The sequence below is a fragment of the Insulibacter thermoxylanivorax genome (assembly GCF_015472005.1).
Lineage (GTDB): Bacteria > Bacillota > Bacilli > Paenibacillales > DA-C8 > Insulibacter > Insulibacter thermoxylanivorax.
On record NZ_BMAQ01000048.1, the window covers coordinates 1 to 56973 of the forward strand.

Consider the following 56973-nt stretch of genomic DNA (forward strand, 5'->3'; position numbering starts at 1 on the left):
CGGGAGAGCCTGGAGAGCCGGGTGAACCAGGAGAGCCTGGAGAGCCGGGTGAACCAGGAGAGCCTGGAGAACCGGGTGAACCTGAACCGCCGGTGACAGAGTATCCTGTATGGGATCCGAATGTCGTATACACCAACGAGATCGTGATCCACAACGGGAAACTGTGGCAAGCCCTGTGGTGGACGCAAGGGCAAGAGCCCGGCACCACTGGACCGTGGGGCCCGTGGATCCTGATCGGCGATGCTCCCGGTTATGATCCGGATCCTGTTCCCGTTGATGATTATCCGGCATGGGACCCGACTGTAATCTATATTAATGAGATCGTATCCCACAACGGACGACTGTATCAATCCCTGTGGTGGAATCAAGGCGTAGAGCCTGGATTGGATCAGAACGGTCCGTGGCGTTTAATTCACTAAAACCAGCGGCAAACCACTTCATCATGAAGTGGTTTGCTTTTTTATACAGTGGGGCTTGGTTAGCACAGCATCCTCATTGCCCAACAAAAATGCACACATCTTAAGAATGTATGCATAACAAATACGATTAGAATAAGCTTCTGCAATTCTCCGGCACATAGAAGGGGTTATCGGGATTGATTCGTTCATAGAACATGATCCCATCCAGATGATCGATTTCATGCTGGAAGACGATGGAGGCATAACCTTTAAGTTTTAATTCCACGGGTTCCCCGTTTATGTCGAAACCCTTAACTCTGATCCGCTCGTATCTTGGGACGAATCCCACGATTTCGCGATCTACAGACAGGCAGCCTTCGCTGGGCGGCAGATAGACCATGGAGACCGAATGACTGATGATTCGCGGATTGATCAGAGTGTGTTCATGCTGCTCGCCCTTCTCATCTTGAAAATAAGCAACGAACATCCGCTTGTTCAGTCCGATCTGGTTTGCTGATAATCCCACACCTTCGCGCAGGTTGTATTTTTTGGCCAGTTCGGGGTTTTGGCTGTTTTTTAGGAAATTCATCATGCAGATTAACGTTTCTCGATCTTCTTCTGACAGGGGCAGGCTCACTTCCTGTGTTGGTTGATGAAGAATGGGGTCCCCTTCCCGTACGATATCTTTCATTGTAATGAAATATTTGGAGTGAAATTTATGATTCATCGATCGTCATACTCCTTGAGTGATATAAGCATTGTTATTATAGCAGATCTTGCCCCTGCTGGAGATTGCAATATGACGGTCCGGCGATTCGGATGAAAAGAAGAACTTTACATTTCTGAAATGTTCAAGGTAGAATGTAGGTTGAGCGGGGAACCGCGAAGATTAGAAGATTATATACTAAATCTAGTATAAAAGATGATGATCGGATTCCTCCGGAAGGTACGATGTTGGTTTTTGTCCTAAATTTAGCATAAAAGGCTCCTGGATCAGCATTCCATGCAAACTGTTGTATCCTAAAAATCGTATAAAATTGCAGGACTGCATGTGTTTTCAAGGATACAATCAACAGAAAATCCTCCGACTCCGTGTTGGAGCAGGAGGACTTCCTCGATTCCGTCCCATATCCTCTATAGATCCTAAAATGCTAATGAATCAACAACACCTACTGCGTGCAGTGACCCCAGCGAACCGTGACAACAGACTGCCGCCTTATCGCTTATAGCCAACTACAGCCGTCTGCGGTTACTGAGCCCATGTGATCGCTGCCCATCGCAACAACCTCAGCAGACAATGGCTCAGCCCTTGAGCAGCTCGAGCACTTTCTGGGCGGCTGCTTCGCTGGATTGGGGGTTCTGGCCTGTGACCAGCGTGCCGTCGACTTCTACGTGGTTCTCCCACAGGGGAGCGTGGATGAATTCCGCACCTAATTCTCTTAAACGGCTTTCCAGCAGGAAAGGCATGAGCGTGTCGAATTTGGCTGCCCGTTCTTCATCGTCCGTGAAGGAGGTCAGCCGCTTGCCTTTCACGTAAGGCTCGCCGTTCTTCAGCGTGATATTAACAAGTGCTGCCGGACCGTGGCAGACTGCGGCGACGACCCGTCCGGACTCGGCGAATTCGGCAATCAGCCGCTGCAAGTGTTCATCGTCCGGCAGATCGAACATCGTGCCGTGCCCGCCGGGCAGGAATAGTGCGGCATATTCATCTATGCCGTCCAGTTCCCGCACCAACAACGTTTCATTCAGCCGTTCGACGGCTTCCTTCCATTCCTCCTTATTCGCGCTCAAACTCCGCGGATCGATCGGCGCCTTTCCGCCTTGTACGCTGGCTACATCGATCGTGTAACCCGCTTGCACGAATAAGTTATATGGTTCTGCGAATTCCGAAAGCCAGATTCCCGTCGGATGATCCTCATCGATCGACGAGTGGCTGGTGACGACCATAAGTATCTTGTTGGATTGTGACATCGAATGTTCCCTCCACATCGTTATTCACTCCGGAGTGCTGATTCCAGTTTAAGGAATAATGTGGTATGATTCAAACAGAAAAAACGATGGGAAGGTATAAAAAAAATTATGGCAGATTTCGAATGGTTCCGTTCCTTTATCGCGATCTATCGACAGGGTTCCATCTCTTCGGCCGCTGTCCTGCGGCATATGACCCAGCCCGCACTTAGTCAACATCTGGCCTCCCTGGAGGCAGAGATCGGAGAACCCCTGTTCCATCGTGCGCCGCGGCAGTTGATTCCTACAGAACGAGCCCATAGTCTCTACGCACAGATCGCCCCGGCCATCGACCGCTTGGAACATGTCAGCACCGGTTTCCACACCCGCATGTCCTCATCCGTCCTGCGCATCGGCGGTCCTGCTGAATATATCTATGAGCGTCTGCTGGAGAAGATAACGGCTCTTCCCTACCGAATCTCGATTCGCTTGGGAGATCCGCAAAGCTTGCTTCAAGATCTGAAGAACCACGAACTCGATCTCGTTATCGCAACCCAGCACATCGCAAGTCAGGGCCTTGTCTACAAAGAATTGCTGGAAGAGCGATTCATCTTGACTGCTTCTGCGGAAGAGGAGATGCTGCCAGCTGCGGAGCCGACTGCGAAACGACGAGTTGCTGATCCAGCAACTGATCCAGCAACTGATCCAGCCACATCTCCATTTTCTTCTCAAGCAGGTCCAGAGCAAGACCCTGCATTAATCAAGCGATCCTTGGAACAGAGAAACTGGATCGCCTACAGCTATGAACTGCCCATCATCCGCCGTTTCTGGCAGGAAGCCTTTGGCGAGCGGGCGATGATCCAACCTAAGTGGATCGTGCCCGATCTGCGGGCGATTAAGAAGCTGGTGCTGCGCGGCGTGGGGATCAGCGTGCTGCCGGATTATCTGATCCGGGAGGAACTAACGCGGGGAGAATTACAGGAGTTATGGAGACCGAGCAGATATGCTGCTAATCGGTTGTGGATCGTGTACCGCTCATCCGAGCAGGAAAATCCCATGTTGATCAAAGCGGTATGTGCGATCAGAGATTTTGAATATGCAGAACTGGATGATTAAGCATGCAGCTCGATGAAGTCATCGATCTGGCGAGCGGTCATCTCCGGATGCTCAGCAGATCAGATGGGATGCTCGGATCTCACATCAGTACGCTGAGACAAGGTTCATATTGGGTTGAGTACGGCGGGGCAGCCTGATAAACGAAGGGTGGCGTGAGACACATTCGCTTGCTAGACTGACGCTGGGATTCTGTCCGCTGCCTCGTTCTCAACGTATGCCTGCAACGATCTTCTGACGGCGATTCGGCGAATCATCTCTTGTCTCTCCCGATGGCTCCGTCCGAAGAACTCTGCTTCCTGATACACATCGATGAGTGCCTGCTTGGCGGTTTCCACAGCCAGCCGCTCATCTCTCAGCATATGGTAACAAATTTGATAGCAGTAGGTTTCGTAGTTTCTAAGGATGTTAAGCCTGGTGTTCATCATCGCGATCTCCTTTGTTCAAGACCTCTCATGTAACTTTCAGTATAGAAAACAAATATAAACTTTTTATAAATTCGTTGTTACGAAGTGATTAAGAATTTAGAAAACCAAACAGGTGATTCTGAGAAAAAGCCCATAGAAACAGCATAATCGCGAACTCGAATGCCGGCCTCGGCATCGTGCACAGCATGGCGCATCAGCTGGGATCGGAATATGACCTGCCGCACGGTGCAACCAACGCGATCCTGCTGCCTTACGTAATGGAATTCAACATGGAAGCCTGCCCTGAGAAGTTCGCGAATATAGCCAAAGCGATGGGCGTAGATACTTCCGCGGCTAAGTCCATTGAAGAAGCAGCGAAGATGGCTGTGGATGCGGTGCGCAAACTGTCTAAGCAAGTCGGAATCCCATCCTTGAAGGAGACTGCCTTTAACCCTGCCGATGTTGAGAAGTTGGCGGAACAAGCGATGAGGGACGTATGTACGGGAGGCAACCCGAGAGAAGTAACCAAGGAAGATATCATGAACTTGTATATGAAAGCTTACGAGGGCTGAAACAGATAAGATGATGAATAAAGAAGCTTTCGCCGAGAGCTTAGATCATGTCGTGCTGATCGGCTTGGCGGAAGCTTTTCGTATTGTGTGGCGGCTCCTTAATCATTATTGTATGGAATGATGGGGCTAAAGGATCGAGGAAATGGAATAAAATACATGCGAAAATCGAATTGACATTCCGCCTCACAGCGAGTAAAATAAATCTTGTTGATTCGCTGAGCGGACAACTTACACAGCAATACGGGCTCTTAGCTCAGTTGGTAGAGCAGGTGACTCTTAATCATCAGGTCCAGGGTTCGAGCCCCTGAGAGCCCACCATACATATGACAAACAAAGGGCTGTCCAATAAGTCAGTGAAGACTGACCGATGGACAGCCCATTTTTGTGTGCATATGAACATGCAGACGAGCAGATCCGGTGCGTGAGACGGCAGGTGTGTGGTACGGCAAGCGCGTGAAACGACAGAAATGAGCGTTATAGCGTTCGAATGATGCTATTCGGTGTGTGAGACAAAAATTATTGTCGATTCAGGTTGCGTGGAGGCGGAATTAGCTTGCGAGACGATAATACTTGATGTCTCAGCTGCGTCGAGGCGGGAACAACGTGCGAGACGACAATACTTGATGTCTCAGCTGCGTGGAGGCGGGAACAACGTGCGAGACGACAATACTTGATGTCTCAAGTTACGTCGAGACAGGAACAGCGTGCGAGTCGACAGATCCTGTTGTCTCAGAGTGCGTGTACGTATAAGTGTACGTATAAGCGGAACTTCGTACGCGAGGGGTACGCGCTAGGCTGCCCATCAGGCAATCATGGCTGACTTATTGGACAGCCCTTTTTGATTATGATCTGAGCTGCAGCAAGCAGTATGTGAGGATCACCATCACGAGGAGAGCGATGGTATCGCGGGCGTGCCAAGTGAATCTGCGGAAGCGGGAGCGCTTCACGCCGGGGCGGTAACCCCTGGCTTCCATCGCATCGGCCATCTCTTCTGCTCGCTTCAGCGTAATCGAGAAGAGCGGCAGGAAGATCGGAACCAGCGCCTTCATCTGCTGCAGAAGCGAACCCTCGCCGATGCGGGCTCCGCGCGAACGCTGGGCATCGATGACTCGCTGCGCTTCATCCAGCAGTGTTGGGATGAGACGCAGTGAGATGGCCAGCATGAAAGCGAACTCCGCCGCGGGAATTCGCAGGCGCTGGAGAGGTTTCAACAGGTCGTGGATGGCATCTGCAAGGTCTATCGGTTTGGTCGTCAAGGTGATGACCGTGGAGATGAAGACGAGCATGACGAAACGGCTGAAGGCCAGAAGCCCCCGTCTCATCCCATGCTGCGAGATCGTGAAGATACCCCATTCCCAATAGATCTTCCCCCCGGCTGTGAAGAACAGCTGCATGCCCACAGTGAACAGAATGATCCAGATCAGCGGGCGAACTCCGCGTACATAGATGCTGAATCCGATCCCTGTCATGAACATGGCGAGAAATGTAAAGAACCACAACAGCAGCATGGTTGGCCAATTATTCATCAGAAACAAGATCCCGATAAAGCCAATCCCCGCTCCCAGTTTCGCTCGCGGATCCAAACGATGAATCCATGAATCACCGGCCATATATCGGCCCAGCAGCAGCTGATTCATGCGAAGCCCGCCTCGTACAAGGTATCAGCCAGTTCTTCAGCGGTTAGACAGACCCGCGGCAGCTTGGTGCGCAGTGCTGCTTCGATTCTCAGCTGCAGGCGGCGAGCGCGGGGAAGCTCAACTTGCAGGGAAGTGAGCCGCTCGGGATCGCTGAGAAGCTCACGGGCGCTGCCTTGCATGACGATCCGTCCTTCAGCCATGATGATCAGTTCCTCAGCATAGCGGACGGCATCATCGATGTCTTGCGTGGCCAGAATCGTCGTGGCTTCGTATGTTTGATGCCAGTCATGGATGAGATCGAGGATGTGCATCTTCCCTTCTGGATCCAAGCCGGCACCGGGTTCATCGAGGAGCAGGACCTCAGGCTTCATGGCCAGGATGCCGGCAAGGGCCGTCCTTCGCTTCTGGCCGCCGGATAGAGAGTAGGGCGAAGCATGGAGCAATGCCGGATCGAGACCGACACGGATGATCAGTTCCCTCGCTAAGGATTTAGCTTCTGCAAGGGAAACTCCCATATTCAAGGGACCGAAACAGATATCCTGTTCCACCGTTTCAGCGAACAGCTGGGTTTCTGGATACTGGAAGACGAGGCCGATTTTATGGCGGATTCGCTGCCAATCTTGCTTGCTCGTTACGCCGCCGCGGATGACCTGATCTCCGATCTGCACTGTTCCGCTTCGCGGCAGCAACAGACCGCTCAGCACTTTCAATAGAGTTGATTTTCCAGAACCAGCATGGCCGACGACGGCTGTATAGGAACCCGAACGAACAGCGGCACTCACGGCATGGAGGACATTCGGGGTGCGCAAGGGTCCGGAACGGTAATCGACGGAGACATCTGTCAGCGTGATCTGCATAACCATTCCACCAATTCGTCTTCCGTCATATAGAAGTCTGGTACCGGAACTTCATTTGCTGAGCGCTGCTTCTTATTCCTTCTCAGCTTGTTTATTTCGGATGACCGAAGTCGCCGCCGAATCGCCTCGGCAAAGGGCGGAGCAGCTTCGGGACGAGCCGTGAAGAACCGCTCCGGCGCGGCATCTTCGATGATTCTGCCATCGGCCATCATCAGGATCCGATCGGCTTGCGCCGCCTCATCCATATCATGGGTGATCGAGATGACAGCGATCCCTTCTTCGACAGCTAATCCCCTCAACAGAGCGGATAATTCACGCCGGCTGCGGGGATCGAGCATCACGAAGGCTTCGTCCAGGATGACCACCGCCGGCATCATCGCCAGAACCGCGGCGATCGCTGCCCGCTGTTTCAGCCCGCTGGACAGGCGTGAGGGATCATGATGCCGGTAATCCCTTAACCCCGCTCGATCCAGCGCTATTTCCACCCGGCGTTTCATATCTTCCCAAGCTATATTCATGTTCTCCAGTCCGAAGGCAATATCATCCTGAACCGTAGCGCCGATGAACTGGTGTTCTGGATTTTGGAAGACGATGCCGCTTCGCTTGGCTGCTGAAGATTGAACCGGTTGGCCGTCGATTCGGATCTCGCCTTTGGCCGGCGTCAGCAGACCGGCGAGCAGCTTCGCCAGCGTCGTCTTGCCGGAGCCGCTCATGCCGACGATCGCTAGCCATTCGCCGGCGTCGGCGGTGAAGGATACCGCCTTAATGACCGCTTGCGAGCTGTGCAGCGGTTCTTCGTAATGGAAACTGACCTCTCGTACTTCCAAGCGCGGCGCCATGTTCTCCCCCCCTTAGCCTGCACGCATCCTTCCGCGCACCTGCTGCATATTTGTTCCGAGCCCAACCATAATAAGTAGTATGAATCGCCCGCTGTCCAATCATGCAGGATGCCAATACGCAGGTTGGCATGTACGAACCGCGCAGCGTGTATTCTAACTTGGATCGGAGTGAAGAACATGACTGAGACGAGGATCGTCATCATCGGCGCCGGGTACGCAGGCGTTCACGCAGCGAAGAAACTCGCCAGGCATTATAGGAAAGATTCGACCGTTTCCATCACATTAATCGACCGGCACTCCTATCACACCATGATGACGGAACTGCATGAAGTAGCAGGCCATCGGGTGGAACCGGATGCTGTGCAATTCGACCTGCGCCGCCTGTTCAACCGCACCAAGGTGAATCTCGTCACCGATGTGGTGCAGCATGTGGATCGAGAGGGAAAGCGGGTTATCACATCGAGCGGTGAATTCCCGTATGATTACCTCATCCTGGGCATGGGCGGGGAGCCTAATGATTTCGGCACGCCGGGCGTGAAGGAATATGCTTTCACGTTATGGTCCTGGGAAGATGCCGTACGGCTTCGCGAGCATATCGAGCAGACGGTTCGCGCCGCTTCCATGGAACTCGACGAGGATAAACGGCGGGCCATGTTGACCTTCATCGTCTGCGGCTCCGGTTTTACCGGCATCGAGATGGCCGGCGAGCTGCTTGAGTGGAGGGAGCGGCTGGCCCTGGATCATAAGCTGCGGCCTGAGGACATCACGCTGTATGTGGTCGAAGCCGCGCCGACGATCTTGAACATGCTTGATCGCAAGGACGCCGACAAAGCGGAAGCTTACATGGTCAAGCACGGCATTAAGATCCTTAAGAACTCGCCGATCGTTGAAGTGAAGGAAAGTTCGATCGTCCTCAAATCCGGTGAAGAGATCCTTGCGTATACTTTGATCTGGACGGCGGGCGTGAAAGCCAATTCCGACGTTGAGCCCTTCGGCTTCACCTCAGGACGTGCAGGGCGGCTCATCGTCAACGAATATATGGAATCCGTCGATGCCGAGGATGTCTATGTGGTCGGTGATCTGGCTTATTATGAAGAGGAGCCGAACAAGCCCGTGCCGCAGATCGTCGAAGCCGCGGAGCAAACAGCGGCTACGGCTGCTAAGAATATCATCGCTGCGATCAGCGGCGGGAAGAAAACCGCCTATAAAGGCAACTATCACGGCTTCATGGTCTCGATCGGGGCCCGCTATGGGGTTGCGAATCTGAACGGGATTCGGCTTAGCGGCTTCTTTGCGATCTTCATGAAGCATCTGGTGAACTTATATTATCTCTTTACGATTCGCAGCGGCTATTACATGTGGCAGTATATCCGCCACGAGTTCTTCGAGACGCGGGACCGCCGCAGCATCTTCCGCAATCTGCTGAATCGATACGGCAACGTGCTGTGGACGGTGCCTCTGCGCATCTATGTCGGCGCCTTCTGGATCTCGGAAGCGGGAGCGAAGCTCTGGGGCAGGTCCACATGGGAGGCCGGCACGGAGAACTTAGCCAGCGTCCCGCTGCTCTTCCAAGGGCTGGGCCCGGATTCCTGGCTCGTCGGCTCCACTGTCCGCATGCCTTTCGAATGGCTGCATACGGCGACCAGCGGAGCGACGCCCGTCGGCGGCGACGCCGGAACCGAGGTGACGCCGATCTTAAGCAAGATGCCCGGCATCTTCGAAGGCTTGATGCGAATCATGCTTCCTAACCCGGGAATGGCGGTGTTCATGCAGAAAGTCGTCGTATTCGCGGAACTGGCGATCGGTCTGGCTCTAATCTTCGGCTTGTTCACCTGGCTGGCCAGTCTGGCGAGCGCCGGGTTCCTCTTGATGTTCACCTTGTCCGCGATGCTCGGATGGAATCTGTTCTGGGCACTTCCTGCTTCGATCGCTTTAATGAATGGATCGGGACGCACCTTTGGGCTTGACTACTGGGTGATCCCTTGTCTGCAGCGCCGGCTGAGCCGCTGGTGGTACGGGGACGTGCGATCGATCTACTCGGATCATAAGCCGTAAACATCTAAAGGATGAACGAGATGAAACAGATCTTCCGCATGATGAAACCCTGGGATGTGGTCTTGCTGCTGCTGTTCATCCTTCTTTCCTTTGTGCCGCTGGCTGTCTTTGCTTATCAGCAGTCCCTGACGGCGGGGACAGTGTACACAGCTGTGATCTCGGTGGATCAAGAGGTTGTAAAGCGTGTTGTCCTAACAGGGCACGAGGGGAAGGAAGCGTTTGTTATCCAGAACTCGGATTTTGCATCCAATACCATTGAAGTTGACGGGCAGGCCATCCGTATCAAAGCCGCGACATGCAAGGATCAGGTTTGCGTGCGCATGGGGTGGATCTCCCGTCCCGGCCAGACCGTCGTATGTTTGCCTCATCGCGTGCTCATCGAGATTCAAGCAGAAGGAGAGCAGGAGGATGAGATTATCCTCAGTTATTAACCCGAATGAGTCACCGTCAGGAGAAGACAGCCGATGCGGGATAACCAACGAATCGTCTACATCGCCTTATTAGCTTCGCAAGGGGTGGTCATTTCATTGATCGAACGGGCGATCCCCTTTCCCTTTGCCTTCGCCCCCGGCGCCAAGCTGGGGCTTGCCAATATCATTACGTTGATGGCCTTATATACGCTTCCTGCCAAGGATGTCAGCAAGGTGATTGCCATACGCATCACCCTTGCGATGCTGCTGGGCGGGACGATTTCTTCTTTCCTTTACAGTGCGTCGGGCGCGCTGCTGAGTTTCCTGGGGATGTGGACCGTGAAACAGCTGGGGCCTGCACGCATCAGCTTAATCGGCGTCAGCATGACGGGGGCGATGCTGCACAATATCGGACAGCTGCTTACGGCAAGCTGGATCGCGGGGACGTGGACGGTGATGTTGTACTTGCCTTTTTTGTCTCTGATGGGGATGTTGAGCGGATTTGCTGTAGGTGTCTTCGCCAACTACTTGCTGACCCATGTCGATCGGTTACGGGTGTATCAACGATATCAGGAGCGGCAGGGCTGGGCAAGATGAAAACAGCCCTCATTCCGAGGGCTGCAAGACTTCTACGGCACCGGATACGTTGCCGTCGATTTGGGAAGATTCTTTATACTCTTCATTGGCGAAGTAGATGTTTCCGTCAACGGTGGCCGTCTCATGCAGGAGGAACCCATTCGCCTGCACGTACACATCGCCCTTCAGCGTTCCGCCCTGGAAGTTGAGGTTCTCGCTGCGTACGATCAAGCGCGGTACGGTGATCGTATAGGAATCGGTGATCGTGCGGTTTTCATCCTGAGCATAAGCGGCGATCTTTCGATAGATCTTGTTTTCTTCCTTGCCCTTGTCATGGAACTGTCCAGCGACGATCACTTCCTCATCCAAAGTGATATCGTTCAATGTTACGATGATCCACGTTCCGTTCTCGCTGACAGCGTTGATGAAGGCATCCGGCTCGCTGACGATCGAAGCCGTCGTCACCACATCCACATCGTTATCCTGCTGGTCCTGTCCATTCTGCCCGTTCTGAGGCTTGTTCTGTCCTTGATTTTGCCCCTGGTTCTGTCCTGCATTCTTGTTCTGTCCCGTGTTTTGATCACTGCCGCCGCAAGCCGTCAGATTCAGTGCGGCCATCAGGGCAATGAGGAACAGGGCGATGCGCATTTTCAAAACGTATGACCTCCTTTTTTTATATACGGTAATAATCTTGCCTTGACTTATTATGAGCGGTACAGGGGGCCGTCATGCGCTGCTGGGAATTGGTGTTTCCTGTGTGTGAACAGGGGTTTTGGGCGGTGGAGGAATCGGAAGCGCTTTCTTAAGTTGGCAGGACAAGCCTTAGGAGGGTTTCGTGACTTATATTATGAATTCACAGACCGCAAACGATATAATAGAAGTTAGTGTTACAAAAAATAATAGACAAGAAGTGTGATTACTAGATGCGTAATGTGATGTCAGCTGTACGGACAAATGCCATGCGTTTGCTGGATCGTTCCCTCTCCGGCAACACCTTCGATTATAAGCAGATCATCGCGATCATCATGCCGATCCTGGCAGATCAGGCTTTCATCATCCTCATGAGCATGTTCAACACCGCGATGATCAGCTCCTCCGGAGTGGCCGCTGTCAGTGCGGTAAGCATGGTCGATTCCTTGAATATCTTCATCGTCAACGTGTTTATCGCCGTCGCGACAGGAGGTACGGTGATTGTAGCACAGTACAAGGGCAGCGGCAACGACAAGATGATATCCCGAGCAGCTTCTCAGGCCCTCTCACTCGTAACGATCGTGTCCCTTCTCATGTGTGTCCTTGTTATCGTCTTTCACAATCCAACCCTGCATCTGCTCTTCGGCAGGGCGGAAGCCGTCGTGCTGGACAATGCACGAATCTACTTGATCGGCAGCGGAATCACTTATCCGCTCTTCGCGGTATACTCCGCGATCACCGGGGTTCTGCGCGGCATCGCAGAAACCAGAGTCTGTTTATTCCTCTCTGTGATCATGAACTTCGCTTATTTTATTCTGAACCTGCTATTCATCGTTGGTTTGGATATGGGAATCGTGGGGATGGTCATCTCCCTCTTCCTCGCTAGAGTTATAGGCATGCTGACCTCCCTCATCTATCTTCTGCGCTATTGTCAGAAGATTAAGGTTCGTCTCCGTGATGCGTTCGATCTTGATTTCCAAGTGATTAAGAAAATCATGTATATCGGCGTGCCCTTTGCGGCAGAGCAGCTGTTCTTCAACGGCGGTAAACTGCTGACTCAGACTTATATCGTTCAGTTTGGAACGCTGGCGATTACGGCCAATGCGATCGGCGGTTCGCTGTCGAGTTTGTCACAGATCGGCGGCAGCGCTCTGAGCATCGCCCTGGTAACCGTCGTCGGTCAGTGTATGGGGCGGGGAGATGTGCCGGACGCTCGCAGATATGTGCGCTCTTTCCTATGGATGTCCGCTTTGGTGTACATATTCGCCTTAGTTGTCATCCTGCCGCTCTTCCCTTATATCATCAGCTTGTTCTCGCCTCCGGGTGAGATCGTGCCGGTGATCTACGAGTTAACGGTATTGGTGCTGCTCGCCCAGCCGGTGTTTTGGACCTTTAGTTTCATGCTTCCATCGGCTCTTCGCGCCGCAGGGGATTCGCGGTTTACCTCAATAACGGCCATGCTTACGATGTGGCTGATCCGAGTCATCCTCGGTTATGTGGTGGGCGTTACCTTCGGATTTGGTCTAATGGGCGTATGGACTGCCATGGTCATCGAATGGGGAGTACGAGGGCTTATCTTCTATCTGCGATTCCGAGGGGACAAGTGGTACCGACATAAGCTGGTCTAATCAAGTTATCAATTTCATCATGTTCTCCAAGGCCGTGCCATGATCGGATTCATGGGAGGCCTTTTGTCTTTTGTTTGCCAGCAGCCCGGAGAAGACAAAATTCTTCACAGGATTTTATTATTAAAAATGATTCTCATTATCGTTCAATAAATATTTAGAATAATTTTTCTAATAAAAACATTGATATTTAATAGGTGACACTATATTATATTTAATATAAAATAAAAATAATTATAAATTGAGGAGGATTCTCAATGTCCGACCATGAAAACAAGAACAAAAAGATGACCACCGCTTTCGGTGCACCGGTGGTGAATGATGATGATACGATGACCGCCGGCAAGCGGGGTCCGGTCTTGCTCCAGGACGTCTGGCTTCTGGAGAAGTTAGCCCATTTTGACCGCGAGGTGATCCCGGAGCGGCGTATGCACGCCAAGGGTTCCGGTGCATATGGCACCTTCACCGTCACCCATGATATCACCAAGTATACGAAAGCCAAGATCTTCTCCGAGATCGGCAAGAAGACCGATGTCTTCATTCGTTTCTCCACCGTGGCCGGTGAGCGGGGCGCGGCTGATGCAGAACGGGATATCCGCGGGACAGCGATCAAGTTTTATACAGAGGACGGCAACTGGGATCTGGTAGGCAACAACACCCCCGTATTTTTCTTCCGTGATCCGAAGCGCTTCCCGGATCTCAACCACGTCGTGAAGCGGGATCCGAAGACGAATATGCACAATCCGCAGGCAAATTGGGATTTCTGGTCGGGTCTGCCTGAGGCCCTCCACCAAGTGACGATCATCATGAGCGACCGCGGGATTCCGGCAAGCTATCGCCATATGCATATGTTTGGCAGCCACACCTACAGCATGTATAACGCCGATAATGAGCGCGTCTGGGTCAAATTCCACTTCAAATCTCAGCAGGGCATCAAGAACTGGACGGACGAAGAAGCAGCACAAGTCATTGCCGGTGACCGAGATTCCCATCAGAGAGATCTGTATGAAGCGATCGAACGCGGCGATTATCCGAAGTGGAAGCTCTACATCCAGGTGATGACGGAAGAACAGGCGAACAACATGCCGTACAATCCCTTCGATTTGACGAAGGTTTGGTATAAGAAAGATTTCCCGCTTATCGAAGTCGGTGAGCTGGAACTTCATCGCAATCCAGAAAACTATTTCGCTGAGGTGGAGCAAGCCGCCTTCTCTCCAGCGAATATCGTGCCGGGCATCGGCTTCTCGCCGGACCGCATGCTGCAAGGCCGTCTGTTCTCTTACGGGGATGCGCAGCGCTACCGCTTAGGCGTGAATTACTGGCAGATCCCCGTGAACTATCCGAAGAAGGCGGAGAACTTCAATCCGTATCATCGAGACGGTGCGATGCGTGTCCTGCATCCGAATGTCGGCGGTGCGAACCAGGTCACTTACAGCCCGAACAGTTACGGCGAACATCAGGACAGCAAGGAACATCAAGAACCGGAACTGGATCTGTTCGGCAATGCGAGTCATTGGAATTTCCGCGAAGATGATGACAACTACTTCGAGCAGCCGGGCAAACTGTTCCGCCTGATGTCCCATGAAGAGCAGCAGCGGTTGTTTGCAAACACCGCACGGGCGATGCAGGGTACGACGAAGGAAGTGCAGCTGCGCCATATCAACCATTGTTGGCAAGCGGATCCCGCTTACGGCGAAGGGGTTGCCAAAGCGCTCGGCATTCCGATGAGTGAAGTGGAAGCAGCGATTGCGAAGGGTTGAGAATCCATCCTCTTCATGTCCCGACCGCAGTGACAGACTCCTAAAACTCAGTCGTGCTGACCTCAATTCCAGAGTTACGGTCAATGGAGTATGCCAACGGACGGAAGAAGGACCAGGTGGTATGAGAGGCAGGGGGCTGACCGCCCCCTCCTGCTCGTTATGATCAAGAGAACGATATGCGCCTATGTTATGGATGTTTGTCAATCGATTAAACCTAAGTTTCTAGCGAGATTCAAGGCTTTGAGCCGTTCGCGGACGCCCAATTTGGAATAGATATTGCAGATATGATTTTGGACGGTATTGATACTCAGGCACAGCAGGTCAGAGATCTCACTGTTATTGAGACCCTTGAACATCAGATACAAAACTTCTTGTTCACGGGAAGTGATATTCTTGATCTTCTTAGCCGTTTGTTTCTTCATCCGGTTGGAGATTTGATCCGCGAAGAGGCTGGCGCTGCAGGTCGGCGAACACCAAATCTTGTTCTTGCTTACATGGGTGATTGCATCGATGAGCTGTTCTTCGGTACAAGCAGTCAGAATATATCCCTTGATGATGCCCGCTGCGAAGTATTCGGCTATATCAAGATCGCAGGGCGCGTGACTTTGACCGACCAGCAGGATGGGAATATCGATATTCTCTTGCACTAATCGGCGCTGCAGATCATAAGTGCTCATGTCGTACAATTCATGGTCTAATACAAGTAGCCTGGGAGGGCAGTTTAAACAGTATTGAATGATCTGTTCCCCATGTGAGAATTCCGCGGCAACTTCATAACCCGGCTTATTCTCAAGACACTTGTACAAACCTAACTTCCACAGATAATTTTGTGTTACTCCGAGTACGATATGAACTTTCCCACTGCTCATACGAATCGTTCTCCCGATAATAACTTTTACATAGGTTCTATTAGAGCTGACAGCGATCTGTCAATGACTTCATTCTGCTCGATTCCTGAGATTCCGCGGGCGATCTTGCCGCCGATCTTGCTGCGCAAACCGGGGATCAAACGGGTAGAGAACATGCCGAGCATCTTCATCGTGTGAGCGATAGGACTTGGTGTGTAAACAACAGTGGACATGAAGTTGGAGCGCGAGATAATGTCTTCATTGATGGGTTTGCGAATCTGCTCGTAAATCTCATATGCCTTCTCCAAGCTGATCGATCCAGCAAAATAGCGGTACAATAACTCGCTGAGCAGATCCGCATCCTGGATCGCCATGTTCATCCCTTGACCCGAACTAGCGTGGGTCAGATGGGCGGCATCCCCGATCAGCGCGATCCCTTGGCGTGAATACTGCTCCGCATGCATGCGCACCATCTTGTAGATATGTTCCCCCTCTCGTTGGATGGGAACGGATTGGAGTTTGGGCACGCGCTTCGTTAACTCGGCCACTAACTGTTCATCCGTCATCTTACGCCACTTGGAAGCTTCTCCAGAGGGGACGACGATGGTGATGCGCATCTGTTGATCGGGCAGCGGGATCAAGACCACCGCACCGTCGCGATGCAGATGCACCTGGGTGCGCAGATCTCCAGCGTACCAATCCGGCCGCACCATATGAAGGACGACAAGCTCGTGATTGTAAACTTGGCGATCCGCACGAATTCCCAATTGCCCGCGAATCGTCGAGAGTCCGCCGTCTGCTGCGATGATGACAGGCGCTTGGTATACTGTTTCGTTTCCGCCCTGCCGCACGACTACGCCGCAGGCCTGCTGCTGATCGTCGAAGATGACTCGGTCCACGAGCACTCCCCGCTGGATCACTACCTGTTCATGTTTGGCTGCATAATCCAGCAGACCTTGCTCGATATAGCGATGGGGGATGTTCAAGATGTAGTTATACTTGCTGCCGCTGATTGGCTTAAGGTCGATTTTCATCAATTGTTTGAGGACGGGATGGTGCAGTTCGATGCCGTAAGACTTGAGATTGGGGTACTTGACGAGATCGGGCAGTGCTCCCCAGCGTTCCAGGATCTCCAGGGTTCGCGGCTGCAAGCCGTCACCGCGGTTCATGCTTCCAGGGTCTTTGCGGCGGTCGAAGAGCAGCACTTTAAGATTGTATCTGGCCAGAGCGCAGGCCAATGAGGCTCCGGCAACAGCACCGCCAACGATGATAACATTGGCGTCATAGCGGTTGTTGGACATCTTGCATGCCTCCTTCATTAATTCATTAAGTAGTGATCTTCTGAATGATTCGGTTTGCCATGCCGGGCATAAACTTTGTGAGCTGTGTCAACATGAAGCTCTGACGGCCGATGATGACTTCCTTTTTGTTGGCTTGGATCGCCTGGATCATCTTGCGGGCAGTTTCCTCCACATCTAGGGATCCGGACTTGCCGTACCAATGAGGGATGCGGTCGCCGAGATGGGCGCTGATGTTCGTGTTCATATGGCCGGGACTGAGCAAGTTCACGTGGACATTCGTATGCCGCAATTCCCTCTGCAGACCGCGGGCAAAGCAGGTGATGGCGGCTTTCGTAGCTCCGTAGGAGACCATCTGCGGGAAGGCGGCTTCTCCCATCACCGAGGAGATGAAGACGAGCTGCCCTTGATTGCGTTCCAACATGTGCGGCAGGATATGTCTGGCACAGCGGATGATGCCGACGACATTGGTCTGGAACATCGCATCAACCTCATTGATATCCAGTTCATGGACCCGGTCGATGAACTGGATCCCCGAGCTTAAGATGGCGATGTCGATGTGTTTGAAACGATCGATGACGTTCTCCACCAGCTCGGAGACGGATTCCTCTGAGCATACATCACAGGTATATACCCAGCTTTCCTTTCCTGTCTTTAATAATTCTTGCTGCAATTTCTTAAGGGTTGGTGCGGATCGTGAAGCGAGGATGACTTTCGCGTCGAGCGAAGCCGCTTGCTTGGCGATGGCCCGCCCGATTCCGCTGGATGCTCCAAGGACGAGAACAACTTTGCCTTGCACGATGAATCACTCCTTCAATAATATTCCATTAAAGATGATGTCTGAGACGAGAGTCAGCGCTTGCGAGTAGGTAAGATGATGCTCCGCCATGACGGATTCCTTCGTGAAATGTTCGATGGATACCATGAGCAGTTGCACGAGGATTTGCGGGTTATAGTCTTTGATCAAGCCTTCCCGGATCGCCGCTTCGAAGAGAGAACCGTATCTGGCCAGGCGAATGCTGCGCTCCCGCATGATATGCTCCCAGAGAGAGGGATAGATTGCTTCAATTTCATAGACCTGCTCGACGGAGAAGAAACTTAGCTTATCGGCCACAAGCGCCAGCAGCTTCTTGATCTTCTCGATGATGTTCAAGTTGGGATCCTGGGCTACGGGTAATATGGCGGCATCGATGGACTCGAACACATAATCGATGCAGGCAGCGACCAGGGCTTCCTTGTTGTCGAACAGTTTGTAGATCGTCTTCTTGCTGATGCTGAGCTGCGCAGCGATCTCATCCAGCAGAACATGGCTGAAACCAAGCTTCATTCCAAGATCGATGTAGGTTTCGATGACTTTCGTGCGCAGTTCCAATTGGCTGGAAGTAAGCATTCGGTGGTTCATGGTTGCCCTCCTATATGAATAGATACTCCAAGTAAGATCACAAACGGAAACTCAAACAAGAAACCCAGTTCCCATAATCAGTTTCCAATTTAACAAAGCATGGGAACATTGTCAATATATTCTTCGCAAATTTGCTTCAAGGCCGGTGCAAAAGCCGGTTGTTCGAGCGTTCGACGACCGGCGTTTCTTTGTTTATTTTGATTTGATGTTGGATAATGATTGTTTAATTTGCGTTTGTGTTGTTTTTATCACATATGGGATTTGTTTCGCTGTGATACTATAATAGATATAATGACTAAGATCAAAGAAAAAGAGGCGAGCCGATATGAGATACGATATGCTGCATCCAGCGGAACAATTGTTGATGATCATGGATCGCATCTACACCTATGGGATGACGACCACCTCCGGCGGCAACCTGTCGATCAAGGATGCTAACGGGGACATCTGGATCACCCCGGCGGGGATCGACAAAGGGGAACTGACCAGCGCGGACATGGTCTGTGTGAAACCGGACGGCACCATCGTGGGCAAACACCGTCCATCCAGTGAGTTTCCTTTCCATAAGCTGATCTATGAGAAACGGCCGGACCTTGGAGCGATCGTGCATGCTCATCCTCCGGCGCTTGTGTCCTTCAGCATCGTGCGCAAGATTCCGAATACGAGGCTCCTGCCCAATGAACGGAGGATCTGCGGCGAGATCGACTTCGCCGTGTATGCCCTTCCAGGAAGCGAGGAGCTTGGACAGAATATCGCTGAAGTCTTCGCACGCGGCATCAACACCGTCATGCTGGAGAACCACGGGGTAGTCGTGGGTGCGGAGAATCTCTTCGATGCATTCTGTCTCTTCGAGACCCTTGATTACTGCGCATGTCTGGAGATCGAGGCAACGCGCTGCAGCGATCAGCCGATCGTACTCACCGATGAAGATTATGAGATCATCCGCATGAAAGGCGAGGTTCCGATCGACGAATACGAGCCCGCTGAATCGCCGTCTGAGGAAAGGGCGCTGCGCAGGGACATGGTGAAGTTCATCCGCCGCGCCTACAAACAGAGATTGTTTACCAGCACCCAGGGAACCTTCTCCCATCGCTTGGACGGGGATAACTTCTTGATCACGCCGCATGGCATGGACCGGATGCTCATGGAGCCGGAAGATCTCATCGTGATCCGGGATGGCCGCAAGCCGCGGGGGACGACGCCAAGCAAGTCCTGGCTCCTTCATCAGGAGATCTACAAACAGCATCCGCATGTCGATTCGATCATCATCGCACATCCGCCGAATATCATGACCTTCGCGGTGACGGAGGGTGAATTCGATTCGCGGACGATTCCCGAAAGCTATATCTTGCTGCGGGGCACACCGAAACTGCCGTTCAACGCGGTCTATGAGAAACCGGCGGAAACTGCGGCGATCTTCGCCAAGCACACGCCGATAGCCCTGGTGAAGAACAACTGCGTCATCGTCACTGGACAGAGCTTGTTAAACGCCTATGACCGATTGGAAGTGGCCGAATACAGCGCGAAGTCGATCCTGATGGCAAAAACCTTAGGCGACATCGTCCATATCGAGCAGTCGTCTATTCGCGATCTGGAACGAGCCTTCGGTCTGGAGCCGTGTCCTGACAACGCAGAACAATGATGAAGCAGGCGAACATGCGTTTCTGCGCCGGATCGCTCAGTGATCCTCAGCGGTGCCGATCAGACATATACGCTTAGAATATCCTATCAGCAAAGGCATGGTCCGTTGAATGATCATGCTTTTTTTGCATGGGAAAGGGATGGCGGAATTTGCTGATTCGGTGCCGCGGGCCTTGCCCAGCCTTCCAATCTGCAAATGGAACGTCCATCAAGATGCTATAATAATATAGAAGAGAAGATCTGGTCCATTTCAACTAAGAAGGGCAGCAAACGCCGCATGTAAGGCCTGATGAGCACAGCATGGCGACGGAGTTGGGCGTATGAGTTGACCGTAAAGACATAGGAAATGCGAAGTTTGTACCGGTACTGAATCAGCGTAACGAACGATCTCGAATAAGGAGTGTCGTGAAGATGAGCAAGGTAACGGTGTTAAACTTTGATCATGCATTAAGGCCGCAGAATTATTGGCAGCAGCCTGCCGTAGAGTGGATCGATCTGACAGATCTCAACAGGACGAATGGATATTGTGCGATGGAATCCCTGGAGATGATTCGCAGAAGGCTGCAGGGGCGCAAGAACCGCGGGGTGACGCTGATCGGCAGAGGAAGCTACCACTATGTTTCGTATGTCTTGATCTCGGAGATTAAACGGCCGTTCACGCTGCTGCTTTTTGATCATCATCCGGATATGATGGAGGCCCCAGGTCCTGATCACATCTCCTGCGGCTCGTGGGTGCTGCAAGCTATGCAGGATCTGCCGAATCTGCGCAAAGTGATCCTGATCGGCGCCGCGGACCGATGGGCCGAAGAGATTCCGCTCAGCTTTCGGAACAGGGTGAAGGTCTATCCGGAAAGTGTTCTGCAGGAGGGCTTAGACGGCCGTGAACTAGCCGAGGAGATCCGCACGGATCTCGTCTATATCAGCGTCGATAAGGATGTATTGGATCGAAGGGAAGCAGTGACGGACTGGGATCAGGGGAGCATGGCGGTGCAGCAGGTTATCGACCTGTGTGAGACGGCAACGGAAGACCATCAGGTGATAGGCGGTGACCTGTGCGGCGAACAGCCGGTATCCCCGGTGCTGGCCTGCCAACCCGCCAGCCGTCAAGGCATCCTGTTGAATGAGCGGGCGAATATCCGCATCGCGAAGGCGATCTTGCATCGCATGAAGCAACAATCGGCGAGCAAGGTTTCCTAAGCTGCTGACCAGCTCTGAGCATCAGCAGCAAGGCGTGCTGTTGCTTCCCCAGGAGGGTACGCCCCCTGGGCGGGACTCTCTAAGAGGCGAAGGAAGCGGCGGGGGGGGGTCTGAGGAATCTTAGGACGGCTTCTTACGAATCGCCACGGTGCAGCGAGAGACGCAGATGAGCCGATCTTTGTCGTCCGTGATCTTAATATCCCAGACCATCGTCGTTCGGCCGCGATGCAGCGGGACCGCCGTCGCTGTCACTTGACCATCGGCGACGCTGCGGAGATGGTTGGCATTGATCTCCATTCCGACGGCATATTCCTGCTCTTGATCGATGTTCGCGAAGGTACCGAGGCTCGCCGCTGTTTCGGCCAGCACTACGGAGGCTCCGCCATGCAGCAATCCGAAGGGCTGGCGCGTGCGGCCGTCGACAGGCATCGTGCATACGACGCGGTCTGCGCTGAGATGTATGGTTTCGATGCCGAGCGTCTCCATGATCGTGCCCTGTTGATTCATCAAGAGTTCCTCCTTGTATAACTCATTGATTATTAAGCCATGGTATGATTACTATGATACAAAACAAGGGATCGAAGCCATATGACGAGTTCACAGATATATAGAATAGATATATAGAACAGATATATAGAATAGAAGTACTCGCTGCCTGCCAATGCACAAAAAGCTCGAACCGCCCGCCGACAGCAGGTGTTCGAGCCAAGCTTCCTCGGGATCAGGATGAGTTAAGAATGAGTGAAGAAACCGATCACTAGTCCGGCGGTCAGCAGCAAACCGAAGATCGTATTCAGCTGCGCGGTGGACCGCATCGCCGGCATCATCTCATAGGGCAGCGTCTTGCCTTGGAACTGCCGCACGGCCTGTATGGCCTTCGGGATGCTGAAGATGACCAGCAGCACCCACGGCGTCACGATGCCCAGGAAGACTAGGGCGATGGTGATGATGAAGGCTGCAGTGAAGATGGCCGCCAGGAGTTTGATCGCCCGCGGGCGACCGAGCAGGATCGCCAAGGTCTTGCGGCCATGCTCCTTGTCCCCGTCCAGGTCGCGGATGTTGTTGGACAGATTAATCGCTCCGATCAGAAGCCCGACGCTGATTGAAAGCAGGATGAAATCCATCGTCAGCATCCCCGTTTGGATATAGTAGGTGATCATGATGATCACCGGACCCATGAACAAGCCGGAGAACAACTCCCCCAACGGGGTGGACGAGATCGGAATCGGGCCGGCGCTGTACAGATAGCTTACGAGAATCGAGAGCGAACCGACGGCAGCGACCCACCAGGAACTTTCCATACAGATATAAACGCCGATCGCAACCGCGAAGAGATAGAAAAGAATGGCTAGATTGCGTACCGTTCGCGGCGAGACGCCGTCGCGGACGATCGTTCCGCCGATGCCGACGGAATGCTCGTTATCCAAGCCTCGCACGTAGTCGAAATATTCGTTGATCATATTCGTTGCGGCTTGAACCAGCACTGAGGCTGTTAACATCGCTATGAACAGCGGGATATGCAGTTGATTGTGGAACAAGGCCATAGCGGTGCCGATGAAGACGGGCACGAAGGAGGCTGTCAAGGTATGGGGCCGCATGAGGCGCCACCAAACTTGGGCAGAGGCGGTTGTGGACTGTACTTGGATCTGCATGGCTGTAACCTCCCTATCTCTATCCTATCCCTCAAATCTCTAACAATAGACCAACATCGTCCATATATCATCATAGTTATTACTATAGAATGAATTCAAGTTAAGTTTATGGTAATCAGCCCTATGGTGTCAACGGTTGAAAACCATGACGCAAGTTGACGTAATGAAGGACAGAAGTGTATTCTTATAACAGATTTTTGAGCGCATAGTGATGACAAGGGTGAAAACAGTGATATACGGCATGAATGCACATCATTTACAGCAGCTGTTGAACGATGGCAATCAGCTTCTGGAAGAAGGGAGACGACTTGCTGTCCGCAGAGGACAGGCAGTGCTGGTCAGTACCGTTTGCCGGGCGGACGGTGCGGATTTACTGTCTCTTTTTTCATATAAGGAGAAAGGTTTCGCGGAGAACCGTTTTTTTTTGGTCTGAACCCGGTAGGAAGCTTACCTTCGCCGGTCTCGGCTGTGCTTATCTGATCGAGTCCGACAAGGTTTCCGGGCGCTATCAGGAGATCGAGCGGCGCTGGGCGGAGATCGCTGCCCGCAGTATCGGATCGGAAGGAGCACCCGAATATGCGGGACCGCATCTGTTCGGCGGTTTTTCCTTTGATCCTCTGAATCCTTCTTCAAGCGACTGGAGGGAATACCCATCTGCTAGATTCGTCCTCCCCCGGATCATGTTCACGCATAGAGAGGACGGCGTCTGGATCACGCTGAACAAAATCGTATCGGAATATAGCGAAACTCTGGATTGGCAAGAGGAAATCGATTTCCTGGCCGCTTGCGATTCGCAAGATCTGAGCGAAGAAGAGACCGCGCACGCAGATGCGGACATTATATATAAGGAAGAAATATCCCCAACTGACTGGATGCAAGCCGTTGAGGAGGCAGCGGAAGCGATTCGGGCGGGCGAGATGGAGAAGGTGGTGCTTGCGCGTTCGATCCGGCTATACGCGGAGCAGGATTATCCGATCGCGGCGATCCTGCGGCGCTTGCTGCAAGAACAGACGAACAGCTATGTCTTCGCCTTCGGATACGGGAGCAGTTGTTTTGCAGGAGCTACGCCGGAGCGGCTGATGAGAAGCAAGGGCAGGGAATTCCATACCTTGTCCCTGGCCGGATCGATCGCCCGCGGCGCGACGGAGGCGGAAGATCAGAGGCTGGGTGAAGCGCTTTATCATGATCAGAAGAATCTCCATGAGCATCAGCTCACGGTACAGATGATCGTCGATGAGATGAGGGCGCTGTGCGAGCAGGTGGACGTGCCCGACGCCCCGATCCTGCACAAGCTGAAGGATATCCAGCATCTGCTCACGCCGATCACCGGTTGGGCACGGGAAGGGGCTACGCTGCTTCAGGCCGTAGAACGGCTGCACCCTACGCCGGCCTTGGGAGGCATGCCGCAGGATACGGCGATGGCGGCGATCCGCCGGTTCGAGAAGATGGACCGCGGATGGTATGCGGCGCCGGTCGGCTGGCTGAACCGTGAACAGGACGGGGAATTCGCCGTGGCTATTCGCTCGGCGCTGATCCGCGGCCGCGAAGCGGTGCTGTTCGCGGGGTGCGGCATCGTCGGCGATTCGGACCCGCACAGCGAATATGAGGAGACGGCTCTGAAGTTCCGGCCGATGCTGTCGGCTTTGGGGTATCTGAAGCAAGAGATTGAAGCCGAATGTTGCAAATAACTGGAGCAAATGACTTTTGCTAATATGTTGCAAATAACTGGAGCAAATGACTTTTGCTAATATGTTGCAAATAACTGAATCGAATGAATTTTGCCAAACTGTTGCAAATAGATGCATCCAATTAACTTTCGCAAATTAAGGAAGTCAGATTTACACTAATCTGCTTAAAACACGAAAAAACAGAAATTAGAGGAAGTCGAATTTCTTCTATTTCTCTTTTTTCGCTTTAATACCATGTTTTTAGGTCATCTTTTGGGGAATAAGGGAAATCTGACTTGCACTATTTCGCAAGAAATGGACAAATAACGAAATAGAGGAAATCTTACTTCCCTTATTTCATCGCTCATCGCTGCTTTGTAAGGTGTGCGCATCGTGTAACGTGCAGAAGCTTATTGAATACCAGATCGAGCTGCCTGCAAGGTGCATGGAACCAAGAAGAAGGAGAGAAGAGCTTTGACGGAAGGACCAACCCTCTACTTAAGTGCTTTCATCGATGAATTGGTTCGCTCGGGTGTCGAACACATCGTCATCAGCCCCGGTTCGCGGTCGACGCCGCTGGCGGTGCTTGCCGCTGAACATCCGCAGCTTAGGGTGTGGATGATCGTCGATGAGCGCTCTGCCGGCTTCTTCGCCCTGGGATTGGCGAAGGCAAGGCGCGTTCCCGTTGCCCTGCTCTGTACGTCGGGGACGGCGGCGGCTAATTATATGCCGGCGATCGCCGAGGCGAAGCTTGCCCGCGTGCCGCTCATCGTGCTCACCGCCGACCGGCCCCATGAACTGCGGGATGTGGGAGCACCGCAGACGATCGATCAGATCGCAATGTACGGCCGCCAGGTCAAGTGGTTCATGGAGATGCCGATCCCGGAAGCGGCTCCCCTTATGCTGCGGCATGCCCGGATGACGGCCGCCCGTGCGGCTGCCGAGGCGATGCAGCAGCCCCTGGGGCCCGTACATCTGAACTTTCCGCTTAGAGAACCGCTGCTTCCCGATCTCGATCATCCGGATCTCTTCGCAGCCGGGCGGGACGGGGACCGGGCTTATGTGGAAGTGACGTTCGGCGTGAAGCAGCTGCCGCCTGAGACCGTGCAAGCGCTGGCGGAACAGCTGAAGGCGCACGGCAGGGGGCTCATCGTGTGCGGGCCTATGGACATGCCTGCCTTCGCCGAAGCGGTAACGGAGCTGGCAGCCGTGCTCGGCTATCCCGTGCTTGCCGATCCGCTCTCCCAGCTGCGGAGCGGTTCGCATCGGCAGGATGTGATCATCGACGCCTACGATGCCTTCCTGCGCGATGAACGGACAGCGGAAAGTTTGGAGCCGGAGGTCATCCTCAGGTTCGGCGCGATGCCGGTATCGAAACCGCTCCTGCAGTATATGAACCGGCATGCGGACAGCCGGCTCATCGTCGTCGATGACGGCGGCTGGCGTGATCCGACGCTGCTCGCCAGCGATATGATCAGCGCCGATCCCGTGCAGCTGTGCCGCTCGTTGGCGGACAAGCTTGCAGGTCAAGCAGGGGGACCGACCGGCATTCGCAGCGGCTATCCGCCGAGCGGGCGAGACGGAGCTTGGCTGGCTGAGTGGCAGCAGCTTAACGAGATCAGCAGACGTGTGATGCAGGAAGGCGCCTTGGATCCGGAGATCGAGGATCTGTTCGAGGGCCGCGTCTTCACGGAACTGCGGGAACTGCTGCCTGCAGGCACGGTGCTGCTTGCCGGCAACTCGATGCCGATCCGCGATCTCGATGCCTTCTATGCGGTGGATGAACGGGGGGTCCGCATGGCCGGCAACCGCGGGGCCAACGGCATCGACGGGCTGGTCTCCACGGCCATGGGGATCAGCGCGGCAGGCGAGCGCGTCGTGCTCGTCCTCGGCGATCTCTCCTTCTATCACGATATGAACGGACTGCTCGCTGCGAAGCTCTATCAGCTGCCAATCACGATTATCGTTGTGAACAATGACGGCGGCGGGATCTTCTCCTTCCTGCCGCAGGCGGATCTGCCGCGGCATTATGAGCTATTGTTCGGCACTCCCATCGGCCTCGATTTCCGCCATGCGGCGGCGATGTACGGCGGCCGGTATACGAAGGCGGATACCTGGGAGCTGTTCCGCGAAGCCGTCAGCCAAGCGGTATCTGCGGACGGGCTCGATGTGATCGAGGTGCCGACGGATCGCCGAGCAAATGCTGAACATCACCGCCGGATCTGGCGGCTGATCGCCGAACGCATACAAAGCAGGCAAGCGGCCGGAAGGGAAGGATAAGCGGTCGGAAGCGAAGGATGGACGTAAGGAATGACAGCTTAGCGGACGGGAGGGACAGCAGTGTATTGTGAAGTAAACGGTGTACGCTATCATCTGCAGGAGTCCGGTACGGGCGAGGCGCTGCTTCTGCTGCACGGATTTACGGGCAGCAGCGAGAGCTGGCGCCGCTTCATTCCCGCCTGGTCGCAGCGGTACCGCACCATCGCCGTCGATCTCTTGGGCCATGGCAAGACCGAGGCGCCGACAGATCCCGCGAGGTACCGCATGGAGCAGGCTGCTGCTGATCTGACGGCGCTTCTTGATGCTCTAGAGATCAACAGCGCCCATGTGCTCGGCTATTCGATGGGCGGACGGCTGGCGATGTCCCTTGCGATGTCGGCGCCACAGCGGGTGCGGTCGCTGATCCTGGAGAGCAGTTCGCCGGGGCTTCGGACGCAGGAAGAGCGGGCGGCGCGGATCCGGCAAGATGAGGCGCTCGCCCAGCGCATCGAGCGGGAAGGGCTGGCGCCGTTCGTCGCTTACTGGGAGAACCTCCCGCTTTTTGCTTCGGTGCGCCGTTTGCCGGAGGATGTGCAGCTTGCTCTTCGCCGCCAGCGGCTCGCGAACTCCCCCGCAGGGCTCGCTGCGAGCCTGCGCGGCATGGGCACCGGCACTCAGCCATCCTGGTGGGAATACCTGCACCAGCTGCCGATGCCTGTGCTGCTTATCGCAGGCGAAGAAGATGAGAAATTCGTCCGCATCGCCCGAAAGATGCATGCGCTCATCCCGCACAGCCGCTTCGAGCTGGCAGAGCATGCGGGGCATATCGTACATGTGGAAGTGCCGGATATTTTTGATACAATGGTGATAAAGTTTCTTACTTCTTTACAGTAGAAAGGATGGCGTGAAGATGTCTGTTGTACCATGGATTAAGCAGGGCAGCTATGAAGATATCATCTACGAGACCTATGAAGGAATGGCGAAGATTACGATCAACCGTCCTGAAGTGCGCAATGCATTTCGGCCGCAGACGGTCATAGAGATGATGGATGCCTTCGCGCGGGCACGCGATGATTCGGAGATCGGCGTCATCATCTTGACGGGCGCGGGTGATCTTGCCTTCTGTTCCGGCGGCGACCAGAAGGTGCGCGGCCACGGCGGCTACGTCGGCGATGATCAGATTCCACGGCTCAACGTCCTTGACTTGCAGCGAATGATTCGCACGATTCCAAAACCGGTGATCGCGATGGTCGCAGGCTATGCGATTGGCGGCGGCCATGTCCTGCATATCGTCTGCGATTTGACGATCGCTGCGGACAATGCCATCTTCGGTCAGACCGGCCCGATGGTCGGCAGTTTCGACGGCGGCTACGGCGCCGGCCTGTTGGCGCGCATCGTAGGCCATAAGAAAGCGCGCGAGATCTGGTATCTATGCCGCCAGTACAATGCGCAGGAAGCGCTGGAGATGGGCCTCGTCAACGCCGTTGTACCGCTGGAGAAATTAGAAGAAGAGACGGTGAAGTGGTGCCGGGAGATCCTGGAGAAGAGTCCGACGGCGATCCGCTTCCTGAAAGCGGCCTTCAATGCGGATACCGACGGGTTGGCCGGCATTCAGCAGCTCGCCGGCGACGCGACGCTCTTGTTCTATACGACGGATGAGGCGAAGGAAGGCCGGGATGCCTTCAAGGAGAAGAGACGTCCGGACTTCTCAAAATTCCCGCGCTTCCCGTGATGCGGACGCGCGAGGCACAGGAGGCAGACGAATGCAGAACCAGATGCAGCATTGGTTGGATAAGCGGGCAGCTCTCACGCCGGATCGGCTGGCGCTCATCGACGGCAAGGAAGAGCTGACCTTCCGGGAACTCCGGGAGCGCTCGCAGCGTACGGCACGGAAGTTATCCGGTCTAGGCATCAGGCAAGGCGCCGTCGTTGGTCTCCTCTGCACAAGCAGCGCGGATTTCGTGGCACTCGTCCATGCGCTGACTTATCTCGGTGCGATCCTCATGCCGCTGAACACGCGGTTAACCGCCCATGAGCTCAGCTTCCAGATCGAAGATGCGGCATGCATGCACCTGATATACGATGAGGCGAACGGGCAGCTGGCTGAGGAGGTCCTCGGCAGGCTGCCCCAGCTGTTGCTGATTCAAGCAGAGGGGCTGTCCGAACTGCAGGAAACCGAATGCTCCCTCACGGCTTACATCGACGCGGAGGCCGTCCAGTCGATCATGTACACCTCAGGTACGACGGGGGCGCCGAAGGGCGTCATGCTCACCTATGGCAATCACTGGTCCTCTGCCGTCGGCTCGGTGCTGAATCTAGGGCTGAGCAGCACGGAACGCTGGCTTGCTGCCGTACCGCTCTTCCATATCAGCGGTCTGTCTATCATCTGGCGCAGCGTGATCTATGGCATGACGATAATCATCCACCGCAAGTTCGACCCGGCAAACGCCAACCGCGCCATCCTCGAGCAGGGCGTGACGATCATGTCCGTCGTCAGCAATATGCTGGCTCGCATGTTAGAGGATCTCGGCGGCCGCACCTATCCTCCTGAATTCCGCTGCATGCTCCTCGGCGGCGGTCCCGCGCCGCGTCCTTTGCTTGAATCCTGCGCGGCCAAAGGCATCCCTGTCTATCAAACCTACGGTATGACGGAGACGGCATCTCAGATCGTGACCCTGCCGCCGGAATATGCCCTGTCCAAACTGGGTTCGGTTGGCAAGCCGCTGTTCCAAGCAGAGATCCGGATCGCCGGCGAACGGGGCGGGGATGCCCTCCCGGGGGAAGCCGGCGAGATCCTGGTGCGCGGTCCGAATGTGACCAAGGGTTATTGGAACCGGCCGCAGGCGACTGCGGAAGCGATGAAAGGCGGCTGGCTGGCGACGGGGGATATCGGATACCTGGATGAGGACGGCTTCCTCTATGTACTTGACCGCAGGAAGGATCTCATCATCTCCGGCGGGGAGAATGTCTACCCGGCTGAGATCGAAGCGGCGTTGCTGCAGCATCCTGCCGTCAAGGAAGCGGGAGTGACCGGCGTTGCTGATGAGCGCTGGGGGCAGGTGCCGATTGCCTGCGTCGTCCTGCGGGAAGATGCCCAGCTGTCGGAGGAAGAGCTGCGTGAATATCTCAAGGACAAGCTGGCTCGGTACAAGATTCCCGCCCGTTTCTACTTCGTGAACATGCTTCCGCGGAATGCCTCCGGCAAGCTGCTGCGCAGAGAGCTGCCGGCATTGGCTGTGCAAGCAGAGCAGGCCGCCGAACAATCTTAAGTGCAATCAGCATTCACTAATCACCAATCTGCTAACCAATCCGCTATCATAAGCAAGGGAGATTCAGGGCTATGCATATCGCTTCGATTACGCTCCATCATATCCGCATGCCGCTTAAGAGCCCTTTTGCGGCGTCATACGGCGTCTATCACGACCGGGAGACGATCCTGATCGAGGTGCAGGACGAGTCCGGCTGCATCGGCTGGGGGGAGTGCGTGGCCTTTGCCGAACCTTGGTATACGGAGGAGACGATCGGCACCGCATGGCATATCGTGGAATCCTTCCTCATCCCGCAGCTTCTCGGCAAGCGGCTTGAACATCCGCGGGAGGTCTCCCGGTTATTCGCAGGCATCAAGCGGAATCCCATGGCTAAGGCGGGGCTGGAGACGGCGGTATGGGATCTATATGCTAAGCTGCAAGACAAACCTCTGGCAGAGGTGCTGGGAGGCGTCCGGAAGGAGATCGAAACGGGCATCGCCATCGGCCTGCAGCCGACGACCGAGAAGCTGTATGAGGCGATCGAACGCAGTATAGAGGCGGGATATCGAAGGGTGAAGGTGAAGATCAAGCCGGGGATGGATATCGACTTGATCCGCAGCATCCGCGCTGCCTATCCGGGTCTGGCACTGATGGCGGATGCGAATTCCGCTTATACGCCGGCGGATGCGCCGCATCTGATGCGGCTGGATGAGTATAACCTGATGATGATCGAACAGCCGCTGGATGCAGAGGACATCATCGACCACGCAGCGCTGCAGAAGCAGCTTGCCACACCGATCTGCCTTGATGAAAGCCTCGTCAGTCTTGATCATGTGCGGCATGCCTTGACTCTGGGCAGCTGCCGGGTGGTCAATATCAAGATCGGCAGAGTGGGCGGTCTCACCTCGGCCCTTCAGATTCACGATCTGTGCGCTTCGCACGGCGTACCGGTGTGGTGCGGCGGGATGCTCGAGACGGGGATCGGCCGGGCGCACAATATCGCCTTGGCGACGCTGCCCGGCTTCACCCTGCCGGGTGATATCTCGGCTTCCGACAGGTACTGGGAACGTGATGTAATCTCTCCTCCGGTTGCCGTGAGCGCTGGGAAGATCGCCGTGCCGGAGGGACCCGGGATCGGCGTCGAGGTCGATCGTGAGTATCTCGGCCATGTGACCTTGCGTACTCAGCATTACAACATGCAGCATTACAACATGCAGCATTACAATATCGGGAAGCACCTCTGACGCCCGCAGAACCTATCGAACAGGCAGGATCATTTGAGCAGAGCAGAATGAACATAACGAAGGACAGCTGTCCAGCGAGCAGGTTATCCTCCTCGCGGGGCAGCTTTTTTGCTGCATCGAATGAATTGGCAAGGGCTGGGGATACTTTAGGGTGTTGCTGGAAAAGCATGATGACAAAAACAACAGGAGGTAACTTCTTATGAGCAGAAACAAAATCGGAATCATCATCGGCAGCACCCGTCCCGGCCGCGTAGCTGAACAAGTGGCCAAATGGGTGTACGACATTGCGCAGCAGCGGGGCGATGCGGATTATGAGATCGTCGATATCGCCGATTATAACTTGCCGATCTATGATGAACCTGTTCCTCCGTCGATGTCCACGGAGTATGCGAAGGAACATACGAAGAAATGGTCGGAGAAGATCGCTTCCCTTGACGGCTTCATCTTCTGCACCCCGGAATACAACCGGGCAACCTCCGGAGCGCTGAAGAATGCGATCGACTTTCTCTATTATGAATGGAACAACAAAGCCGCGGCATTCGTAGGCTGGGGAAGTTTCTTGGGAGCCCGCGCGGTGGAAAACCTGCGCATCATCATGGGCGAACTGCAGGTGGCCGATGTACGGGCACAGGTGGGCTTGTCGCTCTTCACGGACTTTGAGAACTTCAGCGTGTTCAAACCCGGCGAGCATCATACCGATTCGGTGAATGCCATGCTCGACCAGCTGAATGCCTGGGCAAGCGCCTTAAAACCTCTGCGCAGCCAGTCATCTTAACTGCCGCTTGTTAACTAAGCAGCGTTGCTTGCCGCTCGATCACCCTGTTGACTTTGCATGTTAACAGGGTGATTGTTGTTTGTTCGTGATAAAAATATGCGAAATTGGAAAACTTAAGATGTGCACCATGATATGACCATGATGTGAATCTTATAGGAGATGCGTGCAGGAGATGCATGCGAAGGGGGAACTCGCCTTGTTGTTCAAGCCGTGGAGAATAAGCACAGGTCCGAATACCAGCGACAAACCATCGCCGAAGGTCTATCTGGAAGGCGAGCTGACGAGTAACCTTGAACTGAACGTCTTGCAGCTGCGGGAAGTATTCGCTTATCCGGATAATCTCGCCCTAAGGGTAAGGCGCGTCTATGTCCAATCCTTGAACATGCACGCGGTGATCCTGTACATCGAAGGGGCGGCGGATGCGAGGGCTATCGAAGAGAATATGCTGAAGCCGATGCTGGAATTGGAGAAGCGGGAGCTTGAGGAGGCAGCCGTCGATCGGCTGAATTTTGTCAAGGATCATGTGCTCTCCTCCCTGTCGATCAAATTATCGAATCATTATCAAGATATCGTCGATGAACTCCTAAGCGGCAATACGATCCTGCTCCTCCCGGAAGTTCAGCAGGCGATCGTCGCAGATACCCGCGGATTCAAACACCGGAATATCTCGTCGCCGACCGTTGAGCAGGTGATCAACGGTCCCAAGGAGGCCTTCGTCGAAGCGGCGGATGTGAACCGCTCACTGATCCGCAAGTACCTCAAGGACAATCAGCTTCAGTGTGAGAAGGTGCACATCGGTCAGCATCGCAAGCAACCCGTCTACTTGATGTATCTGCGCAACATCGCGAGTGAACAGATCGTCGATCGCGTGAAGCGGCGCATCGAGCAAGTGCAAAGAGACAATGTGCCGAATCTGTACATCCTGGCTCAGCATCTGGAGGATCGGCCGTACTCCCTGCTTCCGTCGGTGATGCTTACAGAACGCCCCGACCGCGTCGCCGCCTTCCTGCAGGAGGGCCATACGGCTGTGGTCATGGACAATTCCCCCGTGGTGTTGATCGCGCCGATCACCTTCTGGTCGCTGTTCCATGCCGCAGAAGATCAGTACAACCGCTGGCTGACCGGCAACTTTATGCGTCTTATGCGCATCACCTCGATTCTCCTCACGATGCTGATCCCTTCGGTCTATATCGCGATCAGCAACTACCATGTCGAGATGCTGCCGACGGACCTCATGCTGGCGATCGCAGCAGTACGGGAGCGGGTGCCCTTCCCGGTGTTAGCGGAGATCTTGTTCATGGAACTCACCTTTGAACTGCTGCGGGAATCGGTCGTCCGGGTGCCTGCTACGATCGGTTCAACGATCGGCATCGTCGGTGCCCTGGTCCTCGGGCAAGCGGCGGTGGACGCCAATCTGGTCAGCCCGATCCTCGTGATCATCGTCGCCATCACGGGGCTGGCTTCCTATATCGTGCCGGATATCACACTGAACTTCTCGATTCGCATCCAACGGTTTATCTTCATCGTCTTCGCCGCTTGGTTCGGCTTCTTCGGCCTGGCACTATATATGACTTATGTGATGGCTTATCTCGTCTCCTTCAAATCCTTCGGCGTGCCCTTCATGTCTCCGGTGGCGCCGAGCCTCAGCTCTTCAGATGACACCTTCCTGCGGCCGCCGGTATGGAGGCAGTGGATCCGGCCGGCCAATCTCAGCCCGAAGGATACGATCAGATCAGATCCGCCGGAAAGGAACAGCTGATATGCATATAACAGATGGGAAGATCGGTGCGCGGGAACAGCTTGCCGTGGCTACATTCTTAATCGCCATGAAGGTGTCGGATACGACGCCGGATATCCTCATCCATCATGCGATGAATGCCGCTTGGCTCGTATCCTTGATCAACGGGCTGGTTGTTTTGATCCCGCTGCTCCTCATCCTGCATCTCCTTAAGAGATACCAAACGGGGCTGTACGATCTGCTGCTCACCTTGACCGGGCGCTGGGGGAGCACGCTCATCATGCTGTTCATCTTCCTCTGGCTGTTCATCAGCACCTTTGTCAATTCGAGGAGCTATATTGATATCGTCAACACGCTGTTCTTCCCGCAAACCTCGATCGAAGCTTTATATGTGTTGTTCCTCCTCTTCTGTGCGCTCGTCTCCATCCGTGGCTTCGAAACCCTCGGCCGGATGTCCTGGCTCTTGTTCTGGTTGATCGCGGGAATCGTTATCCTGCTGCTCTTAACGACTTGGCAGCATATGAAGATCAGTCAGCTGTTCCCGCTTCTGGGACCGGGACTGGATGTCATTCTGCTGCGCGGCGTTACCCACAGCTCCCTGTATGTCGAGCTGTTTTTGATAGCTTTTTTCTTTCCATATACGACGTCATACAAGGCTTTGAGAGATGGGGTATGGATCGGTTTCGCCGTCTCAGCTCTCATGCTCATCGTGTTCAACGCGGTGTATGTGATGGTCTTTGATTACCCCGCAATTGCAAGTATGCCTTATCCATATCAGCAATTGACGAGATCTTCCAGTTTATTCGGTATGGAAGCACATATGGATGCCTTGTTCCTGGGGGTCTGGATCATCGCGGCGATCCTGCACTTCGCGCTCTATCTCTATATCTTGGCTTATCTCTTCGCCAGATTGTTCAAGATTCAAGAATTCGAGATGCTGATCATACCCATGACCGGTTTGGTCCTCTATATCGGCATGATTCAAGAAAATGTGATGCAGATGATTTTCCTAAGAGATGTACTGATGATGACGACCTCCATCTTCTACTTGCTGCTGCCCTTTGGCCTATGGATCCTTCATCTGTGGAGGAGGCGAAAAGTCAGGTGAGATACAAAACGATCCGCATCCTGATCGCGGCCAGTTTATGGCTGCTGACCGTCTTCCTAAGCGGCTGTGCTGACTATGCAGAGATTGAGCGCCTGGCCCATGTGGTCGTATTAGGTCTGGATCGGGCAGATGATCAGTTCATCAAAGTAACCTTCCAGATTGCGAACCCGCAAGTAGGCTCTACAGATCGAAGCCAAGCGGAGGAAGAGCCGCCCAGTGATATAATTACGATCACGGCGACGGATATCGTCAATGCCAAGGAACTGTCGAAGACCATCATTCCGCGGCGCATGAACTTTACCCATCTGCAATCGATCGTCATCTCCGAGGAACTGGCGCGTACGCATCAATTGCATGAGATGATCGCCGGTCTGATCAGACTGCCCGAGATGAGGCGTGAGATGAATCTGATCATCTCGCGCGAGCCGGCGCAGCGTTTTATTCGCAAGAACAAACCGCGGCTGGAGACCAGACCGTATAAGTATTATGAATTCATGATCGACCAATGGGAGGAATCGGGTCTTGTCCCGAACTCTACGATCAATGACTATCTCAAGGCTCTCTCCGGCGAGTTATTCTTGGCGATCTATGCGACGACCGAGAAAGTCGAGGCTCCCTTGTATGAATACGAGGACAAATACAAAGCTGGCGAAGTGCCGACGGAGGAAAGCGATCCGGTACAGATCATCGGTTCAGCGGTGATCAAGCAGGGCAAGATGATCGGTGTATTAAGCGGTGAGGAGACGCGTTACAGCTTGATGCTCCGGCCTGATGACTTGTACCGCTCGCAGGTGATCTCCTTTCCCGATCCGATCCATAAGGGGGAGCGGGTGAGCGTTCATCTGTTAAGGAAGGGAGCACCCCGGGTTCAGCTTGACCTTTCCGGCGAAGCGCCCAAGATCGACGTCACGGTGCGCATGGATATGCAGATCCTCTCGATCCAGAGTATGATCGATTATGTCGGCAATCAGCAGAATATCGATAAACTCGATCGATTCATCGAGGATGTGCTGGAGCGTGGGACGATGAACTTCATACGCAAGACCCAGGAGGAATATCGCGGCGAACCGTTCCTGTGGCATCTTGAAGCGAGGAAGAAGTTCTGGACATGGGACGAATACAACCGATATGACTGGTTCAGCCAATACCCGCGTGCAGAGGTGAAAGTGAAGTACGATATCGATGTCCGGAGTTTCGGCAAGCAATTCCAGCCGCCTAAGATCAATGAGGAAAGGACGAGATAAGCAAGAATGATCTGGATCTTGTACGGAACAGCCGCCTATCTGACCTATTATACGTACTTGGTTGCACGAACGCTTTGGCGGGAAGGCAAGCTGGCCGGCGGGATCGCGGTTGGTGTGATCGCTCTCAGCTTTGTTCCCCTGACGGTCTATCTGCAATTAACCTAAAGCAAGGATCCTGCGATGGATGAGTGAGGGCGCCGGGACAAGCGGTCGAAAATGATGGTCATAGCCGCGAAAAATCGTCATAAGCTGAACATTAGAGGCTGCGGCCTGTGTACGGAGAGATGAGTCGATGCGGTGATCCGGTGATTCGGCATCGGGTGATACCGCCTCTGAGCGTTGGATGATGCGTTATGGGCGGCTGTACCTCTGAGCGCTAGGGAGGCGGAACCCTTAGGAATGAGAAATTACAGTCGAAATCGTTGGAAAAATATGATACATTAGTGATAGATCGACTGGGACATACGTACGAACTCATCAATCTTAGAAGGATAGGAGTACGGGGATGGACTTGGAACGATTGATCCTGATGATCCGGCTGTTAAATGTATGTGTATCCGTGGTTGGGTCAGGCATGCTGCTCGCTGCCATGCTGATGCCCGAGGTGTTCTCGGTTAGCCCGGCCTTTCCAGCGATCATCGCATTCAGTTGGATCGTAACGATCTTCTTCAATCCCGCAGCGAAGGAATTGTGGGAGAAATGGAAGAGCAATATGCGTTCTTGACGGGCTTCAACCGAGGACAGAGCGGGTTCTCGGTTGTTTTCTGTTTCCGAAAAGGGGTACAATGGCAATAACGGCTGTAATCGGATTCAATCGTTTCATAGCATCTATAACAGGATCTGACAGATCTTCATAGAATCGTTGGCTAAGTGGGTGAACGGATACATGATTATACGCAATCTTAGAAAATCCTACGATGAACAGGTCGTGCTGAAAGGTGTCTCGCTGGCGGCCGGCCAGGGCGAGATGGTTGCGATCCTGGGGCCGAGCGGCAGCGGCAAGAGCGTCCTGCTGAAGTGCATCGCCTTAAGGGAGCGATGGGACGGCGGCGAATTCATCTATGACGATGATGATTTGCTTAAGCAGGGCTGGCTCGCTCAGCTGAGGTATAGGAGCATCTGTGCCTATCTTCCGCCGAAGGAGATCAGCTTGAATCCGAACAAGACGGCGCTGAAGAATGTCCTTTCGGGTCTGCTGCCAACCTGGCGCAAACTGATCGGAGCGCGGACGAAGCGGGAATACATGACGGCGATGGATTATCTGGAGAATGTCGGCCTGCTGGACCTGGCCCATCGCAAGGTTCAGACGCTGAGCGGCGGCGAGAAGCAGCGGGTCGCCGTGGCGAAGGCGCTGATCCAGGGAGCGGACATCATCGTCGCCGATGAACCCGTCATCGGGCTGGATCCCGAATCCGCTCAGCTTGTGCTGAAGGATCTTCGCTACATGTGCGATAAGCATAAGGCGACGGTGCTTTTTACGATCCCGCAGATCGAGTGGGCAGAGAAATATGCGACGCGCCTCATCGGCTTGGTGGACGGCCAAGTGATCTTCGATGTTTCGGGACGCAGGTTAACAACGGCGGAGAAGATGAAGCTGTAATCTGATTCGTTCCGAGCCCCTGCCTTGCCCCCGCCGGGCGAACGTCTAATTTCTTTGCAGGTTGTGCGCTTAACCATACGCATCTCCCGCGAAGCGATATAATGTATCAATGCTTTATCGGGAGGTGAAGCGAATGGGTTACGCTGCAGGTGGTGGAGTAGGCGGCGGCTTCTGGACGTCTACGGGTACTATTCTCGTGCTGTTTATTTTGTTGGTGATCATCAGCCGTACGGTCTTTTATTAAACAACACCCAAAGGGGCAGCCTGCTGAATAAGCGGCTGCCTCTTTTGGCTGTGCGCCTTTGGTGCATGTCGGCAATGTTTTGCTTTGCCTGCGATCATGTTACAATAAGATCAAAATTCGATATAGCAGAGGATGATGGGATTGTTACTAGGATTGGATGTGGGTACGACCAATATCAAAGCGGGTTTATTCTATGAAGACGGCCGGTTGGCAGCTGCAGCCAGCCGTCCGACGAAGACATCTTATACCGAGGACGGGCTGCCGTATTATGATCCGGAGTGGATGTGGGCGACGGCAGCAGAGGTATTGCGTGAAGCGGCGGCGAAGGCGGAGGAGCCTGTGCGTTGCCTTGGGATCACGAGTATGGCGGAGGCGGGGCTCTTGATCGATCTGGTGAGCGGCAAGCCCAAATCCCATGTCATCCCGTGGTTCGATAAGCGTTCGCTGCCCCAGTTGGAACGTATCAAGGCTGCGAGTGATGCGCTGACTCGTTTCTCGCGCTCTGGGCTGAACCCCAGCTTCAAGTACGGCATGCTGAAGATGATGTGGCTGAAGGATCAGGATGCTGGGATTCTGAAGGATGCGTGTTGGCTTTCGGTGTCGGATTATATCGCCTATCGCTTGACAGGGCAGCGCTTCACCGATGCTTCCTTAGCTGCGCGCACCTATGCCTATGATTTACATAACCAGCAGTGGGACCGCGGCTTCCTCGAGCAGTTCGGACTCGGCGAAGTCACCTTCCCTAAGGTTCTGCCGGCGGGACAAGCGGGCGGGAAGGTGCATGCCGAAGCTGCTGTCGTCAGCGGACTGCGGGAGGGCTTGGCGGTTGCCGTCTGCGGTCATGACCACCTGTGCGCCAGCGTCGCCGTTGGTGCGCTTGAGCCCGGCCATGTCTTCGATTCGATGGGCACGGCGGAGACCCTTGTCGGCATCCTGCCGGAGCGCCGGCTCGGCGAGAAGGAGTTCCGGACCGGGATGTCCCACGGCAAACATGTGCTGCCAGGGCGGTATTTCTGGATGGGGGGCATCTCTTCCTCCGGCGGTTCCGTCGAATGGATGCGCAAGATCATTCAGGACCCGCCGATCGCTTACGAGGATATGAACCGGATGCTGGCGGAGACGGAGCGGAAACCTACGGGCATCCTGTATTATCCGTATCTGTCCGGCAGCGGGGCGCCGAAGCCGAATCCGAATATGCTGTCCTCTTTCATCGGCATCAGCGTGAACCATACCCGCGCTGATATGATGAGAGCTGTGCTGGAGGGTACGGTGTATGAGTTCGCGGCGATTCGCCGCGCGGCGGAGCAGGCTTCCGGACAGCCGATCAACACGATCACGGCCGTCGGCGGCGGGACGCGCAACCAAGTGCTGATGCAGATCAAGGCGGATGTGACCGGCTGCACGTTCCATATTCCGAATGTGGAAGAAGCGACGATGCTCGGCGCAGCGCTTCTGGCCGGGATCGGCAGCGGTGTGTACCGCGATGAATTCGAGGCTTGGCAGCACATCTCGCCGCAGCTGTCGATTCGCACCATAACGCCGGACCCGGAGGTCGGCAAGCTGTATCAGCCGTATCTCGAAGCCTATCTGGAACTGCGGGATGCTCTGCATGACCATTTCAACAAGCTGGCGAACCGGGGCTGACAGCCTCCGGTTTAAGACGGAGGACGGGCTGAAACGGACGGGCCGAACCAGCGCGATGCGCGCTCTGCGAGCTGTTTGCGGATCGCTTGCGGGCACTTCAGCCCGGCCTGCAATCGGTTCGCTCTACGCCTTATGAGGGCTGTGTTCAGACGGGTTAAAGTATGCTACAATTTAGTCAGCTATTGGGCATATTGACAAGGACGAGGGAGTATTCACACATGATCACGCATATCGTATTTTTTAAGTTAAAAGACCGTTCCGAAGAGAACATCCAGCGCACGCGGGAGGTGCTCGCGTCCATGGAGGGGAAGATTCCCCAGCTTCGATCCTTGGAAGTCGGCGTCGATGTCGTGCGTTCCGAGCGATCCTATGATTTGGCGCTGGTAGCCAAGTTTGATTCGCTGGAAGATTTGCAGATCTATAACGATCATCCGGTTCATCAGGAAGTGATTCGCTATATCGCTGAGGTGAAGGATGTATCGGTGTCTGTTGATTACGAGTCGTAGAGCCGCTGATCGATTGTACGGCTTGCGGATTATCATGTTGGAGGATTAGGCGATGGAGAACATGTCCGAATATGTGACGATCCTGGCGGTGATCATCCTGACTTTCGTCATCGGGACGATCTGGCTGAAACGCCGAGGACGCAAGAAAGGGCTGTAACAGGAGGCTGGCTGAAGATGTATTATGTAGATCGCGGGCAGATCGAGCAGCGCTTTCGATACATAGATGAATGGTTGCTGGAAGCGGTGGGCGAGCTGCAGAAGAAACCGGCGATGCCGCCGTCATTGGAGCGGCTGGCCTGGGAGAGAACGCTGCATCTGGCGGCTGAATTGGTCACGGATATCGGGAGTTTGATGATCGATGGTTTTATCATGCGGGATGCGAGCAGCTATGAGGATATCGTCGAAGTACTGAGGGAAGAAGGGGTATTCGATGATTCCCTTGGCGCTGACCTGCATGAGCTGGTGAAACTTCGGAAACCGTTGGTGCAGAGGTATTATGCACTTGATGCGTCCATGCTGGAGGTTTGGAAGCCGCGGCTTGTTGAACTTCTGCAAGCTTTCCGACAATCCGTGGAGCAATATCTGCAGCGCGAACTGTTGAAGTAATCCGTGTCATGGGTGAAGTCGGGGCGAAGGTCGGCTTTCGTTCCGGCTTTCTTGCTTGCGGCGATTTTGTGATTCAGACGGTGCTGCAGCATGGGGATAGGGACATCATGACAGGTTAGGACATATGGTACTATTAGCGAGCAAGACCAAAAATATAACGAAGGAAGCGATGTTTCCTTGGAACATCCTATTGCAATATTGGATTCCGGTGTCGGCGGACTGACGGTAGCGAAGGAAGTGATGCGGCAGCTGCCGCTGGAGCGGATCATCTATTTTGGGGATACGCTGCGAGCACCTTATGGACCGCGCCCTTCGGAAGAAGTGAGGCTGTTCACGAAGCAGATCGTGAGCTATCTGCTCCAATATGATCCGAAGATGATCGTGATCGCGTGCAACACAGCAACGGCAGCAGCCTTGGATGAGATCAAAGCGATGACGGATGTTCCGGTAGTCGGTGTCATCCAGCCGGGGGTGCGGGCGGCGATTAAGCGCAGCATGAAAGGAGCGATCGGTGTCATCGGCACCGAGGGCACGATTAAGAGCCGCTCCTATGAACAGGCGCTGAAACGCATCGCACCGCATCTGCAGGTTTACAGCAAGGCATGTCCCGAATTCGTGACCTTGGTGGAGCAAGGTCTGTATCGTTCCAGCAAATGTAAACCCGTTGTCGAACGGGCCCTGCACGAATTTAAACAGCTGGACATCGATACTCTCATCCTGGGATGCACGCATTATCCGTTCTTGGCGGATGCTATCTCGGCCTTTCTTGGACCGGAGGTAGAGCTCATCAGCTCTGCGGAAGAAACGGCCCGCGAGGTCAGCACATTGCTGTATCACAGAGGCCAGCTCGCATCCACCTTGGAGATGCCGGTGCACCAGTTTTTCTGCAGCGGCGACCCTGTCCTCTTCCAGAAGATCGCCCGGGAATGGCTGGGCGATGAGATTCAAGTGAATCCCGTGGTTTGGCAGATCCCAAGGTTCGCTTAATGCGATAGACGATCACCGGCGAAGAGCAGGATGGAAGCGAGGATTCGCCATTCCGGCGCCGACAAGTTATAATATACTATGATGTGAGCTTGACAGCCGCATGATCATGCGGCTGTTCATTTATGATTAATAGGAGATGAAGATCAATTGAGATGCAAAATTACGCGCAACGCAGCGAAAGTCATGCTCAGAGAACTTGAGCAAGAAACAAACCAAGACCTGAAGTTTCGTGTCTTTATTACTCATATGCATGGCGACCATGCCCACTACGGCTTGACGCTGGACAAGCCGACCGAGCAGGATGAAGTGGTGATGACCGATAAGAAGATCGAGGTCATCCTGCAGCGAGACGAGCCTTTCCTCGATGGAGTGAAGATCGATTATCTCTATTTCCCGCAAGAGGGATATGTGATTACTAACCCGTCTAAGGGTTATCATGGTGAGTATTGATGAGTGTTGAGAGACGTGTAAAACCTGCTAACGATATCCGAATCTGTCACAAATGCAGGCATATTAACGTGGATCGGTTGAAGAAACAACTCGAGGAGATGGCTCCTGATTCCCGCATCCGAGTCGGGTGCAAATCGTACTGCGGCCCATGCGACCGCTATGCGTTCATCTATATCAACGGCCGCTATGTGACCGGCGAGACGGAACAAGAAGCCCTGGAGAAGGCGCGAAAGTATGTGAAGAAACCGCATACTTCCTGATTCGGGGCGCCAACTCATTGACGCACCGTTTTCACATACTTTTCCAGGCTTTTGGGGAGGATAATGGCAAAAGCTTGGAAAGGTGTTTTTTTATGCAGAGATTGCTAACGGTCTATTTTATCAGCTTATTCGCTTTTGCCGGCCTGATCCTATGGTCCGAGCTGTCCTATGAATTGGAGGCGGAATCCCAGGAACCGGAGGGGCTGACACAAGACCATGTTCGCGATCCTGCTCCTGATCACGATCAACATCGGATGGCAGAACGCCGCATCGAAGCTGCGGAAGATCGATCGCACGATCAATCGGCGGCTACTGCTGAGTCCCGGACACCGGACATCGAACAACCCTTCCTGCAGCTCGGTTATAAGACGGTGTATGACGCCCTGCGGGATTGTGAGCTGCGTTACCTGCAGCGCATCAATCTGCCCATCTACCTGCCGCAGGTCCGTTTCACCCATCAACTGGGCAAGTGCCATGACCGCTATACGAAGGATGATTATCTGGAAGTGGTGTATCTGGATGAACACCGTCCGAATGAGCGCCTGCTGATGATGATCAAGCCGGTCCGCGATAAGGTGGAAATCTCTGAGGACCGAGTCACGGCCAGGATGGAGCTGCAAGACGGCACGCCGGTTCTTCTCAGTCTTACGCCGGGGGGCGGATATCATGTGCTGGAGTTCGAGCGAAACAGCATGCAATATCTGATGATCCTTTCGACTTCGCTGCTCGATCGGGTGCCTCCCGAGGAGATGCTGCGAATCGCCGGCTCCATCCCGACCGGCTATCCGCGGCTGTTGGATGATCGGTATTGATGATGTGACGCTGAACGGAATGGAATGGAGTTGAACGGAATGAAGATGAATGGAATGAAGATGAACGAATGAAGATGAACGGAATGAAGATGAACGGAATGAAGATGAACGGAATGAAGCTTAACGGAACTGTGGTGCGTTATTTGAGCGAAATCTCTCATTTTTACAATCTAACGGAACGCCGGTTCGTTATTTCATCGAAATAGATGATTTTCAGCTGTTTTTGCTAGAATAGCGTACTCTTGTTCCGTTATCTCACATAACCTCCGCGAAAATGCAGAGATAAGGGCCTCCAGTTCCGTTACGACGCAAAGGTGTAAAGATGCAAAAGTGCAAAGATGTAATTGCAAAGGTGCAAACTGCAATGGCAAAGGTGCAAACTGCAAAGGTGCAAAGGTGCTAACTGCAATGGCGCAAAACTTACAACTCCGTTCAATTTCCTGTCATTGCTTTCATAGGATGGTTGTCGTATAATCACTTACGAGATTGCAAGCTTGTCCAATAGAATATGGAATCAATCTGCAGGTGCCCTCGTGAGCCGGCTGCCCGACATGGGAAGCGGCTGTTCACTGGGGTTAAAAGGGAAGTCCGGTGCAAATCCGGCACGGTCGCGCCACTGTGAGCGGGTGACCTGTTCCATGATGCCACTGTCGTCAAGATGGGAAGGCGGAACGGTCGATACCCGTAAGTCAGGAGACCTGCCTGCAGATGCAGCTCGCAGATCCTTCGCGGATAAGGATTCGGGCGCTCGGGTTGTTGATAGATAGGCGTGATCATCGGGTGATTGCGCAGCCTGAACGCTGAACCTCCAGTCCCTTAGGATTGGAGGTTTTTGTTTTGGTTCTGCGAGGAGGTCCTGCACAGCAAACAAGCGCATTCTCACAGAATCATCACAACAGGGAGAGATGAGAAGATGAGAAAATGGCTCACAGCACTGATTACACTGCTCATGGTATTCACACTGGCGGCATGCGGAGCAGATGGGATAAACGCAGATCCTGCCGACGTCAATAACGAGCAGTCTGTCCAACAAGATGATGCGCAAAACAGCCATGCTGCCGGCGAGGAGGAAGGCAGCGAAGAAGCGGCGCTAGAGGAGGAAGCAGACCGTACCATCTATCCGCTGACCGTGATGGATGATTCCGGTACGGAGATGACGATTGAACAGGCGCCGCAGAAGATCGTCTCCATCGCGCCGAGCCAGACGGAGATCCTCTTCGCGCTGGGCCTTGGTGACCGCATCGTCGGTGTCGGGGATTATGACAACTATCCGGAGGAAGCGCTGGAGAAGCCGAAGGTGGGCAATCTGCAGAGCAATCCCGAAGCGATCCTGGCCGTAGAACCGGATATCGTCTTCGCCGGTGTTTCTCTGAATGGTTCGGTGGTGCAGTATCTACGGGATCTCGGCATCACGGTATATGCGACGGAACCGGTGACCATCGACGAGGTCATCGATTCGATCCTCAAGATCGGCAAGATTACGGACGCGCAGGCTGAGGCGCAGGTTGTCGCTGAGAAGATGAGAGCAGACAAGCAGTATGTGCTCGATCGGGTGAGCGATATTCCGGAAGACCAGAAGAAGAAGGTGTATATCGAATATGCGCCGTTGTGGACGGCCGGCAAGGGCTCCTTCATGGATGAGCTCATCGTTACATCCGGCGGCGTCAATATCGCTTCCGAGTTGGATCAATGGGCGCAGATCAGCCCGGAAGCGGTGATCGAAGCGAATCCGGATATCATCATCTATGCAGATATCACGGATTACGAGACGGGCAAGCCGCTGGTTGAATTGATCAAGACCCGTCCCGGCTGGGGTTCGATCGAAGCGCTGAAGAACGACGCAATCGTGGGTGTGAATGAAGATATTCTGAGCCGTCCAGGACCGAGGATCACCGATGCACTGTTGGAGGTTGCCGCCGGTATCTACCCTGAGCTGTTCGAGTAAGCCATGAAACGGAGATTATTCTTTTGGGGAGGAGCAGGATGCCTGCTCCTCGCCCTCTCGATGATCGTCAGCCTCTCGCTGGGAACGGCCAATATCCCCATTGCGGAGGTGTGGTCGATCGTTTTGCATTCAGTGACTGGATGGGGAGCGGAACCTATCTCTTCGCAGGCTTATGAACAGATCGTGCTGCAGGTACGCTTCCCGCGCGTTGTACTGGCGATCCTTGTCGGCGCGTCGCTGTCCTTGGCAGGGGCAGCGTTTCAGGGTGTGCTGCGCAACCCGCTGGCAGATTCTTATACATTAGGGGTTGCTTCGGGCGCTTCCTTTGGCGCGGCGTTTCTGATCTCCTTTGGTTGGCATTATGTGATCGGACAATGGACCGTTCCCATCGCAGCCTTCATCACGGCGCTTTTGTCCCTGTTCATCGTCATGCGGCTCGCTTCGGTGAACGGCAAGTTTAAGATCGAGACGATAATCCTGGCGGGTGTTGTCGTGCAGGCATTTTTCGGTGCGGTGGTCTCCCTGCTCGTGTCGTTGTCCGACTCCGTCGTGAACGAGATCGTGTTCTGGCTGATGGGCAGCCTGGCGTTGCGGGACTGGTCTTTCTCCATGATGCTGGCTCCGTATCTTGCGGCCGGCGCCCTAGTGCTGATGGGCTTCGCTCGAGCACTGAATCTATTCTCGCTGGGAGAACGGCAGGCCGCGCATCTCGGCGTCCATGTGGAACGCACGAAGCGCATCGTCTTGATCTTGGGGACCTTGCTGAGCGCAGCGGCGGTCTCGGTTTCAGGTACGATCGGCTTCGTTGGCCTGGTGACGCCGCATCTCATACGCTTGCTTGTCGGTCCCGACTATCGGCTCCTGCTGCCCCTTTCTGCGATCTACGGCGGGATCTATGTTCTATGGGCGGATACGATGGCTCGCTTGCTGCTGAGCCCGACGGAGATCCCGCTCGGAGTGGTCACCGCATTCCTCGGTGCGCCGTTCTTTGCATGGCTGCTTGTCCGGCATAAGCGAAAGGTGGCGATCTAATTGGAGCACAGGGTAATGCTGCAAGCCGCCGGCGTGGACAAGCGCATCGGCTCCCGGCTGGTGCTGCGCGGTGTCAGCCTGCAGGTTCAGAAGGGGGAGTTTTTCGGCATCATCGGTCCGAACGGCAGCGGCAAGTCGACGTTGATCAAGCTGTTATCCGGCGTCGAGCCGCCCAGCGCGGGCGAGATTCTGCTCCAGGGGACGAACCTCGCTCAATTCTCCGGGAAGCAGCTGGCGCAGCACATCGCTGTGCTCCCGCAGGAAGCCCTGCCTCCGGTAGGGTTTACGGTGCGGGAGGTTGCGGAGATGGGCAGGTATCCCTATCAGAACTGGCTGGGAGAAGAGCGGACAGATGCCGGTGAGCTCATCGATCAAGTGCTGGCGGATCTGGATCTTACGGAATTGGCGGATCGCCCGGTTGAGGCGCTGAGCGGCGGCGAACGCCAGCGGGCGGCCTTGGCCAAGGTGACGGTCCAGCAGCCCGACTTACTGATGTTGGATGAGCCGACGACCTATCTGGATATCGGTTATCAACAGCAGATGATGGACTATGTGAGAGCATGGCAGCGCAGCGCGGGCCTTACGGTTGTGGCGGTGCTGCATGATCTGAATCTGGCGGCTCTGTATTGCGATCGGATCATGGTGCTCTGCGAAGGCGAGGTACTCGCAACGGGCACACCGGAGACCATCATCCGCGCGGAGATTCTTGAACAGGCCTACGGGATTCGCCCGACGATCGTCGTTCATCCACAGCGCCAAGTCCCGCAGATCTTGTTATAGGGCAGCGGGACGGTCAAGTTGCTGCAGGGCTGCAATTCAGGTGCTTGAGGACACGGTCCGCCGGTTGATGTGAAGCGTTGGATGGTGCGGGCGAGGAAGATGTGTAAGGAAGTTTAGGAAGTTGTATATAAGAAATCCGTGTATAAGGAAGCTGTGCATAAGGAGTATTTTGTAGGTCAAGGCAAAAAGGACGGGCAGGTGCTGAGGGTGAAGGAACAAAGGAAGGATCGTTGGAAGGCATACGTGCACGATACGATCAGCGGCATTGCCGAGCTGGATTACACGGCGATGGAAGAGATGGCGCAGCATCTCGATCAGTTGACCAAGCCGCCGGGCAGCCTCGGCCGGCTTGAGAAGATCGCCGTGCAGCTGGCGGGGATCACGGGTTCGATCAAGCTGCAGAAACAGCGCAAAGCCGTCGTCGTCATGGCCGGCGATCACGGGGTCTGTGCGGAAGGCGTCAGCGCCTACCCCCAGGAAGTGACGGCGCAGATGGTGCTGAACATCTTGGACGGCGGCGCAGCGGTCAATGTATTGGCGAGACAAGCCGGAGCTTCTGTGTACTGCGTCGACGTCGGGGTGAAGACCGAAGTGAAGCATGAGCGGCTCCTGTCCTGCAATGTGCGGCGGGGAACGCGCAATATGGCGAGGGAAGCGGCGATGACGCTGGAAGAGGCATATGAGGCGATCAGCGTCGGCATTCGCATCGTCGATCATCTCTATCAGCAAGGATACCGCGTATTGGCTACAGGTGAGATGGGGATCGGCAACACCACGCCCAGTGCGGCGATCCTCAGCGTCTTGGGCGGGCTGCCGGTGATCGAGGTTGTCGGCCGCGGCACGGGCATCGATGAGGAGAAACTGCGGCACAAGGCGGCGGTCATCGAGCGTGCGATCGAGGTGAACCAGCCGGACCGGCAGGATGCCGCGGATGTGCTGGCGAAGGTCGGCGGATTGGAGATCGCCGGCTTAGTCGGTGTGATCCTCGGTGCAGCGAGCAGACGCTGCCCCGTGGTGATCGACGGATTCATCTCGTCGGCTGCTGCGCTGGCCGCCGCGCGCATGGCGCCTCAATCCGTGTCGTATATGATTGCATCCCATCTGTCCGAGGAACGGGGGCATCAGAAAATGCTGGACTGCATCGGTCTGACCCCGGTCTTGCATGTGAATATGCGGCTCGGTGAAGGAACGGGGGCGGCTCTTCTCTTCCCGATCATCGACAGCGCGGCAGCGATCGTGAACGAGATGGCGACCTTTGACGGCGCAGGGATCTCGCGATAAGGGGATGTGATGCGGTTGATTACACTCGTTACGGGCGGCGCGCGCAGCGGCAAGAGCCGCTTCGCTGAGCAGCTCGCCCTGCGAATCAGCGAACATTACAGTGCACCCGGATACTATATCGCCACGGCGGAAGCGGGCGATGGGGAGATGGCGGAGCGCATCGCCCGCCATCGGGAGCGGCGGGAGCAGTCGATGGCCGGCTGGCAGACGATCGAGGAGCCGTATGATCTCACTGGGCGTTTGGAGGAGATCGCCGGTACAGTGTCGGCTGAACCCGTGGTGCTCGTCGATTGCCTCACCCTGTGGTTATCCAATTGGCTGCTGTGTACGGAGCAGGATGATCCGGAAAGACGGATCGAGCAGCAAGTGAGTCATCTTCTTGCTGCGGCGAAAGAGCTGCAAGGCTGGCTGGTGATCGTGACGAACGAAGTCGGCGACGGCCTCGTTCCGGAATATCCGTTGGGCCGGATGTTTCGCGATTTGGCCGGCTGGATGAACCAGCGGATGGCGGAGCAGGCGGACCATGTCTTCCTGGTCACCGCCGGGATTCCCATTGAACTGAAGAGGGCGCGCTACCGGTTTGTCGCAGAGGATTTTTGTCTGCGTTGAGGTGGAGAGATGCTTGTTTATTCGCTGCAGGAGATACTCCTGATCGTCATTCTGGCAACGGCAGTGGACTGGCTTATCGGTGATCCGAAGCGCCTCGTCCACCCTGTGGTCTTGATCGGCAGGCTGGTCCGCTCCCTGGAGCTTCAGCTATATCGTGAACATCCCGGAGATGAAGGTCTTACTTCGGCTCAGGCAAGACGGCGCGGCATTCTCCTGCTGGCAGCGACACTTTTCACAGCAACTGCGGTTTGTTACGGATTGGTCGAGATCTGCAGACTGATCCATCCTTGGCTTGCTTACGCTGCGCATGTCTGGCTGATTTCTACGACGATCGCGGTCAAGGGACTGAAACAGGCTGCTGAAGAAGTATACCAACCTCTGTTGCAAGGGCGTTTGGAGGAAGCGAGACAGGCTGTGGGGAGGATCGTCGGCCGCGATACGGAGCAGATGGATGAAAGGGAAGTGGTGAGGGCGGCTGTAGAAACCGTGGCGGAGAACACCGTTGATGCTTATGCCGCCCCGGTCCTGTGGGCACTTGTCGGCGGCGCGCCGCTGGCGATGATGTACCGCGCGGCGAACACCCTCGATTCGATGGTCGGTTACCGCAATGACCGATACCGTTGGTTCGGCTGGGCCTCGGCAAGGTTTGACGACCTGTGTAATTATCTCCCCGCTCGCTTGACCGGCTTGTTGATGGTCGGCATGAGCGCCTTGCATCGGCAGATGTCTGCGAAGCGGGCACTGCTCGCGATCCTGTGCTTCGCGGAGAAGCATCCCAGTCCGAACAGCGGCATCCCGGAAGCGGCAGCTGCTGGGGCTATGGGCGTGGAACTTGGCGGTGTGAACAACTACGGCGGCATCAAGAGCGAGCGGGCGCGTCTGGGATGGCCGCTTACGCCGCTTGCAGCAGGCCATATTCGCGGTGCAGTCTGGTTGCTTATGGCATGCAGCTATGGATGGACAGGAGGTCTGGCGGTGATATGGGCAAGTCTTACATTCGCCGGCTGATCGATGCTTGTGCGGCGGCATTTCAGCTGTTGACGCGGATCCCCGTACCTTATCAGCCTCGATACAACGAAGAAGTCCATCGGCGGAGCGTTGTGTTCTATCCGCTGGTGGGGATGGTAATCGGCGCAGTGCTCATGATCCTGTACGATGGGCTGCCGCTTCTGTTGCCCGCAGAGGCATCGGCGGTGCTGCTCCTCATCGTCTGGATCATGCTTACTGGCGGACTGCACCTCGATGGATGGATGGACACAGCGGACGGGTTGCTGAGCCACTGCTCCCGCGAACGCAAACTGGAGATCATGAAGGACAGCAGGGTTGGAGCGATGGGCGTCATCGCTTGCGTGTGCTACCTGCTGCTGAAGGCCGCGCTGCTTCACGCGCTCATTAAAGAATCAGTTGTCCGGCTGCTCCCGCTCTGGATCATCCCGATCTGGAGCCGTTTCTTGATGACCGCTGCCATTGCTTGGTGGCCTTATGCCCGCGGTGAGCAAGGCGGCATGGGAGCTCTGGTGCAGCAAGCGGGAAACCGGCATGTGTTGCCGGCGCTGTTCACGGCCGTCGCCAGCTCTTATCTGTTATGGACGCTGACTTTGTTCATTGCAGACGTGGGGCTTCCGCTGAACCAGTTTACGATGTTCCTGATCGGCGCGATCGTCTTAACCTTCACGTTGGGACTGGGTGCTGCATATGTGATCGGCCGGAAGTTAGGCGGACAGACAGGGGATACATATGGAGCGCTTAATGAGTGGATGGAACTCATCTTGTTATTGGCAGCAGTGGTTGCCGCCGTCCATGTACCGATATGAGAGGATGCCGCTGATGAACTTGTCAGGGAATGCGGATCAGGCGAAACCGCTCGGATTGAAGGAGAGGATGCGAAGATGATGTTAGAGCGATTTGGGCACGGCGGGGATTGGCATACGGCAGCGGATCTCTTCGGCGAACGGGAACAATGGCTCGATTTCAGCGCGAACATGAATCCGCTGGGGCCGCCGCCGCATGTACATGAAGCGCTGCGATCCGCTTGGCAGACGATTACCCGATATCCTGATCCGGCTGTACGGGAGTTGAGGGAGAAGCTGGCTTCCCATCACGGTATCAGCCCGGATAATATTCTTGTCGGCAACGGCGCAGCGGAGTGCATCGATCTGGCGATGCGGGTATTGAAACCGCGGAGACTTGGACTGGTACGGCCTGCATTTAGTGAGTATGAGGAGGCAGCAGCGAAGCTCGGCTGTGAGCTCCATGAAGTATACTTGAAGACGGAGAACAGCTTCGTTCTTGAAGAGGATCTCGCAGTCAGACTCAGCGATTGCTGCGATACGGTGATCCTCGGCCATCCGAATAATCCCACAGGACAGTTGATCCCGGGAGCATCCTTACGTATTCTCTTATCCAGCGGCTCAAAACTTATCATCGATGAGGCTTTTTTGGATTTTTCGCAGGAGGAAGAAACCCTCTCGCTAATACCTGAAGCGGCGCGAAGAGAGGGACTCATCGTCATCCGTTCGATGACCAAATTCTATGCGATACCGGGATTGCGCTTAGGCTACGCCGTAGCTGATGCAGCGTTGATTCGCGAGATGCAGAAGCTGCAGGTGCCGTGGAGCGTCAATGCGATGGCGCAAGCAGCGGGCATCGCTGCACTGGAAGACTCGGAATATGCAGCTCGGACGAAACAATGGTTAGCTGATGAACGGCCATGGCTGACGCAAGCGCTGAAGGGGTTGGGTCTAACGGTATATTCGGGAATGCCGAATTACATCTTATTCGCTCTTCCGGAGGACTCGCCGTGGACGGCAGCATCCCTGCAGCAGGCACTTGGCAGGAAAGGCATCTTAATCCGCGATGCGTCGCACTTTAGAGGATTGACGAATAAATTTGTCCGTTGTGCGGTAAGGGATCGCAAGGACAATGAGGTCTTGATCGTCGAGATGCGAAAGCTGCTCGCAGCTCATCCATGACGGCGGATGAACAGGATGGTGAAGTGCAAAAAAATGTGAATAATCATATGCGAATATTCAAATGAGGCTTATAAGCTTATCAGGAAAGCTTTATGAGCAGGTACCAGTAGTAAATCAATGTATAGGCGGGCGTGAGGCGTATGAGCGGATCGATATGGCAAGCGTTTGAGATGCATCAAAGTGTATCACGAAGAAGGGGCGGCGGAGATGACGAAACAAACTGTGAAAGCGGCAACCATCATGCTGCAAGGCACGGCTTCAGATGTGGGCAAAAGTGTGATGACAGCGGCGTTATGCCGGATCTTCAAACAAGATGGGTATCGGACAGCGCCTTTTAAATCCCAAAACATGTCCATTCATACATACAAGACCAAGGACGGCGGTGAGATCGGAGCGTCCCAGGGCATGCAGGCGGCGGCCTGCGGCATCGAGGCGGATGCGGATATGAATCCGATCCTCCTTAAGCCGTGCGGGGAGATGCGCTCGCAGGTGATCTTGCGAGGCAGGCCGCTGGCCGATCTGGATGCCCGCGCTTATTATCGGGAGGGGTTTCTAGATGAAGCACAGATCGCGGCAAGGCAGTCGCTGGACCGGTTGCGCGAACAGTATGAGATCGTCGTCATCGAAGGCGCGGGCAGTCCGGCGGAGATCAATCTGAGGGACCGCGATATCGTCAACATGCGGGTGGCTGAGTGGGCGGAGGCCCCAGTGCTGCTTGCAGCAGATATCGATCGCGGCGGGATGTTCGCATCAGTCGTCGGTACGCTGGAACTTCTGGAAGCGCATGAGCGGGCAAGGGTAAAGGGCATCATCGTAAATAAGTTCCGCGGCGATGTTTCGCTCTTGCTGCCCGGCATCCGCTGGCTGGAGGAGCGCGCCGGTATTCCGGTTGTCGGGATCGTTCCTTATCTTCCCGATTTGCGGTTGGCGGATGAGGATTCTCCGGCGGAGTTCGACCGTTTGGCCGACCATGTCAGGCAGGCCGTTGATATGAGCCGGATCTATACGATCATGGGTTTGAACCAAGAAGGGAGGAACAAAGGATGAAGATCTATACACGCGGCGGCGACACCGGTCAGACTTCGCTCATCGGTGCCCGTACAGCGAAGGATGATGTGCGCGTGGAGGCCTATGGAGCCGTTGATGAGCTGAACAGTTTCGTCGGCCAGGCGATCAGCGTCCTCGATGACCGCTGTGCGGATCTCAAGGAACATCTCATCGAGATCCAGCATGAGCTGTTCGACTGCGGGGCGGATCTGTCCCTGGCCAAACAGGGCACCAGGCCGTATCGCGTACATGCGGAGATGACGAAGCGGCTCGAGGAGCTGATCGATCGATATGATGCGGAATGCCCGGAGATCCGGCGCTTCATCCTGCCCGGCGGCACGCAAGGCTCGGCTCTTCTGCATGTCTGCCGCACGGTATGCCGCAGAGCAGAGCGGCGGATCGTGACCCTGGCCCGCCAGCAGTCGATCAACGAAGAAATTCGCAGGTATATCAACCGTCTGTCGGACTTTTTCTTCGTGGCAGCCAGAGTGGTCAATGTGCGGGCCGGCATCGGCGATGTGGAGTATATCCGCAGTGAAGAGGTGTTTCGCGCAAAGGGGGATTCTAATTCATGAAGATGAAGGCATCTAATCAGGCTTCTATGCGAGGCTCTAAACGGACTTTGCCAACAGGGAAATGCAGGATCTGGTTTGACCGCGAGGCAGCGGTATGGGAAGAGGCGCTTCCGATCGGCAACGGACGGCTTGGGGGCATGGTGTTCGGCAGGATCACCCAAGAGCGGATCGGCTTAAACGAAGATTCCGTCTGGTACGGCGGTCCCCGGGACCGCAACAATCCCGACGCTGCCCGTTATCTTCCGGAGATTCGTAAGCGCTTGCGCGAGGGGCGGCTGCAGGCAGCGCAGGAGCTGGCGCGCTTCGCATTGTCCGGAGTGCCGGAGACGCAGCGCCACTACATGCCGCTTGGCGATCTCCTCCTGCAGTTTCAGCATGAAGGAGCCGCTGGCGGCGATGCGGCCGATCCCGATGCGGCGGATTATATCCGCGAGCTGGATCTGTTCAGCGGCGTGGCGACGGTGCGATATACCGTTGGCGGGATCATGTATACACGCGAGATCTTCACCAGTTATCCGGATCAGGTGATGGTCATCCGCTTAACCGCTGACCGGCCGGGCAGCATCTCAGTCACTGCCCGTCTTACGCGCGGCGATGCTAGGTACTTCGATGAGCTCGTCCGGACAGATCACCGGACCATCGTTATGAGGGGCAACTGCGGCGGCACCGGGGGCATGGACTTTCGCGCAGCATTAAGGGCAAAGGCCGAGGGCGGCAAGGCGCAGATCATCGGCGAACATCTCCTCGTGCGAAAGGCGGATCAACTGACGCTGCTGCTGGCGGCCGGCACGACCTTCCGCTTCGAGGACCCTGAGCAGGAAGTTCTGCGCATCCTGGATGCCGCTGACCAACATGAATATGCCGAGCTTAAAGAACGCCATATCACAGACTTCCGCTCGTTGTCCGAACGTTCGGTGCTGCAGCTGTCTGCGGATCCTGAGCTTGAGGCCCTGCCGACGGATGTCCGGCTTGAGCGGATGAAGCAGGGACAAGCGGATGAGGGGCTGATCGCTGTTTACTATCAATTTGGCCGCTATTTGCTGATCTCCAGCAGCCGTCCGGGTTCACTGCCGGCCAATCTGCAGGGCATCTGGAACGAGCATATGCGGCCGCCCTGGGACAGCAAATATACGATCAATATCAATACCCAGATGAACTATTGGCCGGCGGAAATATGCAACTTGCCCGAATGCCATGAACCGCTGTTCGATCTGATCGAGCGCATGCGCGAACCGGGACGGCGAACGGCACGGGTGATGTATGGAGCACGGGGATTCACCGCCCATCACAATACCGATATCTGGGCGGATACCGCTCCGCAGGACATCTATATGCCGGCGACCTATTGGCCGCTGGGAGCCGCATGGCTGTGCCTGCATCTATGGGAGCACTATCTCTATACGATGGATATTGAATTCCTTAAACAAGCCTTGCCTGCCATGGAAGAAGCGGCGTTATTCTTCGCAGATTATCTGGAAGAGACGGAAGACGGCCGGCTTGTGACAAACCCCTCGGTCTCGCCGGAGAATACCTATATCCTGCCGAACGGGGAAAGAGGGCAGCTATGCATCGGCGCTGCGATGGACAGCCAGATCTTGCATGAGCTGTTCACCGCTTGCCTTGAAGCTTACCGGATCATCGGCAGCGAGCACGAACTCCGCGGCACGTTTGAGAATATTCTGGCGCGCCTGCCTCAGCCGGCGATCGGCAAGCACGGGCAGATCCTCGAATGGCTGGAGGATTATGAGGAAGCGGAACCGGGGCATCGTCATATCTCCCACCTGTTCGCACTGCATCCGGGGAGGAGGATTACCGTCCGCGGCACGCCGGAATTGGCACAGGCCGCGCGGGTGACGCTCGAGAGGAGACTGGCCCACGGCGGCGGACATACGGGCTGGAGCCGCGCGTGGATCATTAATTTCTGGGCGCGATTAGAGGACGGTCAGAAGGCCTATGAGAATGTTTGCGCTTTGCTCGCCCATTCGACCTTGCCGAATCTGTTCGACAATCATCCGCCCTTCCAGATCGACGGCAACTTCGGCGGCACCGCCGGGATCGCTGAGATGCTGATGCAAAGCCATGCCGGAGAGATCCATCTGCTGCCGGCACTGCCTGCTGAGTGGCCCGCAGGCCGCATCAGCGGACTTCGCGCCAGAGGCGGTTATGAAATCGATCTCGAGTGGGAGGAAGATCAGCTTAGAGAGGCGCGGATTCGCAGCTTACGTCCCGGCGTATGCCGTGTAAGGGCGGCAGGCTCATTCCGGGTGTTCCACAATGATGAACCCGTAGAGGTACGCATCGCCGAAGACGGCGTCATCGAGTGGCAGGCGGCCGCCGGGGCGGAGTATGTGCTGTGTTAGGCATACGCTCTTAGTTAGATAGAAGCAATGCAAGATGCAAGAAGATAATCCGCTGCTGCGCATCGTTGATTGGCTTACGGTTTGTTCGACAGGAAGCGCAAGCGGGTTATTTTTGCTGACCTATAACAGTCCCCATAGCCAATCGATTCGCCAGATAAGGAGTGCAAGGAGAACTCCCAGCGCGATGACCAGCATGATCTGTTTCGGAGATTGATACAGGATGATCACCGTAGCGAGGAGGAGCAGAAGTTCTAACGGGTACGTGATATCCCAATACCAGAATCCTATACTAAAGGCCTGTCGAAACATCACCATGAATACGATCGAAGAGATCAATACCGCGATGAACCCCCTCCCCTTCGCATACCAGCACACCACTGCCAATATGGGTGAGAGCATCGTCATACCGATCCAGATCATCATATAGGACTTCGGATAGAAGCCGGCCACAAGCACCGTGTATAGATAGTAACTGCCCACCATTCCCGCCAGGAACCCAAAAACATGGAGAGCCGCTCTGAGGGGCGATCGGCTGTATACGGATATGGACACTGACAGGAAGATCCAGACTCCTATGCGCGAGAAGAAGTTTCGCAGATCCAGGGCTTCTAGGAAAGCAGGCAGTTCATTGCTCGGCGTTAGATCGAGCACCTTGGAGAGGATCCCCATCCCGATTCCTGCGGCAAAGATCAGCGCAGAATAGAGCATGGCGCGCGGCAGCGGCAAGCGGCGGCCGGGTCTTCGAATGCCATCCAGAAAATCTCCCATGATTTCCTCCGAACAATCAGATATGACATACCAATAAATAACAAACCATTTGTTATTATATTACGTTTGCTTGCAGGCTTCCACTAAAACATTTTGCAAACAAAACAATGGAAAATTAGACGGATTGGGTAAAAATGCATTTATTATTTCTTCTTGTCCTTATATAATTAAGTCATACGCTAATAAATTAACAATACTATGTGATTTAAAAGGGAAGTTCCCTCGCCGCCGAGGCCTTCGCACCGTTATCTTCCCCAGCGTTGGAAGCGGTTCCATCGGTGACCGCAG

57 protein-coding genes, 1 tRNA gene and 1 riboswitch are annotated in these 56973 nt (G+C 54.8%); of the genes, 44 read left to right on the plus strand and 14 right to left on the minus strand.

From position 1 onward, the window contains the following. The first annotated feature begins 92 nt into the window (after positions 1-92). Positions 93-419 carry a carbohydrate-binding protein gene (locus PRECH8_RS13650; protein ID WP_242457594.1) on the plus strand — a complete coding sequence of 109 codons (327 nt, stop codon included), beginning with the start codon at positions 93-95 and terminating at the stop codon, positions 417-419. A 127-nt stretch (positions 420-546) separates the two neighbouring features. On the opposite strand, the gene def is transcribed toward PRECH8_RS13650, so the two are convergent. Together def and PRECH8_RS13660 are read right to left on the minus strand one after the other, a co-directional pair. Continuing rightward, a complete protein-coding gene (gene def / locus PRECH8_RS13655) occupies positions 547-1125 on the minus strand; it encodes a peptide deformylase (RefSeq protein WP_200967649.1) in 579 nt (192 codons plus the stop codon). A 575-nt stretch (positions 1126-1700) separates the two neighbouring features. After that, entirely contained in the window at positions 1701-2369 is a 669-nt protein-coding gene (locus PRECH8_RS13660; RefSeq protein ID WP_200967650.1) for a type 1 glutamine amidotransferase domain-containing protein, read from the minus strand. A gap of 108 nt (positions 2370-2477) precedes the next feature. On the opposite strand from PRECH8_RS13660, the gene PRECH8_RS13665 reads away from it, so the two are divergent. Both PRECH8_RS13665 and PRECH8_RS14670 read left to right on the plus strand, forming a co-directional pair. Continuing rightward, positions 2478-3461 carry a LysR family transcriptional regulator gene (locus tag PRECH8_RS13665; RefSeq protein WP_200967651.1) on the plus strand — a complete coding sequence of 328 codons (984 nt, stop codon included), beginning with the start codon at positions 2478-2480 and terminating at the stop codon, positions 3459-3461. Between the two features lie 2 nt (positions 3462-3463). Further along, positions 3464-3598, plus strand: coding sequence for a hypothetical protein (locus PRECH8_RS14670; protein ID WP_276569121.1), 135 nt, complete (start codon positions 3464-3466; stop codon positions 3596-3598). A gap of 33 nt (positions 3599-3631) precedes the next feature. On the opposite strand, the gene PRECH8_RS13670 is transcribed toward PRECH8_RS14670, so the two are convergent. Further along, positions 3632-3883, minus strand: coding sequence for a hypothetical protein (locus tag PRECH8_RS13670; RefSeq protein ID WP_200967652.1), 252 nt, complete (start codon positions 3881-3883; stop codon positions 3632-3634). A gap of 149 nt (positions 3884-4032) precedes the next feature. On the opposite strand from PRECH8_RS13670, the gene PRECH8_RS13675 reads away from it, so the two are divergent. Further along, a complete protein-coding gene (locus PRECH8_RS13675) occupies positions 4033-4437 on the plus strand; it encodes a dehydroquinate synthase/iron-containing alcohol dehydrogenase family protein (RefSeq protein ID WP_276569122.1) in 405 nt (134 codons plus the stop codon). A gap of 242 nt (positions 4438-4679) precedes the next feature. Beyond that, positions 4680-4755: transfer RNA gene (locus tag PRECH8_RS13680), tRNA-Lys, on the plus strand. Between the two features lie 524 nt (positions 4756-5279). Here PRECH8_RS13680 and PRECH8_RS13685 read toward each other — a convergent pair. From PRECH8_RS13685 to PRECH8_RS13695, 3 genes are read right to left on the minus strand one after another with little or no spacing between them, the layout of a single operon-like run. Further along, entirely contained in the window at positions 5280-6074 is a 795-nt protein-coding gene (locus tag PRECH8_RS13685) for an energy-coupling factor transporter transmembrane component T family protein (protein WP_200967654.1), read from the minus strand. Next, positions 6071-6931 carry an ATP-binding cassette domain-containing protein gene (locus PRECH8_RS13690; RefSeq protein WP_242457595.1) on the minus strand — a complete coding sequence of 287 codons (861 nt, stop codon included), beginning with the start codon at positions 6929-6931 and terminating at the stop codon, positions 6071-6073. Before PRECH8_RS13690 ends, PRECH8_RS13685 begins: the two co-directional genes overlap by 4 nt. Beyond that, entirely contained in the window at positions 6916-7770 is an 855-nt protein-coding gene (locus tag PRECH8_RS13695) for an ATP-binding cassette domain-containing protein (RefSeq protein ID WP_200967656.1), read from the minus strand. Before PRECH8_RS13695 ends, PRECH8_RS13690 begins: the two co-directional genes overlap by 16 nt. A gap of 177 nt (positions 7771-7947) precedes the next feature. Between PRECH8_RS13695 and PRECH8_RS13700 the strand changes: the two genes are divergently transcribed. From PRECH8_RS13700 to PRECH8_RS13710, 3 genes are read left to right on the plus strand one after another with little or no spacing between them, the layout of a single operon-like run. Beyond that, the gene (locus PRECH8_RS13700; protein ID WP_200967657.1) at positions 7948-9825 is read left to right on the plus strand and encodes an FAD-dependent oxidoreductase; all 1878 of its coding nucleotides are present in this window, start codon (positions 7948-7950) and stop codon (positions 9823-9825) included. Between the two features lie 20 nt (positions 9826-9845). After that, positions 9846-10256, plus strand: coding sequence for a NusG domain II-containing protein (locus PRECH8_RS13705; protein WP_207161806.1), 411 nt, complete (start codon positions 9846-9848; stop codon positions 10254-10256). 33 nt (positions 10257-10289) lie between these two features. Further along, the gene (locus PRECH8_RS13710; protein WP_200967659.1) at positions 10290-10832 is read left to right on the plus strand and encodes a Gx transporter family protein; all 543 of its coding nucleotides are present in this window, start codon (positions 10290-10292) and stop codon (positions 10830-10832) included. Between the two features lie 9 nt (positions 10833-10841). Here PRECH8_RS13710 and PRECH8_RS13715 read toward each other — a convergent pair whose 3' ends face one another. Then, a complete protein-coding gene (locus PRECH8_RS13715) occupies positions 10842-11459 on the minus strand; it encodes a hypothetical protein (RefSeq protein ID WP_200967712.1) in 618 nt (205 codons plus the stop codon). A gap of 275 nt (positions 11460-11734) precedes the next feature. Between PRECH8_RS13715 and PRECH8_RS13720 the strand changes: the two genes are divergently transcribed. Beyond that, a complete protein-coding gene (locus tag PRECH8_RS13720) occupies positions 11735-13129 on the plus strand; it encodes an MATE family efflux transporter (RefSeq protein ID WP_200967660.1) in 1395 nt (464 codons plus the stop codon). 254 nt (positions 13130-13383) lie between these two features. Then, positions 13384-14886, plus strand: a complete 1503-nt coding sequence (locus PRECH8_RS13725) for a catalase (protein ID WP_200967661.1) — start codon at positions 13384-13386, stop codon at positions 14884-14886. A gap of 200 nt (positions 14887-15086) precedes the next feature. On the opposite strand, the gene PRECH8_RS13730 is transcribed toward PRECH8_RS13725, so the two are convergent. The 4 genes from PRECH8_RS13730 to PRECH8_RS13745 form a co-directional block, all read right to left on the minus strand. Then, positions 15087-15563 carry a response regulator transcription factor gene (locus PRECH8_RS13730; protein ID WP_200967662.1) on the minus strand — a complete coding sequence of 159 codons (477 nt, stop codon included), beginning with the start codon at positions 15561-15563 and terminating at the stop codon, positions 15087-15089. 218 nt (positions 15564-15781) lie between these two features. Then, the gene (locus PRECH8_RS13735) at positions 15782-17035 is read right to left on the minus strand and encodes an FAD-dependent oxidoreductase (protein WP_200967663.1); all 1254 of its coding nucleotides are present in this window, start codon (positions 17033-17035) and stop codon (positions 15782-15784) included. 25 nt (positions 17036-17060) lie between these two features. Beyond that, positions 17061-17831 carry an SDR family NAD(P)-dependent oxidoreductase gene (locus PRECH8_RS13740; protein ID WP_200967664.1) on the minus strand — a complete coding sequence of 257 codons (771 nt, stop codon included), beginning with the start codon at positions 17829-17831 and terminating at the stop codon, positions 17061-17063. Between the two features lie 6 nt (positions 17832-17837). Next, entirely contained in the window at positions 17838-18434 is a 597-nt protein-coding gene (locus tag PRECH8_RS13745) for a TetR/AcrR family transcriptional regulator (RefSeq protein ID WP_200967665.1), read from the minus strand. Between the two features lie 325 nt (positions 18435-18759). On the opposite strand from PRECH8_RS13745, the gene PRECH8_RS13750 reads away from it, so the two are divergent. After that, positions 18760-20076: a class II aldolase/adducin family protein gene (locus PRECH8_RS13750; protein WP_200967666.1), complete on the plus strand. Its 1317-nt coding sequence runs from the start codon at positions 18760-18762 to the stop codon at positions 20074-20076. Positions 20077-20486: 410 nt separating this feature from the next. Further along, on the plus strand, positions 20487-21272 hold the full coding sequence (locus PRECH8_RS13755; protein WP_200967667.1) for an arginase family protein: 786 nt from the start codon (positions 20487-20489) through the stop codon (positions 21270-21272). Positions 21273-21392: 120 nt separating this feature from the next. On the opposite strand, the gene PRECH8_RS13760 is transcribed toward PRECH8_RS13755, so the two are convergent. Then, a complete protein-coding gene (locus PRECH8_RS13760) occupies positions 21393-21779 on the minus strand; it encodes a hotdog fold thioesterase (protein WP_200967668.1) in 387 nt (128 codons plus the stop codon). 224 nt (positions 21780-22003) lie between these two features. Then, positions 22004-22924 (minus strand): 1,4-dihydroxy-2-naphthoate polyprenyltransferase, encoded by a 921-nt coding sequence (locus PRECH8_RS13765; RefSeq protein WP_200967669.1) that lies wholly within the window; start codon positions 22922-22924, stop codon positions 22004-22006. Between the two features lie 275 nt (positions 22925-23199). Here PRECH8_RS13765 and PRECH8_RS13770 point away from each other — a divergent pair, with 275 nt between their 5' ends. From PRECH8_RS13770 to PRECH8_RS13925, 32 genes are all read left to right on the plus strand, one after another. Further along, on the plus strand, positions 23200-24612 hold the full coding sequence (locus PRECH8_RS13770; protein WP_200967670.1) for an isochorismate synthase: 1413 nt from the start codon (positions 23200-23202) through the stop codon (positions 24610-24612). Positions 24613-25065: 453 nt separating this feature from the next. Continuing rightward, positions 25066-26871 (plus strand): 2-succinyl-5-enolpyruvyl-6-hydroxy-3-cyclohexene-1-carboxylic-acid synthase, encoded by a 1806-nt coding sequence (gene menD, locus PRECH8_RS13775; RefSeq protein WP_200967713.1) that lies wholly within the window; start codon positions 25066-25068, stop codon positions 26869-26871. Between the two features lie 60 nt (positions 26872-26931). Continuing rightward, a complete protein-coding gene (menH, locus tag PRECH8_RS13780) occupies positions 26932-27744 on the plus strand; it encodes a 2-succinyl-6-hydroxy-2,4-cyclohexadiene-1-carboxylate synthase (protein WP_200967671.1) in 813 nt (270 codons plus the stop codon). Between the two features lie 16 nt (positions 27745-27760). Next, positions 27761-28582 (plus strand): 1,4-dihydroxy-2-naphthoyl-CoA synthase, encoded by an 822-nt coding sequence (menB, locus tag PRECH8_RS13785; protein ID WP_200967672.1) that lies wholly within the window; start codon positions 27761-27763, stop codon positions 28580-28582. A gap of 31 nt (positions 28583-28613) precedes the next feature. After that, on the plus strand, positions 28614-30119 hold the full coding sequence (locus PRECH8_RS13790) for an o-succinylbenzoate--CoA ligase (RefSeq protein WP_200967673.1): 1506 nt from the start codon (positions 28614-28616) through the stop codon (positions 30117-30119). A gap of 71 nt (positions 30120-30190) precedes the next feature. Beyond that, positions 30191-31342, plus strand: coding sequence for an o-succinylbenzoate synthase (gene menC / locus PRECH8_RS13795; RefSeq protein WP_200967674.1), 1152 nt, complete (start codon positions 30191-30193; stop codon positions 31340-31342). 199 nt (positions 31343-31541) lie between these two features. Further along, positions 31542-32117, plus strand: a complete 576-nt coding sequence (locus PRECH8_RS13800) for an NADPH-dependent FMN reductase (RefSeq protein ID WP_200967675.1) — start codon at positions 31542-31544, stop codon at positions 32115-32117. 172 nt (positions 32118-32289) lie between these two features. Beyond that, positions 32290-33876 carry a spore germination protein gene (locus tag PRECH8_RS13805; protein WP_200967676.1) on the plus strand — a complete coding sequence of 529 codons (1587 nt, stop codon included), beginning with the start codon at positions 32290-32292 and terminating at the stop codon, positions 33874-33876. Between the two features lies 1 nt (position 33877). Further along, a complete protein-coding gene (locus tag PRECH8_RS13810) occupies positions 33878-34963 on the plus strand; it encodes a GerAB/ArcD/ProY family transporter (protein ID WP_200967677.1) in 1086 nt (361 codons plus the stop codon). After that, the gene (locus PRECH8_RS13815; RefSeq protein ID WP_200967678.1) at positions 34960-36207 is read left to right on the plus strand and encodes a Ger(x)C family spore germination protein; all 1248 of its coding nucleotides are present in this window, start codon (positions 34960-34962) and stop codon (positions 36205-36207) included. Before PRECH8_RS13810 ends, PRECH8_RS13815 begins: the two co-directional genes overlap by 4 nt. A 6-nt stretch (positions 36208-36213) precedes the next feature. Beyond that, the gene (locus PRECH8_RS13820; RefSeq protein WP_200967679.1) at positions 36214-36372 is read left to right on the plus strand and encodes a hypothetical protein; all 159 of its coding nucleotides are present in this window, start codon (positions 36214-36216) and stop codon (positions 36370-36372) included. Between the two features lie 340 nt (positions 36373-36712). Then, positions 36713-36931, plus strand: a complete 219-nt coding sequence (locus PRECH8_RS13825; RefSeq protein WP_200967680.1) for a hypothetical protein — start codon at positions 36713-36715, stop codon at positions 36929-36931. Positions 36932-37093: 162 nt separating this feature from the next. Next, positions 37094-37807, plus strand: coding sequence for a phosphonate ABC transporter ATP-binding protein (locus PRECH8_RS13830; protein WP_200967681.1), 714 nt, complete (start codon positions 37094-37096; stop codon positions 37805-37807). A 133-nt stretch (positions 37808-37940) separates the two neighbouring features. Continuing rightward, on the plus strand, positions 37941-38051 hold the full coding sequence (locus tag PRECH8_RS13835) for a sporulation protein YjcZ (RefSeq protein ID WP_200967682.1): 111 nt from the start codon (positions 37941-37943) through the stop codon (positions 38049-38051). A 135-nt stretch (positions 38052-38186) separates the two neighbouring features. Then, a complete protein-coding gene (locus PRECH8_RS13840; RefSeq protein ID WP_207161808.1) occupies positions 38187-39695 on the plus strand; it encodes an FGGY-family carbohydrate kinase in 1509 nt (502 codons plus the stop codon). Positions 39696-39913: 218 nt separating this feature from the next. After that, the gene (locus tag PRECH8_RS13845) at positions 39914-40201 is read left to right on the plus strand and encodes a Dabb family protein (RefSeq protein ID WP_200967684.1); all 288 of its coding nucleotides are present in this window, start codon (positions 39914-39916) and stop codon (positions 40199-40201) included. Between the two features lie 174 nt (positions 40202-40375). After that, positions 40376-40807, plus strand: a complete 432-nt coding sequence (locus tag PRECH8_RS13850) for a DUF86 domain-containing protein (RefSeq protein ID WP_200967685.1) — start codon at positions 40376-40378, stop codon at positions 40805-40807. 177 nt (positions 40808-40984) lie between these two features. Continuing rightward, on the plus strand, positions 40985-41794 hold the full coding sequence (racE, locus tag PRECH8_RS13855) for a glutamate racemase (protein ID WP_200967686.1): 810 nt from the start codon (positions 40985-40987) through the stop codon (positions 41792-41794). Between the two features lie 147 nt (positions 41795-41941). Beyond that, positions 41942-42244: an iron-sulfur cluster assembly accessory protein gene (locus PRECH8_RS13860; protein WP_200967687.1), complete on the plus strand. Its 303-nt coding sequence runs from the start codon at positions 41942-41944 to the stop codon at positions 42242-42244. Beyond that, positions 42244-42504, plus strand: a complete 261-nt coding sequence (locus PRECH8_RS13865) for a YuzB family protein (protein ID WP_200967688.1) — start codon at positions 42244-42246, stop codon at positions 42502-42504. Before PRECH8_RS13860 ends, PRECH8_RS13865 begins: the two co-directional genes overlap by 1 nt. 92 nt (positions 42505-42596) lie before the next feature. Then, positions 42597-43316: a hypothetical protein gene (locus tag PRECH8_RS13870; protein ID WP_200967689.1), complete on the plus strand. Its 720-nt coding sequence runs from the start codon at positions 42597-42599 to the stop codon at positions 43314-43316. Between the two features lie 506 nt (positions 43317-43822). Beyond that, a riboswitch (cobalamin riboswitch) is annotated at positions 43823-44036 on the plus strand. Between the two features lie 193 nt (positions 44037-44229). After that, positions 44230-45261 (plus strand): ABC transporter substrate-binding protein, encoded by a 1032-nt coding sequence (locus tag PRECH8_RS13875; protein ID WP_200967690.1) that lies wholly within the window; start codon positions 44230-44232, stop codon positions 45259-45261. Positions 45262-45264: 3 nt separating this feature from the next. Next, positions 45265-46293, plus strand: a complete 1029-nt coding sequence (locus tag PRECH8_RS13880; RefSeq protein ID WP_200967691.1) for a FecCD family ABC transporter permease — start codon at positions 45265-45267, stop codon at positions 46291-46293. A 15-nt stretch (positions 46294-46308) separates the two neighbouring features. Beyond that, positions 46309-47073, plus strand: a complete 765-nt coding sequence (locus tag PRECH8_RS13885; protein WP_200967714.1) for a heme ABC transporter ATP-binding protein — start codon at positions 46309-46311, stop codon at positions 47071-47073. Between the two features lie 207 nt (positions 47074-47280). After that, a complete protein-coding gene (cobT, locus tag PRECH8_RS13890) occupies positions 47281-48354 on the plus strand; it encodes a nicotinate-nucleotide--dimethylbenzimidazole phosphoribosyltransferase (RefSeq protein ID WP_371871226.1) in 1074 nt (357 codons plus the stop codon). A gap of 15 nt (positions 48355-48369) precedes the next feature. Further along, complete coding sequence (gene cobU, locus PRECH8_RS13895) at positions 48370-48963, plus strand: bifunctional adenosylcobinamide kinase/adenosylcobinamide-phosphate guanylyltransferase (protein ID WP_200967692.1); 594 nt, start codon at positions 48370-48372, stop codon at positions 48961-48963. 9 nt (positions 48964-48972) lie between these two features. After that, positions 48973-49971: an adenosylcobinamide-phosphate synthase CbiB gene (gene cbiB, locus PRECH8_RS13900; RefSeq protein ID WP_200967693.1), complete on the plus strand. Its 999-nt coding sequence runs from the start codon at positions 48973-48975 to the stop codon at positions 49969-49971. Next, entirely contained in the window at positions 49944-50777 is an 834-nt protein-coding gene (gene cobS / locus PRECH8_RS13905; protein ID WP_200967694.1) for an adenosylcobinamide-GDP ribazoletransferase, read from the plus strand. The genes cbiB and cobS overlap by 28 nt, the downstream gene beginning before the upstream one ends. A 78-nt stretch (positions 50778-50855) precedes the next feature. Next, positions 50856-51935, plus strand: a complete 1080-nt coding sequence (gene cobD, locus PRECH8_RS13910; RefSeq protein ID WP_200967695.1) for a threonine-phosphate decarboxylase CobD — start codon at positions 50856-50858, stop codon at positions 51933-51935. Positions 51936-52100: 165 nt separating this feature from the next. Then, a complete protein-coding gene (locus PRECH8_RS13915; protein WP_371871227.1) occupies positions 52101-52982 on the plus strand; it encodes a cobyric acid synthase in 882 nt (293 codons plus the stop codon). Then, the gene (locus tag PRECH8_RS13920; protein ID WP_200967697.1) at positions 52979-53557 is read left to right on the plus strand and encodes a cob(I)yrinic acid a,c-diamide adenosyltransferase; all 579 of its coding nucleotides are present in this window, start codon (positions 52979-52981) and stop codon (positions 53555-53557) included. The genes PRECH8_RS13915 and PRECH8_RS13920 overlap by 4 nt, the downstream gene beginning before the upstream one ends. A gap of 26 nt (positions 53558-53583) precedes the next feature. Further along, on the plus strand, positions 53584-55917 hold the full coding sequence (locus PRECH8_RS13925) for a glycoside hydrolase family 95 protein (protein ID WP_200967716.1): 2334 nt from the start codon (positions 53584-53586) through the stop codon (positions 55915-55917). 120 nt (positions 55918-56037) lie between these two features. Here the strand turns inward: PRECH8_RS13925 and PRECH8_RS13930 are convergent, their stop codons facing one another. After that, positions 56038-56685, minus strand: coding sequence for a hypothetical protein (locus PRECH8_RS13930; RefSeq protein WP_200967698.1), 648 nt, complete (start codon positions 56683-56685; stop codon positions 56038-56040). Between the last annotated feature and the right edge of the window lie 288 nt (positions 56686-56973).

What these genes read in the sequence shown, in the direction of transcription:
- def (WP_200967649.1), bottom strand. Translation starts at nt 1,125, where the DNA reads ATGAATCATAAATTTCACTCCAAATATTTCATTACAATGAAAGATATC.
- PRECH8_RS13660 (WP_200967650.1), bottom strand. Translation starts at nt 2,369, where the DNA reads ATGTCACAATCCAACAAGATACTTATGGTCGTCACCAGCCACTCGTCG.
- PRECH8_RS13665 (WP_200967651.1), top strand. Translation starts at nt 2,478, where the DNA reads ATGGCAGATTTCGAATGGTTCCGTTCCTTTATCGCGATCTATCGACAG.
- PRECH8_RS14670 (WP_276569121.1), top strand. Translation starts at nt 3,464, where the DNA reads ATGCAGCTCGATGAAGTCATCGATCTGGCGAGCGGTCATCTCCGGATG.
- PRECH8_RS13670 (WP_200967652.1), bottom strand. Translation starts at nt 3,883, where the DNA reads ATGAACACCAGGCTTAACATCCTTAGAAACTACGAAACCTACTGCTAT.
- PRECH8_RS13685 (WP_200967654.1), bottom strand. Translation starts at nt 6,074, where the DNA reads ATGAATCAGCTGCTGCTGGGCCGATATATGGCCGGTGATTCATGGATT.
- PRECH8_RS13690 (WP_242457595.1), bottom strand. Translation starts at nt 6,931, where the DNA reads ATGCAGATCACGCTGACAGATGTCTCCGTCGATTACCGTTCCGGACCC.
- PRECH8_RS13695 (WP_200967656.1), bottom strand. Translation starts at nt 7,770, where the DNA reads ATGGCGCCGCGCTTGGAAGTACGAGAGGTCAGTTTCCATTACGAAGAA.
- PRECH8_RS13700 (WP_200967657.1), top strand. Translation starts at nt 7,948, where the DNA reads ATGACTGAGACGAGGATCGTCATCATCGGCGCCGGGTACGCAGGCGTT.
- PRECH8_RS13705 (WP_207161806.1), top strand. Translation starts at nt 9,846, where the DNA reads ATGAAACAGATCTTCCGCATGATGAAACCCTGGGATGTGGTCTTGCTG.
- PRECH8_RS13710 (WP_200967659.1), top strand. Translation starts at nt 10,290, where the DNA reads ATGCGGGATAACCAACGAATCGTCTACATCGCCTTATTAGCTTCGCAA.
- PRECH8_RS13715 (WP_200967712.1), bottom strand. Translation starts at nt 11,459, where the DNA reads ATGCGCATCGCCCTGTTCCTCATTGCCCTGATGGCCGCACTGAATCTG.
- PRECH8_RS13720 (WP_200967660.1), top strand. Translation starts at nt 11,735, where the DNA reads ATGCGTAATGTGATGTCAGCTGTACGGACAAATGCCATGCGTTTGCTG.
- PRECH8_RS13725 (WP_200967661.1), top strand. Translation starts at nt 13,384, where the DNA reads ATGTCCGACCATGAAAACAAGAACAAAAAGATGACCACCGCTTTCGGT.
- PRECH8_RS13730 (WP_200967662.1), bottom strand. Translation starts at nt 15,563, where the DNA reads ATGAGCACTTATGATCTGCAGCGCCGATTAGTGCAAGAGAATATCGAT.
- PRECH8_RS13735 (WP_200967663.1), bottom strand. Translation starts at nt 17,035, where the DNA reads ATGTCCAACAACCGCTATGACGCCAATGTTATCATCGTTGGCGGTGCT.
- PRECH8_RS13745 (WP_200967665.1), bottom strand. Translation starts at nt 18,434, where the DNA reads ATGAACCACCGAATGCTTACTTCCAGCCAATTGGAACTGCGCACGAAA.
- PRECH8_RS13750 (WP_200967666.1), top strand. Translation starts at nt 18,760, where the DNA reads ATGAGATACGATATGCTGCATCCAGCGGAACAATTGTTGATGATCATG.
- PRECH8_RS13755 (WP_200967667.1), top strand. Translation starts at nt 20,487, where the DNA reads ATGAGCAAGGTAACGGTGTTAAACTTTGATCATGCATTAAGGCCGCAG.
- PRECH8_RS13760 (WP_200967668.1), bottom strand. Translation starts at nt 21,779, where the DNA reads ATGAATCAACAGGGCACGATCATGGAGACGCTCGGCATCGAAACCATA.
- PRECH8_RS13765 (WP_200967669.1), bottom strand. Translation starts at nt 22,924, where the DNA reads ATGCAGATCCAAGTACAGTCCACAACCGCCTCTGCCCAAGTTTGGTGG.
- PRECH8_RS13770 (WP_200967670.1), top strand. Translation starts at nt 23,200, where the DNA reads ATGGCAATCAGCTTCTGGAAGAAGGGAGACGACTTGCTGTCCGCAGAG.
- menB (WP_200967672.1), top strand. Translation starts at nt 27,761, where the DNA reads ATGTCTGTTGTACCATGGATTAAGCAGGGCAGCTATGAAGATATCATC.
- PRECH8_RS13790 (WP_200967673.1), top strand. Translation starts at nt 28,614, where the DNA reads ATGCAGAACCAGATGCAGCATTGGTTGGATAAGCGGGCAGCTCTCACG.
- menC (WP_200967674.1), top strand. Translation starts at nt 30,191, where the DNA reads ATGCATATCGCTTCGATTACGCTCCATCATATCCGCATGCCGCTTAAG.
- PRECH8_RS13800 (WP_200967675.1), top strand. Translation starts at nt 31,542, where the DNA reads ATGAGCAGAAACAAAATCGGAATCATCATCGGCAGCACCCGTCCCGGC.
- PRECH8_RS13805 (WP_200967676.1), top strand. Translation starts at nt 32,290, where the DNA reads ATGCATGCGAAGGGGGAACTCGCCTTGTTGTTCAAGCCGTGGAGAATA.
- PRECH8_RS13810 (WP_200967677.1), top strand. Translation starts at nt 33,878, where the DNA reads ATGCATATAACAGATGGGAAGATCGGTGCGCGGGAACAGCTTGCCGTG.
- PRECH8_RS13820 (WP_200967679.1), top strand. Translation starts at nt 36,214, where the DNA reads ATGATCTGGATCTTGTACGGAACAGCCGCCTATCTGACCTATTATACG.
- PRECH8_RS13825 (WP_200967680.1), top strand. Translation starts at nt 36,713, where the DNA reads ATGGACTTGGAACGATTGATCCTGATGATCCGGCTGTTAAATGTATGT.
- PRECH8_RS13830 (WP_200967681.1), top strand. Translation starts at nt 37,094, where the DNA reads ATGATTATACGCAATCTTAGAAAATCCTACGATGAACAGGTCGTGCTG.
- PRECH8_RS13835 (WP_200967682.1), top strand. Translation starts at nt 37,941, where the DNA reads ATGGGTTACGCTGCAGGTGGTGGAGTAGGCGGCGGCTTCTGGACGTCT.
- PRECH8_RS13840 (WP_207161808.1), top strand. Translation starts at nt 38,187, where the DNA reads ATGGGATTGTTACTAGGATTGGATGTGGGTACGACCAATATCAAAGCG.
- PRECH8_RS13845 (WP_200967684.1), top strand. Translation starts at nt 39,914, where the DNA reads ATGATCACGCATATCGTATTTTTTAAGTTAAAAGACCGTTCCGAAGAG.
- PRECH8_RS13850 (WP_200967685.1), top strand. Translation starts at nt 40,376, where the DNA reads ATGTATTATGTAGATCGCGGGCAGATCGAGCAGCGCTTTCGATACATA.
- PRECH8_RS13865 (WP_200967688.1), top strand. Translation starts at nt 42,244, where the DNA reads ATGAGTGTTGAGAGACGTGTAAAACCTGCTAACGATATCCGAATCTGT.
- PRECH8_RS13870 (WP_200967689.1), top strand. Translation starts at nt 42,597, where the DNA reads ATGCAGAGATTGCTAACGGTCTATTTTATCAGCTTATTCGCTTTTGCC.
- PRECH8_RS13875 (WP_200967690.1), top strand. Translation starts at nt 44,230, where the DNA reads ATGAGAAAATGGCTCACAGCACTGATTACACTGCTCATGGTATTCACA.
- PRECH8_RS13880 (WP_200967691.1), top strand. Translation starts at nt 45,265, where the DNA reads ATGAAACGGAGATTATTCTTTTGGGGAGGAGCAGGATGCCTGCTCCTC.
- PRECH8_RS13885 (WP_200967714.1), top strand. Translation starts at nt 46,309, where the DNA reads ATGCTGCAAGCCGCCGGCGTGGACAAGCGCATCGGCTCCCGGCTGGTG.
- cbiB (WP_200967693.1), top strand. Translation starts at nt 48,973, where the DNA reads ATGCTTGTTTATTCGCTGCAGGAGATACTCCTGATCGTCATTCTGGCA.
- cobS (WP_200967694.1), top strand. Translation starts at nt 49,944, where the DNA reads ATGGGCAAGTCTTACATTCGCCGGCTGATCGATGCTTGTGCGGCGGCA.
- cobD (WP_200967695.1), top strand. Translation starts at nt 50,856, where the DNA reads ATGTTAGAGCGATTTGGGCACGGCGGGGATTGGCATACGGCAGCGGAT.
- PRECH8_RS13920 (WP_200967697.1), top strand. Translation starts at nt 52,979, where the DNA reads ATGAAGATCTATACACGCGGCGGCGACACCGGTCAGACTTCGCTCATC.
- PRECH8_RS13925 (WP_200967716.1), top strand. Translation starts at nt 53,584, where the DNA reads ATGCGAGGCTCTAAACGGACTTTGCCAACAGGGAAATGCAGGATCTGG.
- PRECH8_RS13930 (WP_200967698.1), bottom strand. Translation starts at nt 56,685, where the DNA reads ATGGGAGATTTTCTGGATGGCATTCGAAGACCCGGCCGCCGCTTGCCG.